Consider the following 49253-nt stretch of genomic DNA (forward strand, 5'->3'; position numbering starts at 1 on the left):
CCAAACCACGCCGGCAGCCACATCAGCAGGCCCGCCAGCAGGCAGCTGTTCACGCCGTACCACATCAGCGTATGCCAGGATTTCTGCTCGCGGCCGGCAAACCAGGCACCGAAAAAGGCCGCCGGAATCGGCAGGATGAACAAAATACTCACCGTCAGCCCGTCGAGCCCCAGCACGCCCGCCATCAGTACGCCACAGCTGGCTTCAAATACCGCAATGCCTGCCAGCGCGCCGATCAGCAGTAGCAGATAACGCACAAAGTTGCCGTCGCTGAGCAGCGTGATGTAGCGGCGCAGAAACGGTGTCGCGGGCGCATCCACCGGACGGGTCTCCGGGAGCCAGCGGGCCATTGCCGCCGTTACGCCAACACACAGCAGCAGCAGGAAAGCAAAGCAGGCGTGCCAGCCAAACAGATGGGCCAGCAGCGCGCCGATTACCGGCGCCAGCAGCGGGCTGACCAGAATGCCCATGTTGAGCAGGCTGTTGGCCTGGCGCAGCGCAATGCCGGAGTAAAGATCGCGCGGCATGGTGCGCGCCATCACGCCAGCCACGCCGGTACCCAGTCCCTGCACCGCACTGCCCAGCACCAGCACACTCAGCGACGGCGCAAACAGGGCGATCAGCGCGCCCGCCGCGAAGATCGACATTCCCGAGAGGATCACCGGACGCCGGCCAATACTGTCCGACAGCGGCCCGTAGATCAGCTGCGATCCGCCGTAGGTCATCAGATAGGCCGCCATCACCTGCTGCATGGCGCCGCTGCGTACGTTAAGCGCCTCTGCCATGTTCGCCATGGCGGGCACATAGATGGTCTGCGCCATCTGCCCGACCGCCACCAGCACAATCAGCATGAACAGCAGGAAGCGGTTTTGCGTATTACTCATCATCATGGAACAAAATGTCTGCCTGAGAAACAAAGTAATGACAGCACTAAACAGGGCTGCCGGAGAGTTATGGCGGCAAAAATATCAGGAATTGCGCACAAAGCGAGAGGCGGGCGTAAAGAGGCAGCACAGGCACCGTCAAGCTTCTGTACCAGGCTGTAACGTGGCCGCTACAGTTGCTGATGTGTGCGGACGATTTGTCGCAGAGAGCCCTTTGACCGCTGCGGGGCTGGAAATCTGGTGCCGGGCTGACGAAGATAGAAAGAGACCAATTATCAATCATCAGGAGCGAACATGGCAGAGTGGGTCAATGCAGAAGTAAAAGAAGTGAAAAACTGGACCGACGCACTGTTCAGCCTGCGCGTCACGGCGCCCATCGACCCTTTTACCGCCGGCCAGTTTGCCAAGCTGGCGCTGGAAGTCGACGGCGAGCGCGTGCAGCGCGCCTACTCCTACGTCAACGCGCCGCACGATCCGCTGCTGGAGTTCTATCTGGTAACGGTGCCGGAAGGGAAGCTCAGCCCGCGTTTACAGGCGCTGCAGCCCGGCGATCAGGTGATGGTGACCAAAGAGGCGGCCGGTTTCTTTGTGCTGGATGAGATCCCCGACTGCCAGACGCTGTGGATGCTGGCGACCGGCACGGCGATCGGCCCGTATCTGTCGATTTTGCAACAGGGCGAAGGGCTGGAGCGCTTCGACAACATTGTGCTGGTGCACGCTGCGCGCTATGCCGCCGACCTGAGTTTTCTGCCGCTGATGCAGCAGCTACAGCAGCGTTATCAGGGCAAGCTGCACATTCAGACGGTGGTTAGCCGCGAGCAGATGCCCGGTTCACTGCATGGCCGCGTACCGCAGCTGATCGAGAGCGGAGAACTGGAAAACGCCGTGGGCCTGCCGATGCTCGCCGATACCAGCCACGTGATGCTGTGCGGTAACCCGCAAATGGTGCGCGATACCCAGCAATTGCTGAAAGATAGCCGCGATATGCGTAAGCATTTCAAACGTAAACCCGGCCACATGACCAGCGAGCATTACTGGTAATCGTGCCGGCAGCAAAATGTCAGATTTTTCCCGGCGCGGGTTTTGACTTTCAGCGGTAAAAACCGTTCTAATCGTGGGCTAAGTGAATGATTTAGGGCCGAAGCAATGAAGAATCTGCCAGTCGCGCTGCTGCTCAGCGTCGCACTGACATTTCCCGCCTGGGCGGAGGACGCGCCCGCGCAGGATCGCAACGATCACCTGCCTGCGGCGCCGTATCTGCTGGCGGGTGCGCCCACCTTTGATATGACCATCGCGCAGTTCCGCGAAAAGTATAACGCCGCCAATCCTGACCTCCCGCTGCAGGAGTATCGCGCCATCGATAACCGCGATGACAAGAGCCACCTGACACGTGCCGCCAGCAAAATCAGCGAAACGCTGTATGCCTCTACCGCGCTGGAACAGGGCACCGGCAAGATTAAAACGCTGCAGATTACCTGGCTGCCGGTGCCTGGCCCGGATATGAAAGCGGCACAGACACGCGCCATGGATTACATGACTGCGCTACTGCGCTTTTTTGTGCCCGGTTTGTCAGCGGATGAGGGACACAAGAAGCTCGACGGCCTGCTCAGCGCCGGCAAGGGCGCACGCTATTTTTCCCGCACTGAAGGTGCGCTGCGCTTTGTGGTTGCAGACAACGGCGACAAAGGGCTGACCTTCGCCGTTGAGCCCATCAAACTGGCGCTCGCTAGCCCCTGATCTCCCCGGCAAAAATGACGAAAAGCAAAGCCAGCGCCCCATTTGATCTCTATACTGTCTGGCAGACATCGCTGCCCCGATGGCAGCGCTATTTCATGAATCGCGTTATGCGGAGGAAAGAATGCGACATCCACTGGTTATGGGTAACTGGAAACTGAATGGCAGCAAGCACATGGCGGGCGAGCTGATTGAAGGCCTGCGCAAAGAGCTGTCAGGTGTGGAAGGCTGCGGTGTGGCGATTGCTCCGCCAGCGATCTATCTGGATCAGGCCAAACACGCCATTTCCGGCAGCCACATTGCGCTGGGTGCGCAGAACGTGGACGTGAACCTGTCTGGCGCTTTCACCGGTGAAACCTCTGCCGAGATGCTGAAAGACATCGGCGCGAAATACATCATCATCGGCCACTCTGAGCGCCGCACCTACCATAAAGAGAGCGACGAGTTCATCGCGAAGAAATTCGCCGTGCTGAAGGCCGCAGGCCTGGTACCGGTGCTGTGCATCGGTGAGACCGAAGCCGAGAACGAAGCCGGCAAAACTGAAGAAGTGTGCGCACGTCAGATCGACGCCGTGCTGGAAACCCAGGGCGCAGCGGCCTTCGAAGGCGCGGTTATCGCCTATGAGCCAGTCTGGGCCATCGGTACCGGCAAATCAGCGACCCCAGCGCAGGCGCAGGCAGTACACAAATTCATTCGTGATCACATCGCGAAGAAAGATGCCGCTATCGCTGAGCAGGTAATCATTCAGTACGGCGGTTCGGTTAACGACAAAAACGCCGCAGAACTGTTCACTCAGCCGGACATCGACGGCGCGCTGGTGGGCGGTGCGTCACTGAAGGCCGACGCTTTCGCGGTGATCGTCAAAGCCGCTGCAGCAGCCAAAAACGCGTAAGTTGCTGACGCAAAGAAAGGCGGCTGATAAGCCGCCTTTTTTATTGCCTGATCGGTCGCGACGCGACTTACTCCAGCAAACGGCACTGGTGATCCTGCAGTTCTTCCGCCGAACCGCGATTCAGCTTCAGCCAGTTGCGCTCCAGCGCCAGCAGCGCCAGGCGTCCATCCGGCAACCGGGCCAGCGCCAGCCCGTATTTGCCCATCTCACCGCGCGCATGCGGCACCTCCTCTGCCAGCCGGATAAACACGCTCTGCTGCGCCAGTTCGGCGGTGCTCAGCGTGCGAATCAGCCAGGTATGCCGCAGCAGCGTTGCCGTCTGCCACTGCGCATTCAGCTTCGGTGCCAGCGTATCCAGCTGCTGGCGCACATCCGGTCGCAGGCAGGAGATATGAATGTGCAGCTGATTCTGCGTACGACCATACTGCGCGTTGATGGCCAGCGACAGCACGCGGTCGTCGACAGGCGCACCGCGTTTCTGCGCCAGCAGGCGGCGCTGCTGCCAGGCGGCGGCAAACAGATTGGGTGTGGTGGGATCGAGAAGGATCGGGCTTTCCATGCCGGTGATTTTTGCTATCGGCATTAGCAGATATTGCAGTGGGCCATTCAGATCTTTGAGCGTGACGTAACCCTGCGCCAGATTGACCTGCTGACAGGGGGCAGGATTACCGCGTTGCGTCATGTCCGGTACGCACTTTTCGCTGACAATCTGCCACAGCGCATCGGCGTTTTTATGTAAATGCACCGCACCGGCGATCAGCCCGGCAATCAGAAGGATGAACGCGATAATCAGCAACGTAACACTACGGCGGCGCGCCTGCATGGCCAGATCCTCAGTGATGAGCTGTCAGCATCCTCACCTGTCGCCAGCGGAAAGTCACGGCTTTTTCCGCGCCGTAAAGCAAAACGGCCAGCGCAGGGCTGACCGTTTCGTCATGATGAAAACGCGGTTACGGTTTCATGACCTGATCGTAGCTGCCGCCATCGGCAAAGTGCGCTTTCTGCGCTTTGCTCCAGCCGCCGAACTTGTCATCGATGGTGAACAGCTTAACCGGCGCGAAGCTGCTGGCAAACTTCTTCGCCACCTCAGGATCGCGCGGACGATAATAGTTTTGTGCCGCGATGGTCTGGCCTTCCGGTGAGTAGAGATATTTCAGATACTCTTCTGCCACTTTACGCGTGCCCTGCTCATCCACCACTTTATCGACCACGGAGACCGTCGGTTCGGCAAGGATTGATTCGCTCGGCGTAACGATTTCAAACTTATCTTTGCCCAGCTTATCGACGGCCAGATAGGCTTCGTTTTCCCATGCAATCAGCACATCACCGATACCGCGCTCAACGAAGGTATTGGTCGCGCCACGTGCACCGGAATCCTGCACTTCAACGTTTTTGAATAGCGCCCGGACGTAAGCCAGCGCTTTGGCCTGGTCACCGTGGTTCTGGTCCAGCGCCCAGCCCCAGGCCGCCAGATAGTTCCAGCGTGCGCCGCCGGAGGTTTTCGGATTTGGCGTGATCACGGAAACGCCTGGCTTAATCAGATCTGGCCAGTCATGAATGCCTTTAGGATTGCCTTTGCGTACCAGGAACACGATGGTGGAAGTATAAGGTGCCGAGTTGTCCGGCAGACGCTTGATCCAGTTTTTATCGATACGACCACGGTCAGCAATAGCATCCACGTCGGACTGCAGCGCCAGCGTCACCACATCTGCGCGGATGCCATTGATCACGGACGTCGCCTGCTTACCCGAACCGCCGTGCGACTGGCGGATCACCACGTTATCGCCGGTTTCCTGCTTGTAGTGCGCGCTAAATGCTTTGTTGTACTGCTCGTACAGCTCACGGGTTGGATCGTAAGAGACGTTTAACAGCTGAATATCCTTTGCCAGAACACTGGTTGAAGCCAGTAACAGGGTGACACCAATACTCCACTTGTTCATTGCTTGCTCTCCCGAGATCGTTATAGAACAAGACTGACACAAAGCAATCCATGGATTAAAGAATTAAAAATAAACTGTTATAACTATGGAGAATATAGCAAGGCATAAAAAAGGGCGCGAAAGCGATCGCGCCCGATTTATCGTTGATTAGTAGAGTTTTTTCGCGGTATCCAGCCAGTCACGCTTGAACGGACGCTTCATGTTTTCGATAGCGTCGATGATGTCATGATGTACCATCTTCTCGTTCTGAATACCCACGCAGCGACCGCCGTAGCCCTGCAGCAGCAGCTCAATTGAATAAGCGCCCATGCGTGATGCCAGAATGCGGTCGTAAGCGCATGGCGCACCGCCGCGCTGGATGTGGCCGAGCACGGTGGCACGGGTTTCACGCTTGGTTTCCGCTTCAATAAAGTGCGCCAGATCGTCGATGTCACAGATGTGTTCGGTGATCGCCACGATGGCGTGTTTTTTACCTTTCGCAATGCCAGCCTGGATTTCTGCCACCAGCTCTTCGCGCGTGTAAGGGATTTCAGGCAGCACGATGAACTCACAGCCACCAGCGATGGCCGCCGCTAAGGTCAGGTCACCGCAGTAGCGGCCCATCACTTCTACGATGGAGATACGCTGATGCGAAGAAGAGGTGTCGCGCAGACGGTCAATCGCTTCAACCACGGTTTCCAGCGCGGTGAAATAACCGATGGTGTAATCGGTACCGGCGACGTCATTGTCGATGGTGCCCGGCAGGCCGATGCACGGGAAACCCATTTCGGTCAGGCGTTTGGCACCCATGTAAGAACCGTCACCGCCGATTACCACCAGCGCATCAATGCCGCGTTTTTTCATGTTTTCGATCGCGACCTGACGTACTTCTTCGTTGCGGAACTCCGGGAAACGCGCCGAGCCGAGGAAGGTGCCGCCGCGGTTAATCATGTCCGACACGCTGTAGCGGTCGAGGTTGATCATGCGGTCTTCGTACAAACCCAGATAGCCGTCATAGATACCAAAAACTTCAAGGCCTTCACTCAGCGCGGAACGGACAACTCCGCGAATGGCTGCGTTCATGCCTGGGGCGTCGCCGCCGCTGGTCAGTACTCCGATTTTTTTGATCATGACAACCTCTGGATTGTTCAAAACTAAGGATTATTCCTGCCTGTCGACCGGTGTGGACCAGCTCGCGATCGCACGGCTTAATAGTTGCAGATAGTATATCAAAGGCTTGATGCTGAATTGATTCAGGTCAGACAAGTTTTCGCTAATTTTTTACAGAGTTGTTAGCGTTACGTCATTTTTTTCACGCAATGCTATGTTTTATAACGGCTAAAACTGAAAAAAACCCTGCTGATTTTGCGGCACGACAGAACAGGGGTCCTGATGAATGATCACATCTGAGCCGGGAAATTTTTGCCGTAATGCCTGCTCAATTTGATCGGCCACCTGATGCGCCTGCACCAGCGGGAGATGATCGTCCATCTCCAGATGAAGCTGAATAAACCGCGTCGGGCCAGACTGCCGCGTACGTAACGCATGGGCACCGCGCACGCCGGGCCAGTGGCTTACCAGCGCGATAATCGCCTGTTTTTCCTGCTCCGGCAGCGCACGATCCAGCAGCGACTGCACCGCTTCATAGCCCATGCGCAGCGCGTTATAGAGGATATATACGCCGATGCCGAGCGCAAACAGCGCATCCGCACGCTTAAAACCATAACTGCTTAAGCCCAGCGCAACCAGAATGGCACCGTTCATCACCACATCCGACTGATAATGCAGCATGTCCGCGCGAATCGCCTGGCTGCGGGTACGCCGCACCACCCAGCGCTGAAAAGCGACCAGCACCAGCGTGGAGCTGAGGGCGATCAGCGTCACGACTACGCCAACCAGCGGCGCGCGCAGCGTTTCCGGCGTGGCCAGATGCTGTAGCCCGGTAAGAAACAAAAACAGCGCCGATCCGGAGATAAACATGCTTTGCGCCAGTGCCGCCAGCGATTCCGCTTTACCATGACCAAAGGTGTGATCGTCATCGGCAGGCTGCAATGAATAGCGCACCACCAGCAGATTGGTCAGTGACGCGGCGATATCGACCAGCGAATCCACCAGCGCCGCCAGCACGCTGACCGAACCGGTGTACCACCAGGCGAAAATTTTCACGATTAGCAACAGCGTTGCCAGCGTGGTCGCCGCCAGCGCCGCGCGGTTTACCAGTTTTGCGTAGGAAGGTTCCATGCCTTGCCTCGTCAGGCGCTGCAGCACGCCATGCAGTGGAAAATGGCTCAAGTTTATCACCGTCCCGTGCAGACTGCGTGACAGGATAGCGAAACGGATGCAGTTTGCCCGCGAATTCAGGGCAAAAAAAACCCCGCCATCATGGCGGGGAAGACAGGGATGGTGTCTATGGCAAGGAAAACAGGGATACTATGTTACTGGTTACTGCTGGTACTACTCACTGCTTGCAGCGGTGATGATGGCTGCAATCCGGAGAGCCGACGCGCTTCATTCAGGCGCCGCTCAAAATTCTTCTGCAATGTCGCTTGCTGTGCAGGCGTTAGCAGGTGATACATCTGATTACGAACCCGGGCCATCTCGATTTGCAGTTCTACCTGCTCGCGGGCCTGTTTCTCTGCCTGCTGGCGAATAGCCGATTCGTTAAATTTGTCTGCAATGACAAGGTCATGCATAGTTTCTATGTCCTGAACGCTTAACACCGGGCGTTCATGGCGCGCTTGCTGCATCAGGTCGCGCATCTGTTGCCGCTGTTGTTCAGTCAGCTCAATGCCATCGAACATGTGGCTTTGCGGATTTTGCGTCATACTGCCTGTCGTCAATCCGCCGTTATGATGCATCTCGTCAATCGTCGTCGTGTCTGCTGCTTCTGCGCTGGCGTGACTGAGAACCATCGCTGAGGCAAAGACGACGGCGGTTAAGTAGCGCATCGTTTACTCCCGGTTCGTTCCGTTTTGCGATTCAACGAGAGCTAGTGTACGGCGACAGCTGCAAACATCCGTCAGGGGGTGTAAAACTACGTAAAGCGTTGGATTGCCACTATAGGAACACGGTATTTTGCCTGCGGAGGGCAACAAAAAATGAATAAAATCCTGTTGGTTGATGACGACCGCGAATTGACTTCGCTGCTTAAAGAACTGCTTGAAATGGAAGGTTTTGAGGTGATTGTCGCCAGCGATGGCGAGCAGGCGCTCAATCTGCTGGACAACACCGTCGACCTGCTTTTGCTCGATGTCATGATGCCGAAGAAGAACGGTATCGACACGTTAAAAGAGCTACGCCAGCAACATCAAACCCCTGTCATCATGCTGACCGCCCGCGGTAGCGAGCTGGACCGCGTTCTGGGCCTGGAACTGGGCGCGGATGACTATCTGCCAAAGCCGTTCAACGATCGCGAACTGGTGGCGCGTATCCGTGCGATTCTGCGCCGTTCCAACTGGAGCGAACAGCAGCAACAGCACGATAACAGCTCACCGACGCTGGAAGTGGATTGCCTGCGCCTGAATCCGGGCCGTCAGGAAGCCAGCTTCGACAGCGAAACGCTGGATCTCACCGGCACCGAGTTCACCCTGCTCTACTTACTGGCGCAGCATCTTGGCCAGGTGGTGTCACGCGAGCATCTCAGCCAGGAAGTGCTGGGCAAGCGCCTGACGCCGTTTGACCGCGCCATCGATATGCACATCTCCAACCTGCGTCGTAAGCTGCCGGAACGTCGTGATGGTCATCCGTGGTTCAAAACTCTGCGCGGACGCGGCTATCTGATGGTTTCGGCATCATGATTGGAAGTTTGACCACCCGCATCTTCGCCATCTTCTGGCTCACCCTGGCGCTGGTGTTGATGCTGGTACTGATGGTGCCCAAACTCGATTCGCGCCAGATGACCTCGCTGATGGAGAGCGAACAGCGCCAGGGCACCATGATTGAGCAACACGTTGAGGCGGAGCTGTCACAGGATCCGCCCAACGACCTGATGTGGTGGCGCCGGCTGTTTCGCGCCATCGACAAATGGGCACCGCCCGGTCAGCGCCTGCTGCTGGTGACCAGCGAAGGACGGGTGATCGGTGCGCAGCACAATGAAATGCAGGTGATCCGTAACTTTATCGGCCAGTCCGATAATGCCGATCATCCGCAGAAGAAAAAGTATGGCCGCGTCGAGATGGTCGGCCCCTTCGCGGTGCGCGACGGCGAAGACAATTACCAGCTGTATCTGATCCGTCCCGCCACCAGTTCCCAGCTCGATTTCGTCAACCTGCTGTTTGACCGTCCTCTGCTGCTGCTCATCGTCACGATGTTAATCAGCTCACCGCTGCTGCTGTGGCTGGCGTGGAGCCTGGCGCGTCCGGCACGCAAACTAAAACATGCAGCGGATGAAGTGGCGAGCGGAAATTTGCGTCAGCATCCGGAACTGGAATCGGGCCCGCAGGAATTTCTCGCAGCCGGCTCCAGTTTCAACCAGATGGTGAGCGCGCTCGAACGCATGATGACGGCACAGCAGCGACTGCTGTCGGATATCAGCCATGAATTACGCACGCCGCTGACGCGTCTGCAGCTGGCGACTGCGCTACTGCGCCGGCGTCATGGCGAAGGCAAAGAACTGGAGCGTATTGAGACCGAAGCGCAGCGTCTGGACGGCATGATCAACGACTTGCTGGTACTGTCGCGCACCCAGCATAAGAACGCGCTGGTGAGCGAAGCGATGAAGGCCAACCAGCTGTGGAATGGCGTGCTGGAAGATGCCAAATTCGAAGCGGAGCAGATGGGTAAAACCATGGACGTGCCGTATCCGCCCGGTCCGTGGCCGCTGTACGGTAACCCGCACGCGCTGGAAAGCGCGCTGGAGAACATTGTGCGCAACGCGCTGCGCTATTCGCACACGCACATCAGCGTTAGCTTTGCCGTGGATATTCAGGGCATTACCGTGCACGTCGACGACGACGGTCCCGGCGTCAGCCCGGAAGATCGCGAGCAGATTTTCCGTCCGTTCTACCGCACCGATGAAGCGCGTGACCGTGAATCCGGCGGCACCGGGCTCGGGCTGGCGATTGTCGAAACCGCCGTGCAACAGCACCGCGGCTGGGTGAAAGCCGATGATAGCCCGTTAGGCGGTCTGCGCCTGACGCTGTGGCTGCCGCTGTACTCCGCCCGGCAATAATTTGCTATGCTGCGGCCCTCGTTTCCGGGGGCCTTATGCTAAACATCGTCTTATTTGAACCTGAAATCCCGCCAAATACCGGCAACATCATCCGCCTGTGCGCCAATACCGGCTTTCAGCTGCACCTGATTGAGCCGTTAGGCTTCGCCTGGGATGATAAACGCCTGCGCCGCGCCGGACTGGATTACCATGAATATACCGCGCTGAAAAAGCACGCCAGCTACGTCGCTTTTCTGGCGGCGGAAGCGCCACAGCGCTTATTCGCGCTGACCACCAAAGGCACACCGGCGCACAGCGCCGTCAGCTATCAGCCGGGCGACTATCTGCTGTTTGGCCCGGAGAGCCGTGGCTTACCGCCAGAAATTCTTAATGCGTTACCGGCAGAACAGAAGATCCGCATTCCGATGCGCGCGGAGAGCCGCAGCATGAACCTGTCGAATGCAGTTTCAGTGGTGGTGTATGAGGCGTGGCGCCAGCTGGATTATGCGGGCGCGCTGATCAAAGGCTAGATGCCGTCGCCGTACTCAAACCCGGCGCCGGTGAAATGCTGATCCATATCCATCGACGGTTTGTCGCTGGCTGGTTTACCGACAATGCGCGCCGGCACGCCGGCCGCCGTGGTATGGGGCGGCACCGGCTGCAAGACCACCGAACCGGCGCCGATTTTGGCACCGCGCCCGACTTCAATATTGCCAAGGATTTTGGCCCCCGCGCCAATCATCACCCCTTCACGGATCTTCGGATGGCGATCGCCGCTGGTTTTACCGGTACCGCCCAGCGTGACCGACTGCAGAATGGAGACGTCATTTTCCACCACAGCCGTTTCACCAATCACGATGCCGGTGGCGTGATCCAGCATGATGCCACGCCCGATGCGCGCCGCCGGATGAATATCCACGGCGAATGAGACCGAGATTTCGTTTTGCAGATACACCGCCAGCGCGCGCCGTCCCTCTTTCCACAGCCAGTGGCCAATACGGTACGCCTGCAGCGCGTGGAAACCTTTCAGATAGAGTAACGGCGTGGAATATTTGTCGACCGCCGGATCGCGCTGACGCACCGCCTGAATATCGTACGCGGCCGAGACAATCATCTCAGGATCCTGACGATAGGCTTCTTCAACAATTTCGCGGATGGCGATAGCGGGCATGATCGGGTTAGCGAGCTTGTTAGCCAGCATGTAGCTGAGCGCGCTGCCGAGATTTTCGTGCTTGAGCAAGGTCGCATGGTAAAAACTGGCCAGCATCGGTTCACAATCGGCCAGCGCTCTGGCTTCGGCTTTGATATGGTTCCAGACCAGTTCTAACTCTTCAGACGACATTGCTGTTTGCTCCCGATAAAAAAGCGCCCGATTAGGCGCTACAGGTGATAATGCTTAAGCGTCCTGCTTTAGCTTTGGCTGTTCTCGTCCTTCCTTGTACGACCAAGCAGGCTCAATGCTGCCTCTCGCGCCGATTTTTCGCAATATAATACCTGATAAATTTGCTCGGTTATTGGCATTTCCACGCCCACACGCGCAGCTAATGCTTTGACTTCTTTGGTATTTCTGTAGCCTTCTACAACTTGTCCGATAATGCGTTGCGCCTCATCCACGCTTTCGCCCTGCCCCAGCATCATGCCGAAACGGCGGTTGCGCGACTGATTATCGGTACAGGTCAGCACCAGATCGCCAAGACCCGCCATACCCATAAAGGTCGTCGGATCGGCACCCAGCGCAGCACCAAGACGGCTCATCTCCGCCAGACCGCGGGTGATGAGTGCCGTACGCGCGTTGGCGCCAAAGCCAATGCCGTCGGAGATTCCAGCACCAATCGCAATGACGTTTTTCACTGCGCCGCCCAGCTGCACGCCGATAAAGTCCGGATTGTTGTAAACGCGGAAGCTTTTGCCGCAGTGCAGCTTTTGCTGCAGATCGTCGGCAAACTGCGCGTCAGTGGCCGCCAGCGCAATCGCCGTCGGCAAACCGGCCGCCAGCTCTTTGGCAAAGGTCGGGCCGGAAATCACCGCCAGCGGAATGCTGTCGCCGAGGATTTCACGCGCCACATCCTGCAGCAGCCGTCCGGTCTCTTTTTCCAGTCCTTTGGTCGCCCAGACAATGCGTGAGTCGGCACGCAGCAGCGGTTTGAGCTGCATCAGCACGTCGCCGAACACATGGCTTGGCACCACCACCAGCAGATCGCGGCTGGCGCTGACGACGCGGGCCAGATCGGCTTCAGGAACGAGATTATCGGGGAAAGGAACATCGGGCAGGAAAGCGCTATTGCATCGGTCAGCCTGCAGCTGCGCCACGCTTTGCGGATTGTGGCCCCACAGCAGCACCGGGTGGCCATTACGGGCCAGCGTAATGGCCAGTGCGGTGCCGTACGAGCCGGCACCGATGACGCTAATCGAAGCGTTGAGTGTAGTCATCAGGCATCCTGACGTGGCGCTTCGCCTTCACCCTGCTGCTGCAGATAATTCATGAACAGCGCATCAAAGTTGACCGGCGCCAGATTGAGCTGAGGGAAGGTACCGCGTGACACCAGGCTGGTGACACATTCACGCGCATACGGGAACAGAATGTTCGGGCAGTAAGCGCCGAGGCAATGTGCCATCTGCGTGCCTTCGATACCGCTGATGGTGAAGATACCGGCCTGCTGTACTTCGCACAGGAACGCGGTGTCTTCGCCCACGGTGGCGGTGACAGTAACGCGCAGCACGACTTCATACACTTCATCCGCCAGCTGAGAAGAGGCGGTGTCCAGATCCAGCTTCACTTCCGGTTCCCACTCTTTCTGGAAAACCTGAGGTGCGTTTGGCGCTTCAAATGAGACGTCTTTGGTGTAAACGCGTTGAATCTGGAACTGCATTTCGTTGCTGCTATGCTCTGACATGTTACTGAATCCTTTAAGTGAAAATTGTCGGTCGAAAATGTTATGCGCGGAGCAAGGGATCGAGTCCCTGACGCCCGTCCAGCGCGTAGAGATCGTCACAGCCGCCAATGTGCTGCGCGTCAATAAAGATCTGTGGCACCGTGGTGCGGCCGCTGCGTTTGATCATCTCTTCGCGCTTTACCGCGTCCCCATCAATGGGAATCTCCTGGTATGACACGCCTTTTTGATCCAGCAACGCCTTCGCCCGGTGGCAGTAAGGACAGGTCACTTTGGTGTAAATCTCAACATTAGCCATGCGGTGATACCTCAGGAAGTTATTTACCGCGAACCAGCGGCAGGTTTTCGCCACTCCAGCCGCTCACACCATCTTTCAGCACGGTCACTTTGTCAAAACCCGCTGCGCTAAGGGTGGCTGCCGGTTCTGCGGCGCTCTGGCCGGTGGCACATACCACAATTATGGGCTGCGACTTGTGCTTTTCCAGCTCGCCGAAGCTGCCTTTTTTGATATCGGCTGCGGCGACGTTAATAGCCCCTGAAATGTGTCCTTTGCGATAGTCGTCGCGTGAACGAACGTCTACCACCACCGCGTCCTCTTTGTTGATCAGGTGGGTTGCTTCACCACGGCTGATGGTTTTTACCTTAGAGAACATACCTTTAACGGTGGTTACAATCACCAGAATAAGTAAAGCGACCCATGCCAGACTAAGGATGGGGTGATTGCTTGCAAACTGCATAATTTCTTGCATGAGGGGTAACGACTCCAGACCGGGGCTAATAAGCTAAAACAAGGGTTCTGAGTATACCTGCGCCACTTCGCATGTACAGTCGCGAAGCGGGCAGAGTTACGATTTGTGCGTCATTTTCCAAAAAAAGTGTTCTAATCGCAAAATTGAGACAATCTTTATCCCGGTAAGCTGTGGCCGACATCTTTCGTAAAGCAAAACCCGGCCGGGATAACTGGTAAGCGGCTGTTCATCGTGGAATAATTATCGACTATGAAGGGAAAAGCGACCGTTACACACACAAGGACCCGTTACAACGACCCGGCATCTCCGTTGTCATTTCGCTGGTCCGATATCTCCCTCAGCCTGCTTTGTGCGGGTGCGTTGCTGTTGCCCGTCGCCGCGCATAGCGCCGATGACAGCAAAACGCAGCTAAAGTCCATTCAGCAGGACATCGCCGAAAAAGAGAAAAGCGTTAAAGCGCAGAAGCTGCAGCGCAGTAAGCTGCTGGATCAGCTGCAGAGTCAGGAAAAAGTGATTGCCCAGGCCAGTCGCCAGCTGCGTGAAACCCGCAACAGCCTGAGCGCGCTGAACGGCGAAATCGCCCAAATCACCGCCGCCATTGCCCGGCTGGAAAAGCAGCAGGCGCAGCAGGAAAAACTGCTGGCGCAGCAGCTGGATGCCGCGTTTCGTCAGGGCCAGCACAACGGCGTACAGCTGCTGCTCGGCGGTGAAGAAGCACAGCGCAGCGAACGTATTCTGGCCTATTTTGGCTACCTCAATGCCGCCCGGCAGAAAAACATCGACGAGCTTAAGCAGACTCAGCAGGAACTGGCGCAGCAGCGTCAGGCGCTGCAGGGCAAGCAGGAGCAGCAAAAGTCGCTGTTAGCGCAGCAGCAGACGCAACAGAACAAGCTGGAAACCGCCAGCGCCGCGCGTAAGAAAACGTTGTCCGCACTGGAGAGCGCGCTGGAGAAAGACCAGGCCGATCTGGTCGAGATGCGCCAGAACGAAAGCCGCCTGCAGGACAAAATTGCCAAAGCCGAACGTGAGGCGCGCGAACGGGCGCAACGCGAAGCGCGCGAGGCGGAAAAAGTGCGCCAGCGTCAGGCCCAGGCAAAAGCCAAAGGCTCCAGCTATTCCCCTACGCAAAGCGAGCGCGAGCTGATGGCGCGCACCGGCGGCCTTGGCCGGCCGGGCGGACAGGCCATCTGGCCAGTACGCGGTCGCATTGAACATCGCTTTGGTGAAGCAATGCAGGGCGAACTGCGCTGGAAAGGCCTGGTGATTGATGCGCCGGAAGGCACTGAAGTCAAAGCCATTGCTGATGGTCGCGTGCTGATGGCCGACTGGCTGCAAGGCTACGGCCTGGTTGTGGTCGTCGAACACGGTAAAGGCGATATGAGCCTTTATGGCTACAATCAGAGCGCGTTGGTGAGCGTCGGTGCGCAGGTGAAGGCAGGACAGCCTATCGCCCTCGTGGGCACCAGCGGCGGCCGCGGCACGCCCTCGCTCTACTTTGAAATTCGTCGTCAGGGACAGGCCGTCAACCCACTGCCGTGGTTAGGAAGATAAGTGTTGTTTCAGTCCCAAAAGCTTAGCGCCGCCCTGTGCGGGCTGTTTTTCACCTTTGCCGCCCATGCGGGAAAACTGGCTATCGTCATTGACGACTTCGGCTACCGCCCGGCTGAAGAGAATAAAGTGCTGCAGATGCCCGCCGCGATTTCTGTGGCGGTGCTGCCCAATGCGCCTCATGCGCGGGATATGGCAACCAAAGCGCATCAGGGCGGTCACGAGGTGCTGATTCACCTGCCGATGGCGCCGCTGAGCAAGCAGCCGCTGGAAAAGGATACGCTGACGCCGGAGATGAGCAGCGAAGAGATCGCGCGCATCGTGCGTGACGCCAGCAACAAAGTGCCGTATGCGGTTGGCCTGAACAACCATATGGGCAGCAAAATGACCTCCAGCCTGCCCGGCATGCAGAAAGTGATGCAGGTGCTCAATCACTACAACTACTACTTCCTCGATAGCATGACCATTGGCAACAGCCAGTCGGTCCCGGCCGCACAGGGCACGCAGGTTAAGGTGCTGAAGCGGCGCGTATTCCTCGACGACAGCCAGAATGAAGCGGCGATTCGCACCCAGTTCACCCGCGCAGTGAAGCTGGCACAGCGTGATGGCTACGCCATCGCTATTGGCCATCCGCATCCCACCACGGTACGGGTGTTGCAGCAGATGTTGCCGACGCTACCGGGCGATATCACCCTCGTCCGCCCCAGCCAGTTGCTCAACGAACCGCTGCGCCAGGGCGCTACGCCGCCGGCCAGCACGCCGGTGCAACCGCGTACCCCGGTATTCCGCGCGCCTGGCGTGTGTAAGCCGGGCCAGCCGCTGCCTGCCGTACCGCAGAGTCGTGCGGTGGAGGTGGTGACAGAGAGCATTACCGGCAGTTCACTCGTGCAGTCGCTTAAACAGCTATTCTGATTATCAGGCGCAGCGGGCTGCGCCTTATTTAACGCCACACCTTTTCCGCGCAAGGATATCGGAACAGATGACGTCAACCAGAAAGAAAATTCTGCTGCTGGATACCGGGCGCGAATGGGGCGGCGGCACCAACAGCATGCTGGAATTACTCAAGCGCATCGATCGCCAGCGTTTCGCTATCACCTGCTGTTTTTATCAGAATTATGCGCGTGGCAATCAGGAGACCATTGCCTCGGTATTAGACGCGATCGGCATTCCGGTGCTATTTATTGCGCAGCGCCGCCAGCCGCTCTGGGCAAAAATCACCAAAGAGTTGCTGCGCACCCTGCTGTTTTTTAACCGCGCGGTGAAAAAAAGCGCCATCGACCACATCGATCGCCAGTGGCGCATGCAGCCTAACGCCCGCCAAATCGCGACGATTTTACGCGACGGTGGCTATGATGCGCTGTACATGAATAATCAGCCCAGCACCAACGTTGAAGGCTATCTCGCCGCTGAACAGACTCACGTGGCGTTAATTCAGCACTGCCGCATTGACCCGTTACTCAATAATGCGCTGGTCAACATGATTAATCGGCATTGTGATGCGGTGATTGCCGTGTCACAGGGCGTACACCGCACCTTAAGCGAAAGCGGTGTTGATGCGCAGCGCTGCTTTACCGTATCCAACGCTATCGATATTCATCAGCCGCTGCCGGTGCGTGAGGCGGTGCGTCAGCGCTTTGATTATCCCGCGGATACCTTTATTTTCGGCTCCATCGGTTCCCTGATTGCGCGTAAATCCAACCATCATATTTTGCAGGCGCTAGGTGCATTCAGCCGCGCGCATCCTGCCGCTAAATGGAAAATGGTGATCGTCGGTGCCGGCCCGGAGCAGCAGCACTTACAGCAGCTGGCACAAAAAGAAGGGATTGCCGCGCAGGTTATTTTTACCGGCTTTCAAAATAACGCGCTGGATTATCTGGCGGCATTCGATACGTTTATTCTCGCCTCAGCCAGTGAAGGGCTGCCGCGCGTGGTGCTGGAAGCGATGCTGGTGAATACGGCGGTGATAGGTTCGAATGTCGTCGGTACGTCGGAATTAATTCAACACCGCGAGACCGGTTTACTGTTTGACTATGGCAATACGCAACAGCTTAGTCAGCATCTTAGCGCGCTGTGGCAGGATACTGTACTGCGTCAGCGTTTAATCGCCGCCGCCGCCGCCCGGGTGCGCGAGCGCTACAGCATTGAACATTACGTGTCGGGCGTGGAAAACATTCTGGAAAACGTCATGGAGAGAAAAAAGCATGTTTGATTTTTTAAATAAACACCGTCGCTATATTCTCTCGCGCCACAACATTCCCGCCACGCAGGCGGATGCGCAGGGCACAATTGCCGTCAGTTCTGTGGTCATTCCCTGTACCGGCGCTGATTACATTGAAGAAGCGGTGCTCAGCGCTTATTTTGCCAGCCGCTGCGCCGACACCATCAGCGAAATTGTCATCGTCAGCGATCAGCCTTCCAGCGCTTTTCCGCCGCTGCCGGCACGCGTGCGCGTGGTGACGCTGGAAGTGCCGTTTCGAGAAGAAAACTACCGTTATAAACAGATCTACCGCAGCCGCCTGATAAAACTTCAGGCCCCCTTGCAGGCGACCGGTGAAGGTATATTGATGATCGATTCCGATCTCAATTTATTGAAAACGCCGGATATTGCGATGCGTGAGCATCATCTGTATAGCAGCTTCCGTCAGGGCAAGATGATCGCCAAACTGGCCGGCGCACCAGAAGAACATATTCCGGCCTATTACCACCACACCGTTCGCCCTTATTTGCAGGATCACGTGAATGGCGCCTACCTGGCGGCCTCCCGTCGCACATGGCAGCGTATTTGTCCGCTGTGGCTGACGTTATTTAATGATACCTGGGAATTGATGAACGACGACCAGCCGCCAACCGATCAGCTACCGCTCGCTGCCCTGCTCGACCTGCTGGATGTCCGCACGGTCAATCTGGGCGAATGGGCTAACTGGCCGGTGTCGAAACGCATTGGTGGTCAGTCGGCCGTGATTCCACCGCAGGTGATTGGCGCGCATGGCGGCTTTCCCTTAAGTGAATGGCAAAAATATTTGCAGGATCCGCACCAGCCGCTGAGCTTCAAAGGCCAGGACTACACGCGAAAGGTGCGTTACCTGACCGATGCGGAAAAACAGCAATCCTGAGCGTCACCGGCCCGCAGGCCGGTGTGTCGTTTAATCCCAGCTCAGCACCACTTTGCCTGAACGCCCGGAACGCATCTCGTCGAAGCCCTGCTGGAAGTCGTCGATGTGATAGCGATGCGTGATGATTGGGGTCAGATCGAGGCCGGACTGAATCAGCGCGGCCATTTTGTACCAGGTTTCAAACATCTCACGGCCGTAAATCCCCTTGATAAACAGCCCCTTAAAGATAACCTGATTCCAGTCAATCGACATCTCACCCGGCGGAATGCCCAGCAGCGCAATGCGTCCGCCGTGATTCATGGTCTCCAGCATGGTACGAAACGCCGGCGGCGCGCCGGACATCTCCAGTCCGACATCAAAGCCTTCGGTCATGCCCAGTTCCGTCATCACCTCGCGCAGATTCTGCTGCGCCACGTTGACCGCACGCGTCACGCCCATTTCACGCGCCAGCCCGAGGCGGTACTCATTGATGTCAGTGATCACCACATTCCGCGCGCCGACGTGTTTACACACCGCTGCCGCCATAATGCCAATCGGTCCGGCACCGGAGATCAGCACGTCTTCACCTACCAAATCAAACGAGAGCGCGGTATGCACCGCGTTACCGAACGGATCGAAAATCGCCGCCAGCTCGTCGGAAATATTGTCGGGAATTTTGAATGCGTTAAACGCCGGGATCACCAGATATTCAGTAAAGCAGCCCTGACGATTAACCCCGACACCCACGGTATTACGGCATAAATGGGTACGGCCGGCGCGACAGTTGCGGCAGTGGCCACAGGTGATGTGACCTTCGCCTGATACGCGATCGCCGATGGCGAAACCCTTCACTTCCTGACCGATACCGACCACTTCGCCCACGTATTCGTGGCCGGTGATCATCGGCACCGGAATGGTTTTGCGCGACCAGTCGTCCCAGTTATAGATGTGCACATCGGTGCCACAAATGGCGGTTTTGCGGATTTTAATCAGCAGATCGTTATGACCGGGCTCCGGCACCGGCGCGTCGTGCACCATCCAGATCCCCTCTTCCGCTTTCAGTTTAGCCAATGCTTTCATCCGTTGGCTCCTGCAGTGATAACCTCTAACTGTTGTCCGATGCGCGTGAAGGCCGCCACCGCGTGCTCCAGTTGCGCCTGAGTGTGGCCGGCAGAAATCTGCGTGCGAATGCGCGCCTGGCCCTGCGGCACCACCGGATAGAAGAAGCCGGTAACGTAGATGCCTTCCTGCTGGAGCAGGCTGGCAAACTGCTGCGCCACTTTGGCATCGCCCAGCATCACCGGAATGATGGCGTGATCGGCACCGGCCAGCGTAAAGCCCGCGGCGGTCATTTTTTCCCGGAAGAAGCGGACGTTTTCCCACAGCCGCTGCCGCAGCCCATCGCCTTCGTTCAGCAGATCCAGCACGCGCAGCGACGCGGCCACAATCGCCGGTGCCAGCGAGTTAGAGAACAGATAAGGGCGCGAGCGCTGACGCAGCCATTCAACCACCTCGCGTTTTGCCGCCACGTAACCGCCGGACGCGCCACCCAGCGCTTTACCCAGCGTGCCGGTCAGAATATCCACGCGATCCATCACGCCGCAGTATTCATGCGTGCCGCGTCCGCTTGCGCCGACAAAGCCTACCGCGTGCGAGTCATCCACCATCACCAGCGCATTAAACTCATCGGCCAGGTCGCAAATGCCCTGCAGGTTAGCGATCACGCCATCCATGGAGAACACGCCGTCGGTGGCAATCAGCAGATGGCGCGCCCCCTTGTCGCGGGCCTCCTGCAGGCGCGCGCGCAGCTCAGCCATATCATTGTTGGCGTAACGATAGCGCTGGGCTTTGCACAGGCGGATGCCGTCGATGATCGACGCATGGTTGAGCGCATCCGAGATAATCGCGTCTTCCGCGCCCAGCAGGGTCTCAAACAGCCCGCCGTTGGCGTCGAAGCAGGAGGAGAACAGGATAGCTTCTTCCATGCCGAGGAACTCCGCCAGCCGGCGCTCCAGCAGCTGATGGCTGTCCTGCGTGCCGCAGATAAAACGCACCGACGCCATGCCAAAACCATGCGTGTCCATGCCGTCTTTGGCGGCCTGAATCAGCGCCGGATGGTTCGCAAGGCCGAGATAGTTATTGGCGCAGAAGTTAATCACCGGCGGGCTATTGGCGACGTTGATTTCCGCCTGCTGCGCCGAGGTCAGGGTGCGCTCCTGTTTGAACAATCCGTCCTGCCGCGTTGTCTCAAGCTGTTGCCGGATTTGTGAATAGAACTGATCGGACATGATTCTGCTCCTCAGATAGCAAAATTTTGGCACATATTACTGATCGAAAAGCGAATGGACGACAATTCAGCCAGGGAAATCTCCGTTTTGCAGCATAGTTCACGCGGCGCGCAGGATTTGTGCAGCGCGATCGGCGTCATCTGGCTGTCCGCATCGGGCTGAAATGTTATGATGTTAGGTATTCGTGCGTGAAACCTCCTGTTTCACCCCAACTGTTTAAAGGCAAAGCATATGATTATCGTAACCGGCGGCGCGGGCATGATTGGCAGCAACATTGTGAAAGCGCTCAACGATCGCGGTCATACCGATATCCTGGTGGTGGATAATCTGAAAGATGGCACCAAATTCGTGAATCTCGCGGATCTGGACATCGCGGATTACATGGATAAAGAGGAGTTCCTCACCTACATCATGTCGGGTGAAGATCTGGGTCCGATTGAAGCGGTGTTCCATGAAGGTGCCTGTTCAGCCACCACCGAGTGGGACGGTAAGTACATGATGGATAACAACTATCAGTACTCAAAAGATCTGCTGCACTTCTGCCTCGAACGTGAAATCCCGTTCCTGTATGCCTCATCGGCCGCCACCTATGGCGGGCGTAACGAGAACTTCATTGAAGAGCGCCAGTACGAGCAGCCGCTCAACGTGTACGGCTACTCAAAAATGCTGTTCGACCACTATGTCCGCCAGATTCTGCCGGAAGCAGATTCGCCAGTGTGCGGCTTCCGCTATTTCAACGTGTACGGGCCGCGTGAAGGCCATAAAGGCAGCATGGCGAGCGTCGCGTTCCACCTCAATACGCAAATCAGCAACGGTGAAAATCCTAAGCTGTTCGAGGGCAGCGACAGCTTCCGTCGTGACTTCATCCACGTTGATGATGTAGTGGCAGTCAATCTGTGGTGCTGGGAAAACGGCGTATCCGGCATCTATAACTGTGGTACCGGCCGCGCCGAATCTTTCCAGGAAGTGGCGGATGCGGTGCTGAAGTTCCACCAGCAAGGCCAGATCGAATACATCCCGTTCCCGGACAAACTGAAAGGGCGCTACCAGGCCTTTACGCAGGCGGATCTCAGCAAACTGCGCGCCGCGGGCTATGACAAACCGTTTAAAACCGTTGCGCAGGGCGTGGGCGAATATATGGCCTGGCTGAACCGTCACGCATAAGGAAACCGGCACCGGCGATGAAAATTCTGGTTATTGGCCCCTCCTGGGTCGGCGATATGATGATGTCGCAAAGTCTCTATCGCACGCTGAAACAGGCGCACCCTGAGGCGGTAATTGATGTGATGGCGCCGGCCTGGTGCCGGCCGCTGCTGTCACGCATGCCGGAAGTGAATCAGGCGCTGGCGATGCCGCTTGGCCACGGTGCGCTGGCGCTGGGTGAGCGCCGTCGCCTGGGCAAAGCGCTGCGGGCCAGCGGTTACGATCGCGCCTATGTGCTGCCAAACTCGTTTAAATCGGCGCTGGTGCCGTTTTTTGCCGGCATTAAACGCCGCATCGGCTGGCGCGGTGAAATGCGCTATGGCGTGCTGAATGACGTGCGGGTGCTGGACAAAGCCGCGTTTCCCTTAATGGTGGAGCGCTATGTGGCGCTGGGCTATGACCAGCCGGTTGCGGCGGCAGCACAGTTGCCGCAGCCGCTGTTGTGGCCGCAGCTGCGCGTCGACGACGATGAAAAACGCATGACCGCGGCGCAGTTTGCGCTGTCGGCCGATCGCCCGGCCATCGGCTTCTGCCCCGGTGCCGAATTTGGTCCCGCGAAGCGCTGGCCACACTATCACTACGCCGCGCTGGCAGAACAGCTGATTGCTGAAGGCTATCAGGTGCTGCTGTTCGGCTCGGCTAAAGATCGGGAAACCGGCGAGGCGATCCTGCAGGCGCTGCCGGACACGGCACGCGCGCACTGCCGCAATCTGGCGGGCGAAACGCAGCTGGAGCAGGCGGTGATTCTGATCGCCCACTGTGCTGCGGTCGTCAGCAATGATTCCGGACTGATGCACATTGCCGCCGCGCTCAACCGGCCGCTGGTGGCGCTGTATGGCCCGAGCAGCCCGGATTTCACGCCGCCGCTGTCCCATCAGGCGCACATCATTCGCCTGATTACCGGCTACCACAAAGTGCGCAAAGGCGATGCCGCAGAGGGCTATCACCAGAGCCTGATTGATATTCAACCGGCACGCGTGCATCAGGAACTCAATGAGTTACTGCATCCGGTGCAGGAGTAACCATGCACGTTTTGATTGTTAAAACCTCGTCGATGGGTGATGTGCTGCACACGTTGCCGGCGCTGACCGATGCGATGCAGGCGATTCCCGGCATTCGCTTCGACTGGGTGGTGGAAGAGAATTTTGCGCAAATTCCTGGCTGGCATCCGGCCGTCGACAAAGTCCTGCCGGTGGCGATTCGTCGCTGGCGCAAACACTGGTTTGGCAGCCAGCAGCGCGAAGAGCGCGTGCAATTCAAACGCGAGCTGCAGTCACGTCAGTACGACGTGGTGATTGATGCCCAGGGGCTGATTAAAAGCGCCGCGCTGGTGACGCGCCTCGCCAAAGGCATCAAACATGGCCAGGACAGCCGCAGCGCACGCGAACCGTTCGCCAGCTGGTGGTATGACAAGCGTCATGAGATTGGCAAGCAGCAGCACGCCGTGGAACGCACGCGCGAACTGTTCGCCAAAAGTCTGGGCTATGAAAAACCGGCCACGCAGGGCGACTATGCCATTGCCGGTCATTTTCTCGCGGCACAACCGCAGGATAGCCAACCGTACCTGGTGTTTCTGCACGCCACAACGCGCGACAACAAACACTGGCCGGAAGATCACTGGCGCCAGCTCATCGCGCGGGTTCAGCCCACTGGCCTGCGCGTCAGGCTGCCGTGGGGCGCCGAACACGAGCACCAGCGCGCGCAGCGGCTGGCAGCAGGGTTTGATCATGCAGAGGTGTTGCCGAAGCTGACGCTGGAGCAGGTGGCGCAGCAGCTGGCGGGCGCCCGTGCGGTGGTCTCGGTGGATACCGGTTTGAGCCATCTGACCGCCGCGCTGAATCGCCCCAACATCACCCTGTTCGGCCCGACTGACCCGGGACTGATTGGTGGCTATGGCAGGAATCAGCATGCGTTACGGCCCGCGCAGGGCAGCAGCAGCATGGCAGACATTCAGCCTGACGACGTGATGGCCATGCTGGCTGAGATCGCGCTGTAACGCGATTGGGCTGTTTAGCGCTGCTGGTGCTTCAGCTGCGCAAATTCAGTGAGCGTCATGCCCTGCGTCCGGGTCGCCAGCCAGCTGAACAGGCCTTCCAGATCGTCATACAGGCGTTCAATATCAGCCTCCGTTTTAAACGTGGGGCTGCCATCTGGCATAAACTCGGATGAATGCAGCATGAACTCGACGTAGTCATTACCCTGACTGAGCGTCTGTTCTGCCACCTGCTTCATCTGGGCCAGATTGCCGCCCACCGGCCGCAGCCAGTTCACTGACGGTCCGCGCTGCCTGCCGCGGATGCCATTCCACATTTTTTTAAGCTGATTGGTCAGCGTGCCATAGCGATACTGAATGCTCATCGGCAGTTCCAGCAGCGGGCTGTCGCCCGGCCTGGAAATATCCTGTTCATCAAGGAAATAAGCGCGATCGGGGAAATGGCTGTAATCCGTTCCGCCCTGTCCCTGCGGTGCACCCTGCGCATTACGCCAGCTCACGCGCGGCGTAACCGAGCAGTCAACCAGATAGCCCTGATCGATCAGGGCGCGGGCGTACACTTCATTAAATGCCCAGCGGCCGGCGCGGTGGCTGGTCATTTTACGCTGAAAAGCGTTCTCCAGCAGATCGGTCATAAAGGCGACTTTATCGCGCAGGACGTTTTCCGGATATTCGATCAGATAAGGTTGGTAACGCCACTCATCGTCGGTCAGCGCATATTCAGGTGGACTGTACCAGGCATGTAAATGCATACCGATTTCGCCCTGACCGCGCGCCAGCAGATCGCGCCCGAACTCGACATAAGCCGGGTCACTGGCCATCTCATAGTTGGTCAGCCAGGTCGGTTTAAAAGCGTATTTCTCACACAGCGCCTGGAAGCGCGGTAAAAACCGGACGTTATGGGTAGTGACCTTGCCGCTGCGATTGCGCCACAGGTTATCCCCTTCGGTATCAAGGGTAATTAAAAAGGCAGGTTTTTCCATAACTTATCCGGTGAATTACAGTGTTATAATCGCTATGGTACGCAACGCTCCTGACGGGCGCAAACTTTTCCCATGCGGGTTCGAGGGGAAGTCGATAGCGGTATAAGATTAGTTAAACTAGAATAATTTAAACTCTTCACTGGCCTGAATTTTATCAATTAACCGAGCGCACGTTCGTGTAAAATTACCTGGCCATAAAAATAATTAATTGAATTTTCTTATATTAAGTCCTGATAGCACCGGGAATGATAGCAGCTAAGTCTTTACAGCAGACTGGCATGTAGGGGTAAAAAATTTTGTCGAAACGCATTTTAATGGTGATTGATGGCCTGCCGGGCGGCGGCGCCGAAAAAGTCGTACTGACTCTGGCGGGGGGCTTCCTCAGTCAGGGACACCAGGTTTCGATCTTCTCATTGCGGAAGGTATGTGATTACCCTATTCCGGCTGGCGTGGATTACCAGGTGATTCTTGATCGCTGTAACCACCCGTGGCGCAAGCTGACAGAAACATGGCGCCGCGCGCGCCTGCTGGATCGTGCGGTGCGCGACAGTGAAGCGCGGCACGGCAAATTTGATCTGATCCTCTCTCATCTGCATAAAACTGACCGCATTGTCAGGCAAACGCCGGCGCTCGATGGAGACAGGACCTGGTTCTGTCTGCACGGCGTGTTTTCTGCTTCGTATCTGGCACGTAAAACCGGCTTCTCGCTGTGGCTGAAGCGGCTGAAAATCCGTCACGTTTATCAGGATCGCCAAATCGTTGGGGTTTCGCAGTACGTCATCGACGATATGGTGCAAAACATTGGCGTACAGCCCCGCCAGGCCAAAGTGATCGCCAATCCTTTTGATTTTGACAGCCTCGCCCGACTGGCGGCAGAACCCTGCCCGTTGGCCGGCACCGATTTCCTGGTGCACGTGGGACGCTTCCATGAAACCAAACGCCATGACCGCCTGCTCGAAGCTTATGCCCTGAGTGGCATCACCGCGCCGCTGGTTTTGCTGGGACAGGGAAGCGAAAAAATAACGCAAAAATTGCGTGAGCAGGCGCAGAATTCAGGCATTGCAGAGCGCGTGCGCTTCGAAGGTTTTCAGCGCAATCCTTATCCCTGGATACGGCACGCGCGCCTGCTGGTGGTCAGCTCCGACAGTGAAGGTTTTGGTAATGTGCTGGTCGAAGCCCTGAGCTGCGGCACCGCGGTGGTCAGTACGCGCTGTCCGGGCGGTCCTGTTTCGATCCTCACCGGCGAACTGTCACGCGGTCTGGCAGAGATGAATGCAACATCGCTGGCAGAAAAAATGCGAGAAATTTATACAACTCCCCCCAGGTTGCAACATCTGGACTTAAGCATTTATAGTTTGAGCGTTGTTTGCCAGCAATACCTGCAGCTTATTCAGGTGGCGGAGACGTCATTTTCAACCACGCAGCACGTTTCAGGTTAACAGGTCCCCCATGACGGTGTGACCGAATCATGGGGATGACTACTTGACGTACGTACTACTGTTTATTCTTTTTTCGCCGGTCAAATGGGTGATGAAGTTTGTTCATGGCCGCACCGGTAAAAATCTGGTGATACAGACCGCTAAAATTGGCGACTATATTAATATCACGCCGTTATTATCCCACCTGGGAAAAAGCGATGCCCTGCTGAGCTATAGTGTCGCCCCGCTGGCTGAACGTGACGCCACGCTGGAGCACATCTGGTATATCGAAGATCACCGCTCCGGTTTGATGAAAAAAATAAAACTGGTGTGGCAGCTGCTCAATCGCTACGACAATATTTATTTGCTGCATCCCACCAATCTCAATTTATTTATTGCCGCCTGCTGCAATGCCAGCAACAAACAATTTCTTTCCAGCTATCGGCGCAAAGGCTATCAGGGCCTGTTTTATTTAACGGCCAGCGGCGTGGTTTATCACGAGAAAAATACCTTAACGCTGGAAAATTACCTGAAACTGGCCGATCGCTCTTTTACCAAAGAGAGTTATCCCAAACATGCCACTCTGCCACTGTGGCAACCGGAAACCCTGCCCGCGGAAATTACGCAGGCGCCGGGCATCCGCATTGGTATTAGCGTGACGGCAGGGAATCAGGCCAAAACCATTCCGCCGTTAATCTGGTGTCGGCTTTTCGACCACCTGAACGATCTCCCCTGCACTTTTTTTGCTTTCGGCGCACCGAATGAACAATCACGCGTTCAGGAGTTGTTTAAAGTTGCCGGTCAGCGAAACAATCTGGTGAGTCTGGTAGGTAAAATTCCGCTCGAGGCGCTGCCTGCCGCCATTAACGAGATGGATTTCTATATCGCCTCGGATTCCGGCAATGTGTATATTGCCGACGCGCAACAGGTACCGGTGATTTTAATTTATGGTCCCTGCTGCGTAGAGGAGCAAAGGCCGCTGGGTGACGTGCTCTTAATTGGCCCGAACCACATCGCGCCCTCCTCGTTTGTGTTCGCTGCGCAATACAAATTTGCCCATCCGGTTGAACAGCTGTTCGAGCTGGATGAACGCAAGCTAAATGATATCCATGATTTTATCCGCACCCGGCAGCAGCAGCGCCTGGCGCGACGGAACAACGAAGAACATGACAGCGCAGCCCGATAGCTCATCCCCGCTACTCAGTCTCATTATCCCGATGTTTAACGCTGGTGCTGATTTTACTGGCTGTATCAATGCATTGCTGGCGCAAACCCTGACGTCGCTGGAGATCATCATTGTTGACGATGGCTCCACCGACGGTTCCGGCGAGCGCGCCGACGCGCTGGCGCAGCAGTACCAGCATATTCAGGTGATTCATCAGCCGAACGGTGGCGTGTCGCGTGCGCGTAATGCCGGGCTGGCCGTGGCGCGGGGTAAATACGTCAGCTTTCCCGACGCCGACGACACCATGGACCCGGCGATGTACCAGACGCTGGTCGACATGGCGGAGCGCGATCGGCTGGACGCTGCGCAGTGCAACGCCGAGTGGTTTTTCAAGGCCAGCCAGACCATTAAGCCGATGATTCCGCGGGATCGCCTCACCAGCACCGGCGTATTAAGCGGGCCGGAGTGGCTCGACAAGGCGCTGAAAACCCGGCGTTACCTGCACGTCGTGTGGCTCGGTATCTACCGCCGTGAGCTGATCGAACAGCTTAATCTGCATTTTGAACCCGGTCTGCATCATCAGGACATCCCGTGGACCACCGAGTTCATGCTCAACGTTAAGCGCGTGCGCTACACCGATCGGGTGCTGTATCGCTACTACATGCACGATGCGTCGATCAGCAACCGCAAGCGTACCGGCCAGCATAACGTCGACTATCAGCGTCACTACCTGAAAATCGCGCGCATGCTGGAAGAGATTAATACGCGCTATCGTCACAAGGTGAAGATTTACCCGAGCTTCCACGCGCAGATTACCCGCGAAGCGCTCAGCGTGTGCCACGCTATCCGGCGCGAACCGGACGCCGCAGCGCGCCAGGCAATGATCGCCGATCTGTTTAGCAGCAAGACGCACAAACGCATGTTGCGCAATGCGCGCGGCGCGCGTCAGTGGTATCAGCTGCTGCTGTGGCTGAGCCGCATTTATCGCTGGCGCAATAAATAAGCGCCCGCCGCGGCTTTAACCCCTCCAGGGTTTGCCCTACAATCAGCTCACTGAATTTTGAGATGATTTGAGTATGGCAAGCCCGATTCCAGCCCACTTTGCACCGCAAAATATTTTGCTGATAAAGCTGCGTCATCATGGCGATATGCTGCTGACCACGCCTGCCATCAATGCGCTGCGCCAGCGCTATCCGCAGGCCAACATTGATGTGCTGCTGTACAAAGAGACGCGCCCGATGCTGGAAGCGCATCCGGCGATCCGTCAGCTGCATATCATCGATCGCAACTGGAAAAAGGAAGGCGGCTGGCAGAAGTTTCGCCATGAGGTCGCGCTGGTGCGGGCGGTGCGGGCCTGCCATTACGATGTGGTGATTAATCTGGCCGACCAGTGGCGCAGCGCCATTATTACCGGCCTGTCCGGTGCGCCGGTGCGCATTGGCTTTGCGTACCGCAAGCGCGACAACGCGTTCTGGCGCTGGTGCCATAACCAGCTGGTTTCCACCGACCGTCACCATCAGCTGCATACCGTGGAACAAAACATGACGGCGCTGCAGCCGCTCGGCATTCCCACCGCCGGGGCGACAGCCTCCATGCATTTCAGCGCCGCCGACCAGCAAAAAGTGCAGGACGTCCTCGCTCAGCAGTCGATTACCGGCCCGTTTGTGGTGCTGCAGCCCACCTCGCGCTGGGTTTTTAAGTGCTGGGAAGATGAAAAGGTGGCGCAGCTGATTGATGCGCTGGCCGCTGATGGTCGCAGCGTGGTGCTGACCGCCGCGCCCGATCAGAAAGAGCTGGCGATGATCGCCCATATCCAGTCGCTGTGCCGCACGCCGAACGTGGTGTCGCTGGCAGGCCAGCTCTCGCTGCCGCAGCTGGCGGCGCTGATCGACGCCGCACAGCTGTTTATTGGCGTCGATTCCGCACCAATGCACATGGCCGCGGCGCTGCAGACGCCGTGCCTGGCGCTGTTCGGCCCGACCAAGCTGCAGCACTGGCGCCCGTGGGGCGACAATAACCGCGTTATCTGGGCGGGCGACTATGCGCCGCTGCCGTCACCGGATTCGATCAATACCAATACCGAGCAGCGCTATCTGTCTGCCATCCCGGTTGAGGATGTGCTTGCCGCCGCCAGGAGCCTTTTGCATGACTAAGTTACGGCTGGCGATTGTCCGGCAGAAATACCGGCCGGACGGCGGTGCCGAGCGCTTTATCTCACGCGCGCTGGAAGCGCTGGACAGCGAGCAGCTCGATCTCAACATCATTACCCGCAGCTGGCAGGGCACGCCGAACCCGGCCTGGCACCTGCACATCTGCAATCCGGCAAAATTCGGCCGCATTTCGCGTGAACGCGGCTTTGCCCGCGCGGCGCGCGCCTGCTGGGAGCGGGAAAAGTTCGATATCGTACAGAGCCACGAGCGCATCGCCGGCTGCGATATTTTCCGCGCCGGTGACGGCGTGCATCGCGTATGGCTGGAGCAGCGCGCGCGCATTGTTTCGCCGTGGCAGCGGCTGAGCGCCAGCCTGAGCCCTTACCATCGCTATGTGCTGCAGGCGGAAGCGGAGATGTTCAACGCGCTCTCGCTGAAAGCGGTGATCTGTAATTCGCACATGGTGAAGCAGGATATTTTGCGCCACTTCGCGCTGGATGCCAGCAAAATCCACGTGATTCACAACGCCATTGATAGCCAGCGTTTTCAGCCTGCCAGCGACACGCTGCGTCACGCCGCGCGTCAGCGACTCAACCTGCCGCAGGACGCCACGGTGATGATCTACGTCGGCTCCGGCTTCGAACGCAAAGGGCTAAAGGCCGCTATCGAAGCGGTCGCTAATAGCGATCGCTACCTGGTGGTGGTCGGCCAGGACAAACAGCTGGCGCGCTATCAGCAGCTGGCGAACCAGCTTAACTGTCTCGACCGCCTGCGCTTTGCGGGCGTGCAGCAGGACGTTCAGCCGTTTTATCACGCTGCCGATGCGCTGCTGTTGCCAACGCTGTACGATCCGTTCCCCAATGTGGTGCTGGAGGCGATGGCCTGCGGGCTGGCAATCATTACCAGCACCGGCTGCGGCGGCGCAGAATTTATCACCAACGGTGAGGAAGGTTTTGTCTGCGATGCTTTGGATATCAAAGCGTTAAACGAAGCGGTAATGGCAACGCCTGCACTTTCGCACAATCCGGCGCTGGGCGAAGCCGCACGTCGCAAAATTGAACCTTATGGTCCGCAAAGACTGGCGCAGGCGCTGACTTCGCTTTATCAGCACGTCCTGCAAACCCGTTGACGAAGTGGTATGAGCAGGCGGTCAGTTTCTGTTAACATGCCGCCTTTACTGTGTTTTTTGACGCGAACTGGTCGTAACCTTAACTATGACGACTCTCTATACAGCCCTGCTTTATCTGATTCAGCCACTGATCTGGCTGCGCCTGTGGCTGCGCGGTCGAAAAGCACCGGCCTATCGTAAACGCTGGGCGGAACGCTACGGCTACTGCAGCGGTAAAGTAGCGCCGCACGGCATCGTGCTGCACTCGGTTTCGGTCGGTGAAACGCTCGCCGCCGTGCCGCTGGTGCGCGCGTTGCGTCATCGCTATCCGACGCTGCCCATTACCGTGACCACCATGACGCCCACCGGCTCCGAGCGCGCCCAGTCGGCGTTTGGCAAAGACGTGCACCACGTCTATCTGCCGTACGATTTGCCCGGTTCAATCAACCGTTTCCTCGATACCGTCGACCCGCGGCTGGTGATTATCATGGAAACCGAACTGTGGCCGAACATCATTCGCATTCTGCATCAGCGCCAGATTCCGCTGGTGATTGCCAATGCGCGCCTGTCTGAACGCTCCGCCAGAGGTTATAAAAAGCTCGGCGGTTTCATGCGTGACCTGCTGCAGCGCATTACGCTGATCGCCGCGCAGAACGTTGAGGACGGCGATCGTTTCCTCAGCCTTGGCCTGAAGCGCTCGCACCTGGCCGTGACCGGCAGTCTGAAGTTTGATATCTCCGTTACGCCGGAGCTGGCGGCACGCGCGGTGACGCTGCGCCGCCAGTGGGCGTCGCGCCGGCCGGTGTGGATCGCCACCAGCACGCACGAAGGCGAAGAGGCCATCGTGCTCGACGCCCATCGCCGCCTGCTGCAACAGTTCCCGGATCTGCTGCTGATTCTGGTGCCGCGCCATCCGGAACGCTTTAAAGATGCCTGCAACCTGACGCAAAAACGCGGCTTCAGCTTTACCCTGCGCAGCAGCGGCGAGATCCCTTCCAGCGCCACGCAGGTGGTGATTGGCGATACCATGGGCGAACTGATGCTGCTGTACGGCATCGCCGATCTGGCCTTTGTTGGCGGCAGCCTGGTGGAGCGCGGCGGCCATAATCCGCTCGAGCCCGCTGCGCACGCCATTCCGGTGCTGATGGGCCCGCACATCTGGAACTTCAAAGATATCTGCGCCCGTCTGCAACAGGCGGAAGGGCTGATTACCGTTACTGATGTGGTGTCGCTGGAAAAAGAAGTGGCGAACCTGCTGCAGGATGACGATTATCGCCGCTACTACGGCCGCCACGCGGTAGACGTGCTGCACCAGAATCAGGGCGCACTGCAGCGTCTGCTACAGTTACTCGAACCGCATCTGCCTCCACGAGCTCATTAACGCATGTCGCAACGCCAACGTCTTTCCGTGGTGATGATCGCCAAAAACGAAGCTGAACTCCTTCCGGAGGCGCTGGCTTCCGTCAGCTGGGCAGATGAAATCATTCTGCTGGATTCGGGCAGCAGCGATGCGACCATCGAGGTGGCACGCGCGCACGGTGCGCAGGTCTATCACGCGGACGGCTGGGCCGGCTTTGGTAAGCAGCGTCAGCGCGCCCAGGCCTTTGCCAGCGGCGATATGATTCTGATGCTGGATGCCGATGAACGGGTTACGCCGGAACTGCGCCGCGCCATTGAGCAGGTGCTGACACAGCCGCTCAGCGATAAGGTTTATAGCCTCGGCCGCAGTAATCTGTTTCTCGGCCGCTTTATGCGCCACAGCGGCTGGTATCCCGACCGCGTGCTGCGCCTCTATCCGCGCCATCTGCGCTATAACGACAATCTGGTGCACGAATCGCTGGAGACGCAGGGCACGCCGGTGGTGGCGCTGCCGGGTGATTTGCAGCACCTGACCTGCCGCGACCTGATTGCCTTCCAGCGCAAGCAGATGAACTATGCCGAAGCCTGGGCGCAGGAGCGCTTTCAGCGCGGCAAGCGCTGCAGTATTCTCTCTGTTTTCAGCCACACCGCAGGCGCGTTTATTAAGACGCTGCTGCTGCGCGCCGGTTTTCTCGATGGTAAACAGGGCTGGATTCTGGCGGTGGTCAACGCACAATACACCTTTAATAAATACTCGGCGCTCTGGGCGCTGCATCACACCTCAACACAGGGCCGCGTATGAGCACTAAAGCGATTTATCCCGGCACGTTTGACCCGATGACGCTGGGCCATCTGGATATCGTCACGCGCGCAGCGCAGATGTTTGATCGCATCGTGCTGGCAATTGCCGCCAGCCCGGGTAAGAAGCCGCTGTTTAGCCTTGATGAACGTGTCGATCTGGCGCGCCAGGTTACGGCCCATCTGCCCAATGTTGAGGTGGTTGGCTTTAGCGATTTGATGGCGAATTTTGCCCAGGCGCAGAACGCGAACGTGCTGGTGCGCGGTCTGCGTGCGGTATCGGACTTTGAGTATGAGCTGCAGCTGGCGCACATGAACCGTCATCTGCGGCCCACGCTGGAGAGCGTGTTTCTGATGCCCTCCGAAGGCTTCTCATTTGTCTCGTCGTCGCTGGTCAAGGAAGTGGCGCGCCATCAGGGTGACGTGCAGGCATTTCTGCCTGCCGTGGTGCATCAGGCGCTGCTGGCGAAGCTGGCGCAGCCGTAATCAGTGCTGGCAGCGTGGACACCAGAAGGTGCTGCGCTGACCGTGTTTACCGCTGAGGATCGGCGTACCGCAGGCGCGACAGGGCTCGCCAGTGCGGCCATACACCTGCAGCTGCTGCGCAAAATAGCCCGGCTTACCGTCGGTTTGCAGGAAATCACGCAGCGTGGTGCCGCCCTGCTCAATCGAACGCAGCAGTACGGCTTTGATGGTGTTCGCCAGCAGTTCGGCTTCCGCTTCACTCAGGCTCATCGCCGGACGATCGGGTAAGATCCCGGCGGTAAACAGCGATTCGCTGGCATAGATGTTACCCACGCCCACCACCACTTTGTTATCCATCAGCCACTGCTTGATCACCGTGCGTTTGCCGCGCGACTTTTCATACAGATACCCGCCGCTGAAGGCATCGCTCAACGGTTCCGGACCAAGGTGCGCAAGCACGCTGCTGCCTTCCGGATCGGTAGTCCACAGCCAGGCACCAAAACGCCGCGGATCGGTATAGCGCAGCACTTTGCCATTGCTCATCACCAAATCGACGTGGTCGTGCTTCGCAGCCGGCAGTTCGCCGGGCAGGACGCGCAGGCTGCCGGACATGCCAAGATGAATGATGATCCAGCCGTGCGGCAGCTCCAGCAGCAGATACTTGGCGCGGCGCTGTACGCTGAGCACCGGCTGGTCACTCAGCGCGTGGATTTCATGGGAAACCGGCCAGCGCAGACGCGGATTGCGCACAATGGCATGCAGAATGGTTTCTCCCACCAGGTGAGGTTCTATACCGCGTCGGCTGGTTTCTACCTCAGGTAATTCAGGCATCTCATCTCCTCAACGTAGCGCAGAAACAAAAAACCCGGCCGGAGCCGGGTTTTTCGCAAGAACACCAAAATTACTTAATTTTGGCTTCTTTGTAGATCACGTGCTGACGTACAACCGGATCGAACTTTTTCAGTTCCAGTTTCTCAGGTTTAGTACGTTTGTTCTTCGTGGTGGTATAGAAGTGACCTGTACCAGCAGAGGAAACCAGCTTGATCTTCTCACGAATACCTTTAGCCATGATTCAGTTCCTTAGTACTTCTCACCACGGGCGCGGATTTCGGCCAGAACCGTATCGATGCCCTTTTTATCAATAACACGCATACCTTTAGCAGATACACGCAGAGTAACGAAGCGCTTCTCGCTCTCAACCCAGAAACGGTGAGAGTGCAGGTTCGGCAGGAAACGGCGTTTCGTCGCGTTCATTGCGTGGGAACGGTTGTTACCGGTCACCGGACGCTTTCCAGTTACCTGGCAGACTCGTGACATTTCTATTCTCCAAAAATCAAATCAGCTCGAGCTTTAAAAACTAGGTTTTGGCCGCCTCGTCAGGCCTTAGCCCGCCCAGGCGAGTTCCATGTGAACCCGCTAAGCTGGCCCAAACGCCAAACCCGAGATTCTCAAAGGTGGCGTAGTATACGCCGCTAAGCCGAAGTGCTCAAGTCCCGAACAGATAAAGATCCCTCCGGATCGCGCAAAAACGCCGGATTTCTGCCCAGTTGACGCCGCGAATTACAGCCAGCCGCGCTCAGCGAAAGAGGTAAACTCACCGTGACCAATCACCAGATGATCTAATAAGCGGATATTCAGCAGCGCGCAGGCCTGCGCCACCTTGCTGGTAATCTCACGATCGGCACGGCTCGGTTCCGCCATGCCGGACGGATGATTGTGCGCCAGTATCACCGCCGCCGCGTTGAGCTTTAGCGCCTCACGCACGATTTCACGCGGATGCACTTCCACGCTGGCAATGGAGCCGGAAAACATCTTCTGCGCCTGCAAAACGCGGTGCTGGTTATCCAGAAACAGCGCCATAAAGATTTCACGCTCCTGATGTGCCAGCACGCTTTGCAGGTAGTGGCGCGTGACCTGCGGATTCTCCATCACATTTTCGCGCGCCAGCTGGCTGGCAAAAAAGCGCCGCCCCAGTTCCGCAATGGCATGCAGTTGCGTCATTTTGGCGCTGCCGACGCCCTTTATCTGCCCCAGCTCCTCTTTACTGGCGGTCATGATGCGATACAGCGAACCGAATTCATTCAGCATCAGCCGCGCCAGCCCCATCACGCTGTTGCCGCGCGTGCCGGTGCGTAAAAAGATCGCCAGCAGTTCGGCATCGCTTAGCGCCTCGGCGCCCAGCAGCGTCAGTTTTTCCCGTGGTGCCAGTTCCGTCATCGTTCCGCCCTCCTTGCAATGCCGCCATTCTGCGCCGGTGCATTGCAGGCCACCAGCGGCGCGTGACAAATTCCAGAGCCGGCTCGCAAAGGGCGCAGGCAGTGAAAAGGCGGGTCGCCGATTTTGTGATAAAGTTGCCTGCATCTGTCGCGCCAGGCGCGGCACTCTGCGTTGAAGTGAGGCAAACAACATGATGGGATTAGCCGGAAAAAAAATTCTGCTGGGCGTCAGTGGCGGCATCGCGGCCTATAAAGCACCGGAACTGGTGCGCCGTCTGCGCGATCGCGGCGCGGATGTCCGCGTGATGATGACCGATGCGGCCAAAGCCTTTATTACGCCGCTCAGCCTGCAGGCGGTTTCCGGCTATCCGGTGTTTGATGACCTGCTCGACCCGGCGGCCGAAGCGGCAATGGGCCATATCGAACTGGCAAAATGGGCCGATTTGATTGTGCTTGCGCCCGCAACCGCCGATCTGATTGCACGCATTACCGCTGGCATGGCAAACGACCTGGTCACCACCGCCTGCCTGGCCAGCGCGGCACCGGTCGCCATCGTGCCGGCCATGAACCAGCAGATGTACCGCGCGGCAGTAACGCAGGAGAATCTGCAGCGTCTGGCGCAGCGCGGCGTGCTGGTCTGGGGACCGGACAGCGGCAGCCAGGCGTGCGGTGATATCGGCCCGGGCCGCATGCTGGACCCGCTGGCCATCGTTGCGCATGCGCTGGAGTGGGCCGCGCCCGTCAACGATCTGCAACATCTCAACATTATGATCACCGCCGGTCCGACGCGTGAAGCGCTGGATCCGGTGCGCTATATCAGCAATCACAGCTCCGGCAAGATGGGCTATGCGGTTGCCGCGGCAGCGGCGAAGCGCGGCGCAAACGTGACGCTGGTTTCCGGTCCGGTGAACTTAGCCACGCCCGCCGGCGTGACGCGCATTGATGTTAACAGCGCCCTGGAGATGGAAGCGGCGGTGATGGCGCAAATCAGCCAACAAGATATTTTCATTGCCAGCGCAGCCGTGGCAGACTACCGGGCGGCAAACATTGCCGCAGAGAAAATTAAAAAACAGGGTGGCGATGATAACGTCACGCTGCAGCTGGTGAAGAACCCGGATATTGTTGCAGGCGTCGCGGCGCTCAAAGTGCAGCGCCCTTTCGTGGTGGGATTTGCTGCCGAAACCCAGAATGTGGAAGAATACGCGCGGCAAAAACGGGTGCGGAAAAACCTGGACCTGATTTGCGCCAATGATGTGGCGCAGGCCGGGCAGGGCTTCAATAGCGACACCAATGCTCTTCACCTTTTTTGGCAGGAGGGAGAGAAAGTCTTACCGCTCAGTGATAAGACGCTCCTTGGCCAACAATTAATAGACGAGATTGTCAGCCGTTATGATGAAAAAAATCGACGTAAAAATACTTGATGCGCGCGTAGGCAAGGAATTCCCACTACCCACCTATGCGACCTCTGGCTCCGCGGGTCTCGATCTGCGCGCCTGCCTTGATGACGCACTGGAAATCGCACCAGGCATGACCACGCTGGTGCCGACCGGCCTGGCGATTCACATTGCCGATCCGTCACTGGCCGCCGTCATCCTGCCGCGCTCCGGTCTCGGTCACAAACACGGCATCGTACTGGGTAACCTGGTAGGCCTGATTGACTCCGACTATCAGGGCCAGCTGATGGTTTCAGTGTGGAACCGTGGCCAGGATAGCTTCACGCTGCAGCCTGGCGATCGCCTGGCTCAGCTGGTGTTTGTACCGGTGGTGCAGGCCGAATTTAACCTGGTGGAAGATTTTGACGCCAGCGATCGCGGCGCAGGCGGTTTCGGTCACTCTGGCCGTCAGTAATACGCTCACTTTTCGCATAGCCATCTTTTTATTTCTTGTCGCCACAGGCCGCTTTATCTGTGGCAGATAAGGCAGTATTGCCTGTTTTTGGTGAATTTCAGGGGTGTTGAAGGTCATGGCAGAAAAAAAAGTCGCGAAACGGAATCGTCGCGAAGAGATTTTGCAGGCGCTGGCGCAAATGCTGGAGTCGGGCGATGGCAGTCAGCGTATCACCACCGCCAAGCTGGCCGCCAATGTCGGCGTTTCGGAAGCGGCGTTATATCGCCACTTTCCCAGCAAAACGCGCATGTTTGATAGCCTGATTGAGTTTATTGAAGACAGTCTGATTACCCGCATCAATCTGATCCTGAAAGATGAAAAAGAGACGATGGCGCGTCTGCGTCTGATCGTGCAATTGCTGCTGGGATTTGGTGAGCGTAATCCAGGGCTGACGCGCATCCTGACCGGCCACGCGCTGATGTTTGAACAGGATCGCCTGCAGGGGCGCATTAATCAGCTGTTTGAGCGTATCGAAGTTCAGCTGCGCCAGGTGATGAAAGAAAAGAAGATGAGCGACGGCGAAGGTTTCCAGACCGATGAGACGCTGCTCGCCAGTCAGCTGCTGGCATTCTGCGAAGGTTTGCTGTCACGCTATGTGCGCTCGGAGTTCCGTTATCGTCCGACCGCCGATTTCGACAGCCGCTGGCCGCTGATTGCCGCACAGCTGGTTTAATACGCACAGCGGATTTGTAGCGGCGCGATCCATCGCGCAATAAATTGCGCCGCTACGCTATCGTGCGGCGCTGAATATCGCGCTAAACCTTAAATACCGTACTCTTTGCAATCGCCCCGACCTTCGCCACCAGGTGCGCATCAATGCGCACCCTACGCCCTGGCATCCTGCGACTGTAGGGGCGCCATTCATGGCGACCGCGGCAAACCTTAAATGCCGTACTCTTTGCAATCGCCCCGACCTTCGCCACCAGGTGCGCATTAATGCGCACCCTACGCTCAAACATCCTGCTACTGTAGGGGCGCCATTCATGGCGACCGCAGCAAACCTTAAATACCGTACTTTTTACGATACGCCTTCACCTTTGCCACCAGGTGCGCATCAATGCGCACCCTACGCTCAAACATCCTGCTACTGTAGGGTCGCCATTCATGGCGACCGCGGCAAACCTTAGATGCCGTACTCTTTGCGATACGCCTTCACCTTCGCCAGATGGTCGGCCATCTCTGGCTTCTCCGCCAGGTAATCAATCAGCTCGCTCAGCGTAATGATCGCCGTGACCTTGCACTGATAATCGCGCTCCACTTCCTGAATCGCGGAAATCTCGCCACGGCCACGCTCCTGGCGGTCGAGTGAAATCAGCACGCCGGCCAGCGTGGCGTTGTGGGCGTTGATGATGTCCATCGATTCACGAATTGCCGTGCCGGCGGTGATCACATCATCGACCAGCATCACTTTGCCCTGCAGCGGGCTGCCCACCAGTAAACCGCCTTCGCCGTGATCTTTGGCCTCTTTACGGTTAAAACAGTACGGCACATCGCGGTCATGATGATCGGCCAGCGCCACGGCGGTAGTGGTCGCAATCGGAATGCCTTTGTAGGCCGGGCCAAACAGCAGGTCGAAATCGACGCCGCCATCCACCAGCGCCTGCGCATAGAAACGGCCCAGCAGCGCTAAATCGCGCCCGGTATTGAACAGACCGGCATTAAAGAAATAGGGACTTTTGCGGCCGGACTTCAGGGTGAACTCACCAAACTTTAATACCCCTTTGTTCAGGGCGAACTCAATAAACTGACGCTGCCAGGCTTTCATTTCTCACTCCTCAAATAAAGAAAAGGCGACTCTGTGGTCGCCTGTTACATCAATCAATTAACGCCGCTTTCTGCGCCTGAATCAGCTGCTCAATGCCGCCGCGCGCCAGCGCCAGCAGCTGCAACAATTCGTCATGGCTGAACGGCTCGCCTTCTGCGGTGCCCTGCACCTCAATCATGCGGCCATCTTCGGTCATCACCACATTCATATCCGTTTCAGCGGCGGAGTCTTCGACATACTCTAAATCACACACCGCTTCACCGGCCACGATGCCGACCGAGATCGCCGCCACCATGCCTTTCAGCGGGCTGGCTTTCAGTTTACCGGCTGCCACCAGCGCGTTCAGCGCATCCGCCAGCGCCACGCAGGCACCGGTGATCGCCGCGGTACGCGTGCCGCCGTCGGCCTGAATCACGTCGCAGTCCAGCGTGATGGTGAATTCACCCAGCGCCTGCAGATCAACCGCCGCACGCAGCGAGCGGGCGATAAGGCGCTGGATTTCCAGCGTACGTCCGCCCTGCTTGCCTTTGGCGGCTTCACGCGCCATACGGCTGTGCGTCGAACGCGGCAGCATACCGTATTCTGCGGTTACCCAGCCCTGACCTTTGCCTTTGAGAAAACGCGGCACGCCCTCTTCAACGGTCGCGGTGCACAGGACTTTGGTTTCGCCGAACTCGACAAGAACCGAGCCTTCCGCATGTTTGGTAAAGTGACGAGTGAGGGTGACGGGACGCACTTCAGAAGTGCTACGGCCTGCTGGACGCATGGTTTCTCTCCGGCTTGCTTGGGTTTGGCTGCGCATTATACGGACTTCACAGGCGGCTGTCCTGCCCGCGTGCAGCCAGCGCGTGTTACAGCGCCGCGCACACCAGCGAGTCGATACGCGTCACCGGTTGTGTCGCAAAACGATGTTTAAACTTGTCGCGCAGCGCGTTAATGCTTTCGGAGCTGGCCCGATCCGCCGGATGAAGCAATACCAGTACCTTGCGATTGCCCTGCGGGCCGCGGGCATCGTAAATCGTCAGCGGCGAGGGAAAGTGCGGCGTGATGTCGCGTTCAGCAAACTGCGACCAGCCCGCTGCGCCAGCGGGGGACGGCAGATCAAACCACAGCGTGGTTTGCATCATCATCTCGCCGGCCCCGCACACGGCCACGGGCGCGGTATGCGGCGGAATAACCTGCGGGGTGGGCGGAGAAGTCTGACATCCACTTAACATCATGGCGAAGCCCAGCGGCCCCATCCATTTATTCAACATCTTAGCCTCAGAAGTTGCCTGTCTCATCTGTCACAGCATAGGCCGCCGATGACCATTCCGTCATCATTTTTGCTTTCAGCTGCAGCAGGCTTTCATCTGTCGGATAGAGAGTCAGCGCCTGACGCAGCAGCCTGCGCGATCGCTGATAGTGACGCAGATGCCACTCAATCATCACCGCATTCCGGAACACGTTGAGATCGTTATGGCGCTCCAGCCACAGCGATGACTGCTGCACAAAGCGCGCCAGCAGGCGCTCATCCCGCGTCTGGTTGTAGCGCATCAGGCAATGCACCATTTCGCCAAACTCATAGCGCTCGCCCTGAATCCACGGATTCCACAGCTGATCGCGTGAAGGGTACGAGAGGAACTGACCGCGCTCCGCCTGGGTGAGCAGCGCGTTGGTCTGCAGGCCGCTGAAGAAGAACAGCATCAGCGCAATCGCGCCGCCGGCCATGTTCAGGCGCAGCATACGCGACGGCAGACCCGGCGTCGCAGGTTCAATCATTGATCGATCTTCGGGTTGACGTAACGCCAGATGGGTAAGCAGCATCAGCAGCCACAGATGCGGCAGCGATTGATAGAGCGGAAATTCGACCATGGTGTGCAGCATGACGGGCAGCGTCAGACTCCACAGCATCAGGCGCTGCGGCTGACTGCGCCAGCGCCACAGCGGCGTCAGCCATGCCAGCAACACGGCGGTGAAGCCTACCATCGGCAAAACACCGCCTTCCACCCAGCTATACAGCCACTCGTTATGGGGATGGGTGGCGTTGAAATCTTTCAGGTGGATCGCGTCCACCATGCGTATCCGCGAAAAATGATACTCAAACTGACCAAAGCCCCAGCCGCTGAACGGTTTTTCCATGATCATCCGCAGCGTGTATTCCAGCAGCTGCTGGCGCGCCAGGTCGGACGCCGCAAATTCACGCATGCCAGGCGCTAATTCATTGCGCAGCAGCAGGGCGCACAGCACGGCCAGCGCCATCACCATGACGATCCTGATGATTACCGCGCGCTGGCGACGATCGCACACCAGCAGCATCACCAGCAGCGCCAGCGCAAAACCAAACGCACCGGTACGCGACTGCGTCAGAAGCAGTGCCAGGCTGTTGATCAGCACTGCCGGCAACAGCAAGAGGCGGTGCCTGATGTCAGATTGCAGACAGAGCCAGACCGTAGCCGCCAGACCGGTCGCCAGAAAGCTGGCCAGCAAATTGAACTGCTGAAAAATACCGTAAGGGCGAATCTGGCCGGCGTGATAACGAAACTCCATCAGCGTTTGCAGCTGGGCCGGAAAACAGGTTTGCGCAATCGCCAGCAGCGCCTGCAAGGTGCTGAGCAATACGATGCCGGCAATGATTTGCTGACGCTGCTGCCAGAGCTGCGGCATCAGGCCCAGCAGCAGCCACAGAATGAGTATGGCACTGAGCCCCAGTAGTCGGATAACGCCGGTCAGCAGTCCGTTATCGTTCTCCTGCAGGATCACCGCCAGCGCAAAGCAAAACAGCATCAGCAACAGCGCATGCGTCATGACGTTGTCATCAATTAAATCGCGCGGCTGGCGCCAGTTCTTCAACAGCAGCGTGGCTGCCAGCAGCGCGAGGCAGCCTGCAGTGAGCAAATTCAGCGGCAGATCAAAGCCATTGCCACCACTGTTGGGCAGATAAATCAGCGTGGGGAGAAAACAGATAAGGCAGGCCAGCGAAGCGAAAGGGAAAGAAGCGACTTTCTCACCGCACTGTCCCCGACGCCGCCGCTGCAGAAATTGCTGCATCAGCAAAGGCGGCGTGACGCGCGGGTCTCGTCCGGACAGATACCACGACATAAAACAGAGAAAGAGCATAGCAAACCCAATTGCCGAAACAGGCCAAAAACTGTCTCGTTGAATAATGGTTGATAGACTTTGGCTACAGAAAATGTACGGCCAAAAAGCTGTGAATGGTGTGAAAACCCCCGTGAATCATGGTGATTCACACAGCTGTGATGATGAAAAATATTTTCAAACACCGTTAACCGGTGCCGCTTCAGGTTAAGCCGATCTCCCTCTGATAAGTGTTTAACTTTAACCATCATAAAAAGATTAATTAACATTAATATCAATAACGCGGTTTAAAGCATCATCATGGCAGGCTGATCAGCAATGTTGCTGAAGCATTGAATTCACCACCGCTCAGCGGTTGTCCTTTCTTTTTCACCGGGAACACGGTGATAACTTCTGACGCCATGCCGTTGATTAACCGGACAGCAGAAGTGCCCATCGGTTTAAGCAGTTGCCCTTTGTGCTTAACCGCAATACCCAGATCAGGATAGTTGGTGGCGATGAGTTCATCCGAGAAAGAGGTGGTTCCGGCAACTAAGCGTAAATTAACTTCCTGATTTAATGCAGAACTGCATTTGACTTCTAATGGCACATCTTTGTAGTTGGCGGGATTGGACACTGATTCAGAAACGGAGCTTACCGCGATGCGGTCAAATTCAACGTTAATATCCGTGCCGTTATTAATATCGCAGACAATGGGTACCGGAATGATAATGCCGTGAGGTCCGATAACGATTTTTAGCAAGGGTTTTTCGGGTCTCGGAGGATAAGGCCGCGATATATATCCAATAGTATAAATGGTGGCAATCTCTACATTGGGTGGAACAAAAATTGCCCCACCAACAATATCTTTAGTTATAATGAACTCAGTCATGAGATATGAAGCAGTTGAAAAACCATCATAAACTCTACCTAGACCTGGTAGTATCGGACCACGGCCAGAACCTTTATATACACCATCTTCAAAGGTCACTGGATAAGGATACCAGCTTGGCCCATATACATGCATTTTCACGTCAACTTCATCGGTGAGCCTGTAATAGCCGCTATTTTTAACTGATGGGATGAAATAGGCACCAAGGTCAGCTTCGATACGCACATTATTCCATTCATATTTTCCAGGATTATTACATATGCCAGAAAAATACCCTAATGATTCATCAAAGAATATCCTGCCACTCGCTCCTTCTTTAGGAGGCGTGTAGCTAGCCAAACGGCCTGATGTCAACACCATAACCGCTAAGGGGTCAGTCCAGCAGGCATAATCAAGGCCAGCATGAGCCTGACCAGAGAAGGTGTTCATAAAAAAAAGTTTAGCAACCAATAATATATATTTCCTTCGCAACAAAAATAACCTCATCGGCTAACCTCTAAAAAAATTAATAGTAAAACCATAATATAATCATTTTAAAAATATCATCCTTCACGCCGCCATCTCGTTGGTTTTTAGTTATGGTAATGTAAGAATTAGGGTTGCTGACGAGTTAATATCACCCAACTTTATTTCTTTAGCATTTGGATTTTTTACTGGAGAAACGGTGATAACATCGTTACCATAACCATTATTGATTGAAGACGGAAATCCGCTTAGAGGTGAAATTACTTTTCCCTTATGAAAAATAGCAAAGGCAACGTCTGGATTATCACTTATCAAAGAGTCACTCCTGAAGGATGAAGCCGTCCCTATGATATTAACTTTTACAGCCTGACTAATTGGTTCATTACATTGAAAAAACAAAGATGCATCTTTTCCACTTTTCGACATGTACGTATCAGCTGGGATTTCATTCACGTCGATATTACCAAATTCAATATTGGTCATTGCCCCGCCATTTATACTACATAAAACAGGCACGGGTATAACCTGAGATCGTGTATAAACTTCAATAACAGGAGAGTGGGCATATTCACCATAGTTGTTATATAGGCCAAATTTTCTAAAAAGATTAGACACCATTATTTCCGATGGAATAATTATAGCCCCACCAATAATATCCCTCCTTAAAATCAGTTCAACCTCACCATTACCGCCAGCCTCCATCCCAACAATTCTAACCTCACTTCCCTGTGGGATTGGGATACCGTCCTTCTGACCTAAATTTTCAAATGGAACGGTGTAATATTGTCGTCCATCCTGATATTTTATTTTTATATCCAGATCATCAGACAACTTATAATAACCCCTGTTAATTTCTGAAGGCGGCAAGACTGAATCGCCTTTCAGAAAGTACTCCCTGGCAGCAACGCCATTTAAATTATTACATATTGACGAGTAAAAATTAGGCGAACTTCCATACTTAGCGATACCTTTATCACCTTTTTTGTTTCCCGTTATAGTTAAGTTTGTAATTTCAGCAACTAATTTATTAGGTGGGTTCTCCCAGCAGGTTTTATCTGGCTCAGCAAACGAAGGAAGACTTAATAAACATAAAAAAATTCCAATAAATTTAATCTGCATAAATTCACTCTAATTAAACATAAAAACAAAGACCGACATTTTTAGAATAATTACCTAAAGTTATTTCCTGCAAATCACAGACGGATTCGCATTATTACCAATCACATAACGCACATTCTGCAGACGATAAATCCAGCCGTAATTGACATGGCCGGGCGCCAGGCCGGCGGAGATATAGCGTTCAATATTTTGTGGTGAGGCGCGATTGGCAAGATTGTAGGAAATGGCAGTGGTTTCGCTGCGCAGCGCGGCGCCGGAGAAGCTGTGGCGCAGTTCAAAAGAGACATCAACCGGTTCGCGGCGCTGCAGTTGCTGTTGTGGCGAGTAATAACTGATCATGCCGCTGTAATTGCCGGTGGCCTGAAACAGAATGTTTTGCACTTTCCACTGCCCATGCGACACCACCAGCTGTCCCGCCTCTCTGGAAATCAGAATCGAATCCGCTTCACAATGAGGGATACGGCGCGACAGCTGATAAATCAGGATAGCCGCCAGTACCAGCGCCAGCATCAGTAATCCCCCCTGCAACACCCAGGTTACTCGGCGACGAAATATATGGCTGACCGACATAACGCATCCTTCTGCTCGATAGGGTTTTGACAGATAAACCAGCTGTAACGGTCAGCCAGCTTGGTGCGGTTGATATAGATGTGGCGTTCCTCTTCGGCCAGCTGGATAAAGCGCGCCATGCTGTCACTCACCAGCTGCAGGTTTTGATCGATCTCTTCACGTTCGGTGGCGCTGAAGTCGTCCTGGATATACCACTGCCGGCCCTGCACGTGGCGATAGGGTGCATAGGTCACAGTCACCACGTCGCGAATATCCAGCACCTTAATACCGAGTAAGGCCAGCACCAGTAACAGCACTGCGCTGATCAACATGCCGATTAACACCAGTCCGGAACGGCTGCGTGGCACCGCCGCGGGCGTTTCCTCCGCCACGGTGGCGGTGGCTGGCGGCTGCACCATCACCGGCAGCGGCGCCGTGTGCACATGAGTGGTCACCAGCGGCTGAATACGTGCTTCCGATGCAATGCGCGCTTCTTCTACGGCTTCAGCCAGCGGTAAACAGGCTTCCACCCGCACCGACTCATGCAGCCGGTAGCCCTGACGATGAACGGTGACAAAGGTTTCTCCTTCCACCCGCAGTTGCAGAAACTGTTTGCGCAGCATCGATAGCATCTGGCGCAGCGAGTTTTCCGTCACGTGCACCCCCTGGCTACGCCAGCCTTCATCCAGCAGCGTTTCGTGGCTAATGACCTCACCCGGCTTTTGCAGAAACAGCGCCAGGCAGCGTGCGCTGCTCTGGTTGAGCAGCAGCTCGTTATCATGCCGATCGCGCAACAGGCGCCGATCCGGGTCAAACGTGATATGTTGATTTATCAACCACATAACAGGCACTCAGGGATAGTTCAGATAAAAAGTAGCAATCGCCGATACGTTGCCAGGCTCAATGGTGCGCTCGGCAATCGCGCTCGCCGAAGCCTGCAGCCAGGCACTGAACTGCAGCTGGTTGTCGCCCTGCTGCAGCGGAAAATGCATCACGCCGCGGTTAATGGGCACCAGCTTTCCGTCCGCATCACTCAGGCCAATGGCCACGCCTTTGGCACCGGCATCACCGGCCAGCGCCAGCAGATCGGGCTGCTCGGCATCGGCAATGCCGTTGAACACCAGCTCGACGTCTTTACCCAGTTCGGTATCACAACCGCTCAGACGCATCACCAGCGGACGCGCCGGCGTGCGCGGATTCTGATACAGCGATTTCGCGACGATATCGCCAAAGTTGAGTTCCAGCTGCTGCTGATCCGGCTCCAGCGAACAGGGTTCCGCCACCAGCGTGCCGTGCAGCTGCATCTCTATCGCCTGTGCCTGTGACACCAGCAGCCATCCCAGTACCAGCATTACGCCCGCTCTCATCGCCTCTCCTTACTGATATTCCAGCAGTAGCGCCGCGCTGGCGGTGAACTCCCCACCCTCCAGCGTCACGCCCGGCTGCTGTACCGGCACCGCGCCGAGATCGAGTGTGCCGGGGAAAACAATCGGCAACGTGCTGTTGACCGCCAGCGGCTTGCTGGCCAGATAAAAGCGAATACCCAGCGCACTCACACTGCTGAGCAGCGCGCTGCTGTCGAAAGCGGAAGCGGTACCGGTCAGACGCACCTGCAATGCCGCACCCGGATCCTCGGTGCACTTGACCGGTATCGCCTTACGCTGCAGATAGTTGACGCCATCGATCTTTTTCACGCTCAGCGCATCGCCAAACTCAATCATCAGGCTCTGGTTGTCATTCAGCGTGCAGGGCGGATTCTCAATCAGCGTACCGTGCAGGCGCAGCTCCACCGCATGCAGCGGCCAGCAGATGCACAGCAGCAGGCTACCGATCAGCAGCCTGCTGTAATACTTCATCAACGGAACAAGTCGATGCTTAGTCATAGTTCACCTGTAACTGACCGCTGGCTGACCAGGCACCCGGCTGCAGCGGCAGCGCGGTGCGTTCCTCTACCGTCAGCCAGCTCAGCACATTGCTGCCGGCGCTGAGCGGCACGCGCAGATTGCGGAAGGTGGGCGGCAGCGGCTGATGGTTCTCATCAAACAATTGCAGGCCCACGCCGTCAGAGCCCTGGACGCGAATCAGCTGCGGGTCGGCCAGACTTTGCGGGGCAAAAAAGTCGATGCTGATGGACGGCACATGTTGCAGCCATAGCGGATCGGCGACATTGCGGATACTGTACGGACAGTCCTGCAAATGCAGCGTTAACGCCTGCTTCATCACCTGCTCGCCAACCTGTTGCAGCGCGGCGGTCGGCGTGGTATCGAGGCCAGCCGCCTGATCATTGTTACCGACGTCAAGCCAGCATGGACTCTCCTGCAGCGCGCCATACACATGCACCACGCCGTTGGTTGCCGCCTGCAGAGTCAGGCTCAACAGCGTCAGCACCAGCAACAGCACACGCATCGCTTACTGCTCCACCTTGTTACTGACGACGCTGCAGCTGTCGCCGGCACACTTCAGCGCCAGCGTTGGACGGCCGCCGTAGTCGTTGATGTAGGTTAATAGCGGCGCGCTGCCCAGTTCTGCTGCGTTCACGCCCAGATCGATACTGGTTTTTGGCGCGACCATGACCGGTTCAAAGCTCTTCTTCAGCGACTGGCCTTTCGCTGGCTGTGCATCCACCAGCGTAATGAAGTAAGGCGTGGGATTATTCAGCTGGTAGCGTGCACCCTTGCGCGTCAGCGTCAGTTTTTCCTGCCATGGCGTCACCACTGACGGATTGCTCACCACGATCGCTTCCGGGCGATAGAACAGCTTGATACGCGTCTGCAACGCGATTTGCAGCACGTTGCTCTTCTCGCTGCGCGGCGGGATTTCACGCATGCTGAAATAGAACACCGATTCACGATCCTGTGGCAGCGCCTTGATGGCTGGCAGCGCCTGCACTTTCACCACGCTGCGTTCGCCCGGTTCGACGCGCTGCACCGGCGGCAGCAGCACCAGCGGTGACGTAATTTTTTTACCGCTGCTGTCTTCAATCCAGCCCTGCGCCAGATAAGGCAGCTGCTTGTTTTCATTGCTGATATTCAGTGAGACGTTTTTTTCGTTACCGTTAAAAATGACCCGGGTGCGATCAAGCGCAATCGCCGCGTGAGCCTGCAGCGATAGCGTCAGCGTGGAGAGCAGCAAGGCGCTGCTCAGCGTTTTTACCAGCATGATTAACTCTTTCCTTACGTTGAAGAAGCAGGCGCGGCGCGGCGCGTGCAAAGTAATAACAAGTTCTGTCCTTCGTCGAGCAACTGCTGCGGCAGAGGATCGGGTAATGCCAGCTGACACTGGGTTTCGCCGTTCCAGCGCACATCCATGCTGGCACCGGCCTCAATGCCACTCAGCCATACCAGGCCGTCATCATCCAGAATGCCCACTTCGCGTCCGTTACTCTGGACGCTGGCACCAAAGGGCGGCCAACTGCCATCTTCCAGCCGGATAGCAGCCATGGCTTTAATGCCTTTAATCACACCAAAACGCCGGTAACCGATGGCGCCTTCGGTCAGGGTGATCTGGGTTACCGG

General features: G+C 56.8%; 55 protein-coding genes. 24 read left to right on the forward strand and 31 right to left on the reverse strand.

Going from position 1 to position 49253, the window contains the following annotated elements:
* Positions 1-887, reverse strand: an 887-nt coding sequence (locus tag ERD80_RS05820; RefSeq protein WP_211145568.1) for an MFS transporter, incomplete at its 3' end; no start/stop codon positions are given.
* A 291-nt stretch (positions 888-1178) separates the two neighbouring features.
* Between ERD80_RS05820 and fpr the strand changes: the two genes are divergently transcribed.
* The 3 genes from fpr (at position 1179) to tpiA (ending at position 3510) form a co-directional block, all read left to right on the forward strand.
* A complete protein-coding gene (gene fpr / locus ERD80_RS05825; protein WP_136546184.1) occupies positions 1179-1925 on the forward strand; it encodes a ferredoxin--NADP(+) reductase in 747 nt (248 codons plus the stop codon).
* Positions 1926-2030: 105 nt separating this feature from the next.
* Positions 2031-2621, forward strand: a complete 591-nt coding sequence (locus tag ERD80_RS05830) for a YiiQ family protein (RefSeq protein WP_058775487.1) — start codon at positions 2031-2033, stop codon at positions 2619-2621.
* Between the two features lie 121 nt (positions 2622-2742).
* A complete protein-coding gene (tpiA, locus tag ERD80_RS05835; protein ID WP_031279624.1) occupies positions 2743-3510 on the forward strand; it encodes a triose-phosphate isomerase in 768 nt (255 codons plus the stop codon).
* Between the two features lie 67 nt (positions 3511-3577).
* Here the strand turns inward: tpiA and ERD80_RS05840 are convergent, their stop codons facing one another.
* The 5 genes from ERD80_RS05840 to cpxP form a co-directional block, all read right to left on the reverse strand.
* A complete protein-coding gene (locus tag ERD80_RS05840) occupies positions 3578-4333 on the reverse strand; it encodes a CDP-diacylglycerol diphosphatase (RefSeq protein WP_104094243.1) in 756 nt (251 codons plus the stop codon).
* Between the two features lie 127 nt (positions 4334-4460).
* On the reverse strand, positions 4461-5450 hold the full coding sequence (locus ERD80_RS05845) for a sulfate ABC transporter substrate-binding protein (RefSeq protein WP_104094244.1): 990 nt from the start codon (positions 5448-5450) through the stop codon (positions 4461-4463).
* A 147-nt stretch (positions 5451-5597) separates the two neighbouring features.
* The gene (pfkA, locus tag ERD80_RS05850; protein ID WP_021507047.1) at positions 5598-6560 is read right to left on the reverse strand and encodes a 6-phosphofructokinase; all 963 of its coding nucleotides are present in this window, start codon (positions 6558-6560) and stop codon (positions 5598-5600) included.
* Positions 6561-6767: 207 nt separating this feature from the next.
* Positions 6768-7670: a CDF family cation-efflux transporter FieF gene (gene fieF / locus ERD80_RS05855; RefSeq protein WP_058775485.1), complete on the reverse strand. Its 903-nt coding sequence runs from the start codon at positions 7668-7670 to the stop codon at positions 6768-6770.
* A gap of 194 nt (positions 7671-7864) precedes the next feature.
* A complete protein-coding gene (cpxP, locus tag ERD80_RS05860; RefSeq protein ID WP_021507049.1) occupies positions 7865-8377 on the reverse strand; it encodes a cell-envelope stress modulator CpxP in 513 nt (170 codons plus the stop codon).
* A gap of 150 nt (positions 8378-8527) precedes the next feature.
* Here cpxP and cpxR point away from each other — a divergent pair, with 150 nt between their 5' ends.
* The 3 genes from cpxR to trmL are packed head-to-tail and all read left to right on the forward strand — an operon-like array spanning position 8528 to position 11108.
* Positions 8528-9226, forward strand: coding sequence for an envelope stress response regulator transcription factor CpxR (cpxR, locus tag ERD80_RS05865; protein ID WP_007885339.1), 699 nt, complete (start codon positions 8528-8530; stop codon positions 9224-9226).
* Positions 9223-10599: an envelope stress sensor histidine kinase CpxA gene (gene cpxA / locus ERD80_RS05870; protein WP_031279625.1), complete on the forward strand. Its 1377-nt coding sequence runs from the start codon at positions 9223-9225 to the stop codon at positions 10597-10599. Before cpxR ends, cpxA begins: the two co-directional genes overlap by 4 nt.
* Before the next feature lie 35 nt (positions 10600-10634).
* On the forward strand, positions 10635-11108 hold the full coding sequence (gene trmL / locus ERD80_RS05875) for a tRNA (uridine(34)/cytosine(34)/5-carboxymethylaminomethyluridine(34)-2'-O)-methyltransferase TrmL (RefSeq protein WP_058775484.1): 474 nt from the start codon (positions 10635-10637) through the stop codon (positions 11106-11108).
* On the opposite strand, the gene cysE is transcribed toward trmL, so the two are convergent.
* The 5 genes from cysE to ERD80_RS05900 form a co-directional block, all read right to left on the reverse strand.
* Complete coding sequence (gene cysE, locus ERD80_RS05880; RefSeq protein WP_021507052.1) at positions 11105-11920, reverse strand: serine O-acetyltransferase; 816 nt, start codon at positions 11918-11920, stop codon at positions 11105-11107. The genes trmL and cysE overlap by 4 nt on opposite strands.
* Before the next feature lie 68 nt (positions 11921-11988).
* Positions 11989-13008 carry an NAD(P)H-dependent glycerol-3-phosphate dehydrogenase gene (gene gpsA, locus ERD80_RS05885; protein WP_136546186.1) on the reverse strand — a complete coding sequence of 340 codons (1020 nt, stop codon included), beginning with the start codon at positions 13006-13008 and terminating at the stop codon, positions 11989-11991.
* Complete coding sequence (secB, locus tag ERD80_RS05890) at positions 13008-13472, reverse strand: protein-export chaperone SecB (RefSeq protein WP_021507054.1); 465 nt, start codon at positions 13470-13472, stop codon at positions 13008-13010. The genes gpsA and secB overlap by 1 nt, the downstream gene beginning before the upstream one ends.
* Before the next feature lie 40 nt (positions 13473-13512).
* Entirely contained in the window at positions 13513-13767 is a 255-nt protein-coding gene (grxC, locus tag ERD80_RS05895) for a glutaredoxin 3 (protein ID WP_010616518.1), read from the reverse strand.
* Between the two features lie 19 nt (positions 13768-13786).
* Complete coding sequence (locus ERD80_RS05900; protein ID WP_021507055.1) at positions 13787-14218, reverse strand: rhodanese-like domain-containing protein; 432 nt, start codon at positions 14216-14218, stop codon at positions 13787-13789.
* 249 nt (positions 14219-14467) lie between these two features.
* Between ERD80_RS05900 and envC the strand changes: the two genes are divergently transcribed.
* The 4 genes from envC (at position 14468) to ERD80_RS05920 (ending at position 18879) form a co-directional block, all read left to right on the forward strand.
* A complete protein-coding gene (gene envC / locus ERD80_RS05905; RefSeq protein WP_136546188.1) occupies positions 14468-15769 on the forward strand; it encodes a murein hydrolase activator EnvC in 1302 nt (433 codons plus the stop codon).
* Between the two features lie 3 nt (positions 15770-15772).
* Positions 15773-16678: a divergent polysaccharide deacetylase family protein gene (locus tag ERD80_RS05910; protein ID WP_136546216.1), complete on the forward strand. Its 906-nt coding sequence runs from the start codon at positions 15773-15775 to the stop codon at positions 16676-16678.
* Between the two features lie 67 nt (positions 16679-16745).
* Entirely contained in the window at positions 16746-17975 is a 1230-nt protein-coding gene (locus ERD80_RS05915) for a glycosyltransferase (protein ID WP_136546190.1), read from the forward strand.
* Complete coding sequence (locus tag ERD80_RS05920; protein ID WP_021507059.1) at positions 17968-18879, forward strand: hypothetical protein; 912 nt, start codon at positions 17968-17970, stop codon at positions 18877-18879. Before ERD80_RS05915 ends, ERD80_RS05920 begins: the two co-directional genes overlap by 8 nt.
* A 30-nt stretch (positions 18880-18909) precedes the next feature.
* On the opposite strand, the gene tdh is transcribed toward ERD80_RS05920, so the two are convergent.
* Positions 18910-19938 (reverse strand): L-threonine 3-dehydrogenase, encoded by a 1029-nt coding sequence (gene tdh / locus ERD80_RS05925; RefSeq protein WP_136546192.1) that lies wholly within the window; start codon positions 19936-19938, stop codon positions 18910-18912.
* Positions 19935-21146, reverse strand: a complete 1212-nt coding sequence (locus ERD80_RS05930; protein WP_136546194.1) for a glycine C-acetyltransferase — start codon at positions 21144-21146, stop codon at positions 19935-19937. The genes tdh and ERD80_RS05930 overlap by 4 nt, the downstream gene beginning before the upstream one ends.
* Positions 21147-21377: 231 nt before the next feature.
* Between ERD80_RS05930 and rfaD the strand changes: the two genes are divergently transcribed.
* From rfaD to rfaC, 3 genes are read left to right on the forward strand one after another with little or no spacing between them, the layout of a single operon-like run.
* Entirely contained in the window at positions 21378-22310 is a 933-nt protein-coding gene (rfaD, locus tag ERD80_RS05935) for an ADP-glyceromanno-heptose 6-epimerase (RefSeq protein WP_021507062.1), read from the forward strand.
* 17 nt (positions 22311-22327) lie between these two features.
* Complete coding sequence (gene rfaF, locus ERD80_RS05940) at positions 22328-23371, forward strand: ADP-heptose--LPS heptosyltransferase RfaF (protein ID WP_136546196.1); 1044 nt, start codon at positions 22328-22330, stop codon at positions 23369-23371.
* Between the two features lie 2 nt (positions 23372-23373).
* Entirely contained in the window at positions 23374-24345 is a 972-nt protein-coding gene (gene rfaC, locus ERD80_RS05945; protein ID WP_059010944.1) for a lipopolysaccharide heptosyltransferase RfaC, read from the forward strand.
* Between the two features lie 14 nt (positions 24346-24359).
* Here the strand turns inward: rfaC and ERD80_RS05950 are convergent, their stop codons facing one another.
* Positions 24360-25325 (reverse strand): deacetylase, encoded by a 966-nt coding sequence (locus ERD80_RS05950; RefSeq protein ID WP_127833500.1) that lies wholly within the window; start codon positions 25323-25325, stop codon positions 24360-24362.
* A gap of 314 nt (positions 25326-25639) precedes the next feature.
* Here ERD80_RS05950 and ERD80_RS05955 point away from each other — a divergent pair, with 314 nt between their 5' ends.
* The 8 genes from ERD80_RS05955 (at position 25640) to coaD (ending at position 33809) form a co-directional block, all read left to right on the forward strand.
* Positions 25640-26764: a glycosyltransferase gene (locus tag ERD80_RS05955; RefSeq protein ID WP_021507066.1), complete on the forward strand. Its 1125-nt coding sequence runs from the start codon at positions 25640-25642 to the stop codon at positions 26762-26764.
* A gap of 43 nt (positions 26765-26807) precedes the next feature.
* Positions 26808-27929: a glycosyltransferase family 9 protein gene (locus ERD80_RS05960; protein WP_059010939.1), complete on the forward strand. Its 1122-nt coding sequence runs from the start codon at positions 26808-26810 to the stop codon at positions 27927-27929.
* Entirely contained in the window at positions 27910-28911 is a 1002-nt protein-coding gene (locus ERD80_RS05965) for a glycosyltransferase (protein WP_136546198.1), read from the forward strand. The genes ERD80_RS05960 and ERD80_RS05965 overlap by 20 nt, the downstream gene beginning before the upstream one ends.
* A gap of 73 nt (positions 28912-28984) precedes the next feature.
* Positions 28985-30061 (forward strand): putative lipopolysaccharide heptosyltransferase III, encoded by a 1077-nt coding sequence (gene rfaQ, locus ERD80_RS05970; RefSeq protein ID WP_021507069.1) that lies wholly within the window; start codon positions 28985-28987, stop codon positions 30059-30061.
* Positions 30054-31187 carry a glycosyltransferase family 4 protein gene (locus tag ERD80_RS05975; protein ID WP_136546200.1) on the forward strand — a complete coding sequence of 378 codons (1134 nt, stop codon included), beginning with the start codon at positions 30054-30056 and terminating at the stop codon, positions 31185-31187. Before rfaQ ends, ERD80_RS05975 begins: the two co-directional genes overlap by 8 nt.
* An 85-nt stretch (positions 31188-31272) precedes the next feature.
* Positions 31273-32547, forward strand: a complete 1275-nt coding sequence (gene waaA, locus ERD80_RS05980) for a lipid IV(A) 3-deoxy-D-manno-octulosonic acid transferase (protein ID WP_021507071.1) — start codon at positions 31273-31275, stop codon at positions 32545-32547.
* 3 nt (positions 32548-32550) lie between these two features.
* Positions 32551-33327 carry a glycosyltransferase family 2 protein gene (locus ERD80_RS05985; RefSeq protein ID WP_136546203.1) on the forward strand — a complete coding sequence of 259 codons (777 nt, stop codon included), beginning with the start codon at positions 32551-32553 and terminating at the stop codon, positions 33325-33327.
* Positions 33324-33809 carry a pantetheine-phosphate adenylyltransferase gene (gene coaD, locus ERD80_RS05990; protein ID WP_136546205.1) on the forward strand — a complete coding sequence of 162 codons (486 nt, stop codon included), beginning with the start codon at positions 33324-33326 and terminating at the stop codon, positions 33807-33809. Before ERD80_RS05985 ends, coaD begins: the two co-directional genes overlap by 4 nt.
* On the opposite strand, the gene mutM is transcribed toward coaD, so the two are convergent.
* From mutM to radC, 4 genes are all read right to left on the reverse strand, one after another.
* Positions 33810-34619 (reverse strand): bifunctional DNA-formamidopyrimidine glycosylase/DNA-(apurinic or apyrimidinic site) lyase, encoded by an 810-nt coding sequence (mutM, locus tag ERD80_RS05995; RefSeq protein ID WP_088516674.1) that lies wholly within the window; start codon positions 34617-34619, stop codon positions 33810-33812. It abuts the gene before it with no gap.
* Between the two features lie 70 nt (positions 34620-34689).
* A complete protein-coding gene (gene rpmG / locus ERD80_RS06000; protein WP_001051798.1) occupies positions 34690-34857 on the reverse strand; it encodes a 50S ribosomal protein L33 in 168 nt (55 codons plus the stop codon).
* Positions 34858-34868: 11 nt separating this feature from the next.
* Positions 34869-35105, reverse strand: coding sequence for a 50S ribosomal protein L28 (gene rpmB, locus ERD80_RS06005; protein ID WP_010616494.1), 237 nt, complete (start codon positions 35103-35105; stop codon positions 34869-34871).
* A 243-nt stretch (positions 35106-35348) separates the two neighbouring features.
* Complete coding sequence (gene radC / locus ERD80_RS06010; RefSeq protein WP_021507076.1) at positions 35349-36005, reverse strand: DNA repair protein RadC; 657 nt, start codon at positions 36003-36005, stop codon at positions 35349-35351.
* Positions 36006-36195: 190 nt separating this feature from the next.
* Between radC and coaBC the strand changes: the two genes are divergently transcribed.
* From coaBC to slmA, 3 genes are all read left to right on the forward strand, one after another.
* A complete protein-coding gene (gene coaBC / locus ERD80_RS06015) occupies positions 36196-37425 on the forward strand; it encodes a bifunctional phosphopantothenoylcysteine decarboxylase/phosphopantothenate--cysteine ligase CoaBC (protein WP_058775471.1) in 1230 nt (409 codons plus the stop codon).
* On the forward strand, positions 37394-37852 hold the full coding sequence (gene dut / locus ERD80_RS06020) for a dUTP diphosphatase (RefSeq protein WP_031279631.1): 459 nt from the start codon (positions 37394-37396) through the stop codon (positions 37850-37852). Before coaBC ends, dut begins: the two co-directional genes overlap by 32 nt.
* A gap of 115 nt (positions 37853-37967) precedes the next feature.
* Complete coding sequence (slmA, locus tag ERD80_RS06025; protein WP_136546206.1) at positions 37968-38564, forward strand: nucleoid occlusion factor SlmA; 597 nt, start codon at positions 37968-37970, stop codon at positions 38562-38564.
* A gap of 450 nt (positions 38565-39014) precedes the next feature.
* Here the strand turns inward: slmA and pyrE are convergent, their stop codons facing one another.
* The 13 genes from pyrE to ERD80_RS06090 all read right to left on the reverse strand — a co-directional run.
* Positions 39015-39656, reverse strand: a complete 642-nt coding sequence (gene pyrE, locus ERD80_RS06030; protein ID WP_021507081.1) for an orotate phosphoribosyltransferase — start codon at positions 39654-39656, stop codon at positions 39015-39017.
* A 49-nt stretch (positions 39657-39705) separates the two neighbouring features.
* A complete protein-coding gene (gene rph, locus ERD80_RS06035; RefSeq protein WP_021507082.1) occupies positions 39706-40422 on the reverse strand; it encodes a ribonuclease PH in 717 nt (238 codons plus the stop codon).
* Positions 40423-40507: 85 nt separating this feature from the next.
* Positions 40508-40912, reverse strand: a complete 405-nt coding sequence (locus ERD80_RS06040; RefSeq protein WP_136546208.1) for a DUF3574 domain-containing protein — start codon at positions 40910-40912, stop codon at positions 40508-40510.
* A 7-nt stretch (positions 40913-40919) separates the two neighbouring features.
* Positions 40920-42755: a Wzy polymerase domain-containing protein gene (locus ERD80_RS06045; protein ID WP_132466134.1), complete on the reverse strand. Its 1836-nt coding sequence runs from the start codon at positions 42753-42755 to the stop codon at positions 40920-40922.
* Between the two features lie 277 nt (positions 42756-43032).
* Positions 43033-44055: a fimbrial protein gene (locus ERD80_RS06050; protein ID WP_159377808.1), complete on the reverse strand. Its 1023-nt coding sequence runs from the start codon at positions 44053-44055 to the stop codon at positions 43033-43035.
* Between the two features lie 126 nt (positions 44056-44181).
* On the reverse strand, positions 44182-45189 hold the full coding sequence (locus tag ERD80_RS06055) for a fimbrial protein (protein WP_125312162.1): 1008 nt from the start codon (positions 45187-45189) through the stop codon (positions 44182-44184).
* Between the two features lie 60 nt (positions 45190-45249).
* Positions 45250-45759: a hypothetical protein gene (locus ERD80_RS06060; protein WP_136546210.1), complete on the reverse strand. Its 510-nt coding sequence runs from the start codon at positions 45757-45759 to the stop codon at positions 45250-45252.
* Positions 45726-46580 (reverse strand): winged helix-turn-helix domain-containing protein, encoded by an 855-nt coding sequence (locus ERD80_RS06065; protein ID WP_136546212.1) that lies wholly within the window; start codon positions 46578-46580, stop codon positions 45726-45728. The genes ERD80_RS06060 and ERD80_RS06065 overlap by 34 nt, the downstream gene beginning before the upstream one ends.
* 9 nt (positions 46581-46589) lie before the next feature.
* On the reverse strand, positions 46590-47105 hold the full coding sequence (locus tag ERD80_RS06070) for a fimbrial protein (protein ID WP_132466149.1): 516 nt from the start codon (positions 47103-47105) through the stop codon (positions 46590-46592).
* 9 nt (positions 47106-47114) lie between these two features.
* The gene (locus tag ERD80_RS06075) at positions 47115-47621 is read right to left on the reverse strand and encodes a fimbrial protein (protein ID WP_136546214.1); all 507 of its coding nucleotides are present in this window, start codon (positions 47619-47621) and stop codon (positions 47115-47117) included.
* Complete coding sequence (locus tag ERD80_RS06080) at positions 47614-48144, reverse strand: fimbrial protein (protein ID WP_132466155.1); 531 nt, start codon at positions 48142-48144, stop codon at positions 47614-47616. Before ERD80_RS06080 ends, ERD80_RS06075 begins: the two co-directional genes overlap by 8 nt.
* A 3-nt stretch (positions 48145-48147) precedes the next feature.
* Positions 48148-48897 carry a fimbria/pilus periplasmic chaperone gene (locus ERD80_RS06085; RefSeq protein WP_021507092.1) on the reverse strand — a complete coding sequence of 250 codons (750 nt, stop codon included), beginning with the start codon at positions 48895-48897 and terminating at the stop codon, positions 48148-48150.
* Positions 48898-48911: 14 nt separating this feature from the next.
* Positions 48912-49253 (reverse strand): FimD/PapC C-terminal domain-containing protein (locus ERD80_RS06090; protein ID WP_211145569.1); only part of this gene is annotated, 342 nt, incomplete at its 5' end.

This window comes from Pantoea sp. R102, from assembly GCF_004916815.1.
GTDB classification, from domain to species: domain Bacteria; phylum Pseudomonadota; class Gammaproteobacteria; order Enterobacterales; family Enterobacteriaceae; genus Pantoea; species Pantoea dispersa.

Coding starts and splice junctions, on each gene's coding strand:
- fpr (WP_136546184.1), top strand. CDS start 1,179: ATGGCAGAGTGGGTCAATGCAGAAGTAAAAGAAGTGAAAAACTGGACC.
- ERD80_RS05830 (WP_058775487.1), top strand. CDS start 2,031: ATGAAGAATCTGCCAGTCGCGCTGCTGCTCAGCGTCGCACTGACATTT.
- tpiA (WP_031279624.1), top strand. CDS start 2,743: ATGCGACATCCACTGGTTATGGGTAACTGGAAACTGAATGGCAGCAAG.
- ERD80_RS05840 (WP_104094243.1), bottom strand. CDS start 4,333: ATGCAGGCGCGCCGCCGTAGTGTTACGTTGCTGATTATCGCGTTCATC.
- ERD80_RS05845 (WP_104094244.1), bottom strand. CDS start 5,450: ATGAACAAGTGGAGTATTGGTGTCACCCTGTTACTGGCTTCAACCAGT.
- pfkA (WP_021507047.1), bottom strand. CDS start 6,560: ATGATCAAAAAAATCGGAGTACTGACCAGCGGCGGCGACGCCCCAGGC.
- fieF (WP_058775485.1), bottom strand. CDS start 7,670: ATGGAACCTTCCTACGCAAAACTGGTAAACCGCGCGGCGCTGGCGGCG.
- cpxP (WP_021507049.1), bottom strand. CDS start 8,377: ATGCGCTACTTAACCGCCGTCGTCTTTGCCTCAGCGATGGTTCTCAGT.
- cpxR (WP_007885339.1), top strand. CDS start 8,528: ATGAATAAAATCCTGTTGGTTGATGACGACCGCGAATTGACTTCGCTG.
- cpxA (WP_031279625.1), top strand. CDS start 9,223: ATGATTGGAAGTTTGACCACCCGCATCTTCGCCATCTTCTGGCTCACC.
- trmL (WP_058775484.1), top strand. CDS start 10,635: ATGCTAAACATCGTCTTATTTGAACCTGAAATCCCGCCAAATACCGGC.
- cysE (WP_021507052.1), bottom strand. CDS start 11,920: ATGTCGTCTGAAGAGTTAGAACTGGTCTGGAACCATATCAAAGCCGAA.
- gpsA (WP_136546186.1), bottom strand. CDS start 13,008: ATGACTACACTCAACGCTTCGATTAGCGTCATCGGTGCCGGCTCGTAC.
- secB (WP_021507054.1), bottom strand. CDS start 13,472: ATGTCAGAGCATAGCAGCAACGAAATGCAGTTCCAGATTCAACGCGTT.
- grxC (WP_010616518.1), bottom strand. CDS start 13,767: ATGGCTAATGTTGAGATTTACACCAAAGTGACCTGTCCTTACTGCCAC.
- ERD80_RS05900 (WP_021507055.1), bottom strand. CDS start 14,218: ATGCAAGAAATTATGCAGTTTGCAAGCAATCACCCCATCCTTAGTCTG.
- envC (WP_136546188.1), top strand. CDS start 14,468: ATGAAGGGAAAAGCGACCGTTACACACACAAGGACCCGTTACAACGAC.
- ERD80_RS05915 (WP_136546190.1), top strand. CDS start 16,746: ATGACGTCAACCAGAAAGAAAATTCTGCTGCTGGATACCGGGCGCGAA.
- ERD80_RS05920 (WP_021507059.1), top strand. CDS start 17,968: ATGTTTGATTTTTTAAATAAACACCGTCGCTATATTCTCTCGCGCCAC.
- tdh (WP_136546192.1), bottom strand. CDS start 19,938: ATGAAAGCATTGGCTAAACTGAAAGCGGAAGAGGGGATCTGGATGGTG.
- ERD80_RS05930 (WP_136546194.1), bottom strand. CDS start 21,146: ATGTCCGATCAGTTCTATTCACAAATCCGGCAACAGCTTGAGACAACG.
- rfaD (WP_021507062.1), top strand. CDS start 21,378: ATGATTATCGTAACCGGCGGCGCGGGCATGATTGGCAGCAACATTGTG.
- rfaF (WP_136546196.1), top strand. CDS start 22,328: ATGAAAATTCTGGTTATTGGCCCCTCCTGGGTCGGCGATATGATGATG.
- rfaC (WP_059010944.1), top strand. CDS start 23,374: ATGCACGTTTTGATTGTTAAAACCTCGTCGATGGGTGATGTGCTGCAC.
- ERD80_RS05950 (WP_127833500.1), bottom strand. CDS start 25,325: ATGGAAAAACCTGCCTTTTTAATTACCCTTGATACCGAAGGGGATAAC.
- ERD80_RS05955 (WP_021507066.1), top strand. CDS start 25,640: ATGGTGATTGATGGCCTGCCGGGCGGCGGCGCCGAAAAAGTCGTACTG.
- ERD80_RS05965 (WP_136546198.1), top strand. CDS start 27,910: ATGACAGCGCAGCCCGATAGCTCATCCCCGCTACTCAGTCTCATTATC.
- rfaQ (WP_021507069.1), top strand. CDS start 28,985: ATGGCAAGCCCGATTCCAGCCCACTTTGCACCGCAAAATATTTTGCTG.
- ERD80_RS05975 (WP_136546200.1), top strand. CDS start 30,054: ATGACTAAGTTACGGCTGGCGATTGTCCGGCAGAAATACCGGCCGGAC.
- waaA (WP_021507071.1), top strand. CDS start 31,273: ATGACGACTCTCTATACAGCCCTGCTTTATCTGATTCAGCCACTGATC.
- ERD80_RS05985 (WP_136546203.1), top strand. CDS start 32,551: ATGTCGCAACGCCAACGTCTTTCCGTGGTGATGATCGCCAAAAACGAA.
- coaD (WP_136546205.1), top strand. CDS start 33,324: ATGAGCACTAAAGCGATTTATCCCGGCACGTTTGACCCGATGACGCTG.
- mutM (WP_088516674.1), bottom strand. CDS start 34,619: ATGCCTGAATTACCTGAGGTAGAAACCAGCCGACGCGGTATAGAACCT.
- rpmG (WP_001051798.1), bottom strand. CDS start 34,857: ATGGCTAAAGGTATTCGTGAGAAGATCAAGCTGGTTTCCTCTGCTGGT.
- rpmB (WP_010616494.1), bottom strand. CDS start 35,105: ATGTCACGAGTCTGCCAGGTAACTGGAAAGCGTCCGGTGACCGGTAAC.
- radC (WP_021507076.1), bottom strand. CDS start 36,005: ATGACGGAACTGGCACCACGGGAAAAACTGACGCTGCTGGGCGCCGAG.
- coaBC (WP_058775471.1), top strand. CDS start 36,196: ATGATGGGATTAGCCGGAAAAAAAATTCTGCTGGGCGTCAGTGGCGGC.
- dut (WP_031279631.1), top strand. CDS start 37,394: ATGATGAAAAAAATCGACGTAAAAATACTTGATGCGCGCGTAGGCAAG.
- slmA (WP_136546206.1), top strand. CDS start 37,968: ATGGCAGAAAAAAAAGTCGCGAAACGGAATCGTCGCGAAGAGATTTTG.
- pyrE (WP_021507081.1), bottom strand. CDS start 39,656: ATGAAAGCCTGGCAGCGTCAGTTTATTGAGTTCGCCCTGAACAAAGGG.
- rph (WP_021507082.1), bottom strand. CDS start 40,422: ATGCGTCCAGCAGGCCGTAGCACTTCTGAAGTGCGTCCCGTCACCCTC.
- ERD80_RS06040 (WP_136546208.1), bottom strand. CDS start 40,912: ATGTTGAATAAATGGATGGGGCCGCTGGGCTTCGCCATGATGTTAAGT.
- ERD80_RS06045 (WP_132466134.1), bottom strand. CDS start 42,755: ATGCTCTTTCTCTGTTTTATGTCGTGGTATCTGTCCGGACGAGACCCG.
- ERD80_RS06055 (WP_125312162.1), bottom strand. CDS start 45,189: ATGCAGATTAAATTTATTGGAATTTTTTTATGTTTATTAAGTCTTCCT.
- ERD80_RS06060 (WP_136546210.1), bottom strand. CDS start 45,759: ATGTCGGTCAGCCATATATTTCGTCGCCGAGTAACCTGGGTGTTGCAG.
- ERD80_RS06065 (WP_136546212.1), bottom strand. CDS start 46,580: ATGTGGTTGATAAATCAACATATCACGTTTGACCCGGATCGGCGCCTG.
- ERD80_RS06070 (WP_132466149.1), bottom strand. CDS start 47,105: ATGAGAGCGGGCGTAATGCTGGTACTGGGATGGCTGCTGGTGTCACAG.
- ERD80_RS06075 (WP_136546214.1), bottom strand. CDS start 47,621: ATGACTAAGCATCGACTTGTTCCGTTGATGAAGTATTACAGCAGGCTG.
- ERD80_RS06080 (WP_132466155.1), bottom strand. CDS start 48,144: ATGCGTGTGCTGTTGCTGGTGCTGACGCTGTTGAGCCTGACTCTGCAG.
- ERD80_RS06085 (WP_021507092.1), bottom strand. CDS start 48,897: ATGCTGGTAAAAACGCTGAGCAGCGCCTTGCTGCTCTCCACGCTGACG.